The 57671-nt window shown below is 49.0% G+C and carries 56 protein-coding genes (1 of these 56 running past the window's edge); 21 read left to right on the top strand and 35 right to left on the bottom strand.

The features are described 5' to 3' along the window. On the top strand, positions 1–1904 hold part of the coding region annotated (locus HY879_11640; GenBank protein ID MBI5603998.1) for a hydrogenase iron-sulfur subunit (this coding region is incomplete at its 5' end). 362 nt of the annotated region lie to the left of the window's left edge; 1904 of 2266 annotated nt are visible. Positions 1905–1934: 30 nt separating this feature from the next. Here the strand turns inward: HY879_11640 and HY879_11635 are convergent. The 6 genes from HY879_11635 to HY879_11610 form a co-directional block, all read right to left on the bottom strand. Beyond that, positions 1935–2375, bottom strand: coding sequence for a universal stress protein (locus HY879_11635; GenBank protein ID MBI5603997.1), 441 nt, complete (start codon positions 2373–2375; stop codon positions 1935–1937). 10 nt (positions 2376–2385) lie between these two features. Continuing rightward, positions 2386–3543, bottom strand: a complete 1158-nt coding sequence (locus HY879_11630) for a cation:proton antiporter (GenBank protein ID MBI5603996.1) — start codon at positions 3541–3543, stop codon at positions 2386–2388. A gap of 157 nt (positions 3544–3700) precedes the next feature. Continuing rightward, positions 3701–4450 (bottom strand): SDR family oxidoreductase, encoded by a 750-nt coding sequence (locus HY879_11625; protein MBI5603995.1) that lies wholly within the window; start codon positions 4448–4450, stop codon positions 3701–3703. 14 nt (positions 4451–4464) lie between these two features. After that, positions 4465–4995 carry a hypothetical protein gene (locus HY879_11620; protein MBI5603994.1) on the bottom strand — a complete coding sequence of 177 codons (531 nt, stop codon included), beginning with the start codon at positions 4993–4995 and terminating at the stop codon, positions 4465–4467. After that, on the bottom strand, positions 4985–5668 hold the full coding sequence (locus tag HY879_11615) for a hypothetical protein (protein MBI5603993.1): 684 nt from the start codon (positions 5666–5668) through the stop codon (positions 4985–4987). The genes HY879_11620 and HY879_11615 overlap by 11 nt, the downstream gene beginning before the upstream one ends. 27 nt (positions 5669–5695) lie before the next feature. Then, positions 5696–6223, bottom strand: a complete 528-nt coding sequence (locus HY879_11610) for an RNA polymerase sigma factor (protein ID MBI5603992.1) — start codon at positions 6221–6223, stop codon at positions 5696–5698. 171 nt (positions 6224–6394) lie between these two features. On the opposite strand from HY879_11610, the gene HY879_11605 reads away from it, so the two are divergent. Next, complete coding sequence (locus tag HY879_11605; protein ID MBI5603991.1) at positions 6395–6715, top strand: hypothetical protein; 321 nt, start codon at positions 6395–6397, stop codon at positions 6713–6715. 146 nt (positions 6716–6861) lie between these two features. Here HY879_11605 and rimI read toward each other — a convergent pair whose 3' ends face one another. The 12 genes from rimI to HY879_11545 form a co-directional block, all read right to left on the bottom strand. After that, positions 6862–7302, bottom strand: a complete 441-nt coding sequence (gene rimI, locus HY879_11600; GenBank protein MBI5603990.1) for a ribosomal protein S18-alanine N-acetyltransferase — start codon at positions 7300–7302, stop codon at positions 6862–6864. Positions 7303–7313: 11 nt separating this feature from the next. Beyond that, positions 7314–7721, bottom strand: coding sequence for a PTS sugar transporter subunit IIA (locus HY879_11595; protein ID MBI5603989.1), 408 nt, complete (start codon positions 7719–7721; stop codon positions 7314–7316). A gap of 292 nt (positions 7722–8013) precedes the next feature. Beyond that, positions 8014–8871, bottom strand: a complete 858-nt coding sequence (gene rapZ / locus HY879_11590; protein ID MBI5603988.1) for an RNase adapter RapZ — start codon at positions 8869–8871, stop codon at positions 8014–8016. A 32-nt stretch (positions 8872–8903) separates the two neighbouring features. After that, entirely contained in the window at positions 8904–9365 is a 462-nt protein-coding gene (locus HY879_11585; GenBank protein ID MBI5603987.1) for a PTS sugar transporter subunit IIA, read from the bottom strand. Positions 9366–9404: 39 nt separating this feature from the next. After that, on the bottom strand, positions 9405–9944 hold the full coding sequence (raiA, locus tag HY879_11580) for a ribosome-associated translation inhibitor RaiA (protein MBI5603986.1): 540 nt from the start codon (positions 9942–9944) through the stop codon (positions 9405–9407). A gap of 31 nt (positions 9945–9975) precedes the next feature. Beyond that, a complete protein-coding gene (gene rpoN / locus HY879_11575) occupies positions 9976–11439 on the bottom strand; it encodes an RNA polymerase factor sigma-54 (GenBank protein MBI5603985.1) in 1464 nt (487 codons plus the stop codon). Next, entirely contained in the window at positions 11439–12164 is a 726-nt protein-coding gene (gene lptB / locus HY879_11570) for an LPS export ABC transporter ATP-binding protein (protein MBI5603984.1), read from the bottom strand. The genes rpoN and lptB overlap by 1 nt, the downstream gene beginning before the upstream one ends. Continuing rightward, positions 12164–12748 (bottom strand): hypothetical protein, encoded by a 585-nt coding sequence (locus HY879_11565; GenBank protein MBI5603983.1) that lies wholly within the window; start codon positions 12746–12748, stop codon positions 12164–12166. The genes lptB and HY879_11565 overlap by 1 nt, the downstream gene beginning before the upstream one ends. A 116-nt stretch (positions 12749–12864) precedes the next feature. Then, positions 12865–13431, bottom strand: a complete 567-nt coding sequence (gene lptC / locus HY879_11560; protein ID MBI5603982.1) for an LPS export ABC transporter periplasmic protein LptC — start codon at positions 13429–13431, stop codon at positions 12865–12867. A gap of 310 nt (positions 13432–13741) precedes the next feature. Continuing rightward, complete coding sequence (locus HY879_11555) at positions 13742–14287, bottom strand: HAD-IIIA family hydrolase (protein ID MBI5603981.1); 546 nt, start codon at positions 14285–14287, stop codon at positions 13742–13744. Positions 14288–14341: 54 nt separating this feature from the next. Then, entirely contained in the window at positions 14342–15187 is an 846-nt protein-coding gene (gene kdsA, locus HY879_11550; protein MBI5603980.1) for a 3-deoxy-8-phosphooctulonate synthase, read from the bottom strand. 9 nt (positions 15188–15196) lie between these two features. Further along, on the bottom strand, positions 15197–16831 hold the full coding sequence (locus tag HY879_11545) for a CTP synthase (protein ID MBI5603979.1): 1635 nt from the start codon (positions 16829–16831) through the stop codon (positions 15197–15199). 207 nt (positions 16832–17038) lie between these two features. Between HY879_11545 and HY879_11540 the strand changes: the two genes are divergently transcribed. The 3 genes from HY879_11540 (at position 17039) to HY879_11530 (ending at position 19660) form a co-directional block, all read left to right on the top strand. Continuing rightward, positions 17039–17638, top strand: coding sequence for a CBS domain-containing protein (locus HY879_11540; protein ID MBI5603978.1), 600 nt, complete (start codon positions 17039–17041; stop codon positions 17636–17638). Between the two features lie 120 nt (positions 17639–17758). Beyond that, positions 17759–18598 carry an ATP-dependent sacrificial sulfur transferase LarE gene (larE, locus tag HY879_11535; GenBank protein MBI5603977.1) on the top strand — a complete coding sequence of 280 codons (840 nt, stop codon included), beginning with the start codon at positions 17759–17761 and terminating at the stop codon, positions 18596–18598. A gap of 255 nt (positions 18599–18853) precedes the next feature. Then, positions 18854–19660, top strand: coding sequence for an Mrp/NBP35 family ATP-binding protein (locus HY879_11530; GenBank protein ID MBI5603976.1), 807 nt, complete (start codon positions 18854–18856; stop codon positions 19658–19660). A 102-nt stretch (positions 19661–19762) separates the two neighbouring features. Here HY879_11530 and HY879_11525 read toward each other — a convergent pair whose 3' ends face one another. Next, the gene (locus HY879_11525) at positions 19763–20437 is read right to left on the bottom strand and encodes a DUF3047 domain-containing protein (GenBank protein ID MBI5603975.1); all 675 of its coding nucleotides are present in this window, start codon (positions 20435–20437) and stop codon (positions 19763–19765) included. 179 nt (positions 20438–20616) lie between these two features. Between HY879_11525 and HY879_11520 the strand changes: the two genes are divergently transcribed. From HY879_11520 to HY879_11510, 3 genes are read left to right on the top strand one after another with little or no spacing between them, the layout of a single operon-like run. Then, positions 20617–20949, top strand: a complete 333-nt coding sequence (locus tag HY879_11520; GenBank protein ID MBI5603974.1) for a carboxymuconolactone decarboxylase family protein — start codon at positions 20617–20619, stop codon at positions 20947–20949. Between the two features lie 2 nt (positions 20950–20951). Next, on the top strand, positions 20952–21767 hold the full coding sequence (locus tag HY879_11515) for an alpha/beta fold hydrolase (protein MBI5603973.1): 816 nt from the start codon (positions 20952–20954) through the stop codon (positions 21765–21767). 43 nt (positions 21768–21810) lie between these two features. Next, positions 21811–22332: a DUF3795 domain-containing protein gene (locus tag HY879_11510; GenBank protein MBI5603972.1), complete on the top strand. Its 522-nt coding sequence runs from the start codon at positions 21811–21813 to the stop codon at positions 22330–22332. Positions 22333–22743: 411 nt separating this feature from the next. Here the strand turns inward: HY879_11510 and HY879_11505 are convergent, their stop codons facing one another. The 9 genes from HY879_11505 to HY879_11465 all read right to left on the bottom strand — a co-directional run bounded on the left by HY879_11505 (position 22744) and on the right by HY879_11465 (position 34291). Next, positions 22744–23628: a dihydrodipicolinate synthase family protein gene (locus tag HY879_11505; GenBank protein ID MBI5603971.1), complete on the bottom strand. Its 885-nt coding sequence runs from the start codon at positions 23626–23628 to the stop codon at positions 22744–22746. Positions 23629–23781: 153 nt separating this feature from the next. Next, complete coding sequence (locus tag HY879_11500; protein MBI5603970.1) at positions 23782–24891, bottom strand: alanine--glyoxylate aminotransferase family protein; 1110 nt, start codon at positions 24889–24891, stop codon at positions 23782–23784. A gap of 35 nt (positions 24892–24926) precedes the next feature. After that, positions 24927–25817 carry a nitroreductase family protein gene (locus tag HY879_11495; protein ID MBI5603969.1) on the bottom strand — a complete coding sequence of 297 codons (891 nt, stop codon included), beginning with the start codon at positions 25815–25817 and terminating at the stop codon, positions 24927–24929. Further along, on the bottom strand, positions 25810–26109 hold the full coding sequence (locus tag HY879_11490) for a type II toxin-antitoxin system HicB family antitoxin (protein ID MBI5603968.1): 300 nt from the start codon (positions 26107–26109) through the stop codon (positions 25810–25812). The genes HY879_11495 and HY879_11490 overlap by 8 nt, the downstream gene beginning before the upstream one ends. A 157-nt stretch (positions 26110–26266) precedes the next feature. After that, on the bottom strand, positions 26267–26665 hold the full coding sequence (locus HY879_11485; protein ID MBI5603967.1) for a VOC family protein: 399 nt from the start codon (positions 26663–26665) through the stop codon (positions 26267–26269). 222 nt (positions 26666–26887) lie between these two features. Next, complete coding sequence (locus HY879_11480; protein MBI5603966.1) at positions 26888–30361, bottom strand: SUMF1/EgtB/PvdO family nonheme iron enzyme; 3474 nt, start codon at positions 30359–30361, stop codon at positions 26888–26890. A gap of 18 nt (positions 30362–30379) precedes the next feature. Beyond that, the gene (locus HY879_11475) at positions 30380–32689 is read right to left on the bottom strand and encodes an SUMF1/EgtB/PvdO family nonheme iron enzyme (GenBank protein ID MBI5603965.1); all 2310 of its coding nucleotides are present in this window, start codon (positions 32687–32689) and stop codon (positions 30380–30382) included. After that, positions 32658–33536, bottom strand: coding sequence for a hypothetical protein (locus tag HY879_11470; GenBank protein ID MBI5603964.1), 879 nt, complete (start codon positions 33534–33536; stop codon positions 32658–32660). Before HY879_11470 ends, HY879_11475 begins: the two co-directional genes overlap by 32 nt. Before the next feature lie 194 nt (positions 33537–33730). After that, a complete protein-coding gene (locus HY879_11465) occupies positions 33731–34291 on the bottom strand; it encodes a hypothetical protein (protein MBI5603963.1) in 561 nt (186 codons plus the stop codon). Positions 34292–34571: 280 nt separating this feature from the next. Here HY879_11465 and HY879_11460 point away from each other — a divergent pair, with 280 nt between their 5' ends. From HY879_11460 to HY879_11425, 8 genes are all read left to right on the top strand, one after another. After that, on the top strand, positions 34572–35366 hold the full coding sequence (locus HY879_11460) for an SDR family oxidoreductase (protein MBI5603962.1): 795 nt from the start codon (positions 34572–34574) through the stop codon (positions 35364–35366). 250 nt (positions 35367–35616) lie between these two features. Continuing rightward, positions 35617–36918 carry a histidine--tRNA ligase gene (locus HY879_11455; protein ID MBI5603961.1) on the top strand — a complete coding sequence of 434 codons (1302 nt, stop codon included), beginning with the start codon at positions 35617–35619 and terminating at the stop codon, positions 36916–36918. A gap of 183 nt (positions 36919–37101) precedes the next feature. Further along, positions 37102–38883 carry an aspartate--tRNA ligase gene (gene aspS, locus HY879_11450; GenBank protein ID MBI5603960.1) on the top strand — a complete coding sequence of 594 codons (1782 nt, stop codon included), beginning with the start codon at positions 37102–37104 and terminating at the stop codon, positions 38881–38883. A gap of 181 nt (positions 38884–39064) precedes the next feature. Beyond that, on the top strand, positions 39065–40894 hold the full coding sequence (locus HY879_11445; GenBank protein MBI5603959.1) for a histone-lysine N-methyltransferase: 1830 nt from the start codon (positions 39065–39067) through the stop codon (positions 40892–40894). A 188-nt stretch (positions 40895–41082) separates the two neighbouring features. Next, entirely contained in the window at positions 41083–41274 is a 192-nt protein-coding gene (locus HY879_11440) for an acetyl-CoA carboxylase biotin carboxyl carrier protein subunit (GenBank protein MBI5603958.1), read from the top strand. 308 nt (positions 41275–41582) lie between these two features. Then, positions 41583–43136, top strand: coding sequence for an acyl-CoA carboxylase subunit beta (locus tag HY879_11435; GenBank protein MBI5603957.1), 1554 nt, complete (start codon positions 41583–41585; stop codon positions 43134–43136). Between the two features lie 106 nt (positions 43137–43242). Continuing rightward, entirely contained in the window at positions 43243–44919 is a 1677-nt protein-coding gene (locus HY879_11430) for a methylmalonyl-CoA mutase family protein (GenBank protein MBI5603956.1), read from the top strand. A 13-nt stretch (positions 44920–44932) separates the two neighbouring features. Continuing rightward, a complete protein-coding gene (locus HY879_11425) occupies positions 44933–45352 on the top strand; it encodes a cobalamin B12-binding domain-containing protein (GenBank protein MBI5603955.1) in 420 nt (139 codons plus the stop codon). A gap of 154 nt (positions 45353–45506) precedes the next feature. On the opposite strand, the gene HY879_11420 is transcribed toward HY879_11425, so the two are convergent. From HY879_11420 to HY879_11400, 5 genes are all read right to left on the bottom strand, one after another. Further along, complete coding sequence (locus HY879_11420; GenBank protein ID MBI5603954.1) at positions 45507–46622, bottom strand: hypothetical protein; 1116 nt, start codon at positions 46620–46622, stop codon at positions 45507–45509. Continuing rightward, positions 46615–47670 (bottom strand): FAD:protein FMN transferase, encoded by a 1056-nt coding sequence (locus tag HY879_11415; protein MBI5603953.1) that lies wholly within the window; start codon positions 47668–47670, stop codon positions 46615–46617. Before HY879_11415 ends, HY879_11420 begins: the two co-directional genes overlap by 8 nt. Positions 47671–47820: 150 nt before the next feature. Beyond that, the gene (locus HY879_11410; protein MBI5603952.1) at positions 47821–48219 is read right to left on the bottom strand and encodes a hypothetical protein; all 399 of its coding nucleotides are present in this window, start codon (positions 48217–48219) and stop codon (positions 47821–47823) included. A 225-nt stretch (positions 48220–48444) separates the two neighbouring features. Continuing rightward, on the bottom strand, positions 48445–49182 hold the full coding sequence (locus tag HY879_11405) for a transposase family protein (GenBank protein MBI5603951.1): 738 nt from the start codon (positions 49180–49182) through the stop codon (positions 48445–48447). Between the two features lie 246 nt (positions 49183–49428). Continuing rightward, on the bottom strand, positions 49429–49830 hold the full coding sequence (locus tag HY879_11400; GenBank protein ID MBI5603950.1) for a hypothetical protein: 402 nt from the start codon (positions 49828–49830) through the stop codon (positions 49429–49431). A gap of 505 nt (positions 49831–50335) precedes the next feature. Here HY879_11400 and HY879_11395 point away from each other — a divergent pair. The 4 genes from HY879_11395 to HY879_11380 all read left to right on the top strand — a co-directional run bounded on the left by HY879_11395 (position 50336) and on the right by HY879_11380 (position 52758). Further along, entirely contained in the window at positions 50336–50665 is a 330-nt protein-coding gene (locus HY879_11395) for a hypothetical protein (GenBank protein ID MBI5603949.1), read from the top strand. Positions 50666–50713: 48 nt separating this feature from the next. Next, complete coding sequence (locus tag HY879_11390; GenBank protein ID MBI5603948.1) at positions 50714–50974, top strand: AF1514 family protein; 261 nt, start codon at positions 50714–50716, stop codon at positions 50972–50974. A gap of 39 nt (positions 50975–51013) precedes the next feature. Continuing rightward, on the top strand, positions 51014–51382 hold the full coding sequence (locus HY879_11385) for a cupin domain-containing protein (GenBank protein MBI5603947.1): 369 nt from the start codon (positions 51014–51016) through the stop codon (positions 51380–51382). Positions 51383–52101: 719 nt separating this feature from the next. Further along, entirely contained in the window at positions 52102–52758 is a 657-nt protein-coding gene (locus HY879_11380) for a response regulator transcription factor (GenBank protein ID MBI5603946.1), read from the top strand. A gap of 17 nt (positions 52759–52775) precedes the next feature. Here the strand turns inward: HY879_11380 and HY879_11375 are convergent, their stop codons facing one another. Beyond that, the gene (locus HY879_11375) at positions 52776–53534 is read right to left on the bottom strand and encodes a sensor histidine kinase (GenBank protein ID MBI5603945.1); all 759 of its coding nucleotides are present in this window, start codon (positions 53532–53534) and stop codon (positions 52776–52778) included. 245 nt (positions 53535–53779) lie between these two features. Here HY879_11375 and HY879_11370 point away from each other — a divergent pair, with 245 nt between their 5' ends. Continuing rightward, positions 53780–56050 (top strand): RNA-binding transcriptional accessory protein, encoded by a 2271-nt coding sequence (locus HY879_11370; protein ID MBI5603944.1) that lies wholly within the window; start codon positions 53780–53782, stop codon positions 56048–56050. Between the two features lie 120 nt (positions 56051–56170). Here the strand turns inward: HY879_11370 and HY879_11365 are convergent, their stop codons facing one another. Continuing rightward, a complete protein-coding gene (locus tag HY879_11365; protein ID MBI5603943.1) occupies positions 56171–57598 on the bottom strand; it encodes an ABC transporter substrate-binding protein in 1428 nt (475 codons plus the stop codon). Positions 57599–57671: the final 73 nt, after the last annotated feature.

Raw genomic sequence — 57671 nt, 5'->3', positions numbered from 1 at the left:
TCGTGGCTTCCTGCAGCCCCCGGACCCACGAGCCGCTTTTTCAGGAAAATCTGCGACAGGCCGGATTGAACAAATACCTCTTCGAGATGGCCAACATCCGCGACCATTGCTCCTGGGTCCATGCAGACGATCACCAGGCTGCCACACAAAAGGCCAAGGATCTGGTGCGAATGAGTGTCAGCCGGGCGCGACTGCTTGAACCCCTCGAACAGGTTAGCGCCCCGGTCCACCAGTCCGGTCTGGTCATTGGTGGTGGGGTGGCCGGGATGACGGCTGCCCTGTCCCTGGCCGAACAGGACTTTCCGGTAACTCTGGTCGAAAGAGGCCCGGAGTTGGGGGGTTTAGCCCGCCGGCTTATTCAGACGACCGAAGGCTTTGAGGTCCGGGATTATTTGAAGGACCTGATTTCAAAAATCGAGGCCCACCCCAAGATACGGATTTTTACCAACACAGAAGTGCAACAGATCGATGGCGTGGTGGGTTGGTTCACCACGGACATGAAGGGTACTGACGGAGCCGTTACTCGAGTGGATCACGGGGCGGTGATCGTCGCCACCGGCGGAACCGAATACCGGCCCAGCGAGTATGGGTTCGGCTCGACGACCGACATACTAACCCAGATGGAATTCCAAGAGGCTTTGGACAAGGGCACAGCAGAAGACTTCCGTAAAGTAGTCATGATCCAATGCGTCGGGTCCAGGGAGGCCGAGCATCCTTATTGTTCCCGCCTGTGTTGTTCTCAGGCCATTGGAAATGCCTTGAAGCTCAAGGCCCTCAATCCCGGGGCTGAAGTCATCATCCTTTACCGCGACATCAGGACTTATGGCCTCAAAGAGGTCTATTATAAGCAGGCCCGGGAGGCCGGCGTGCGGTTTGTCCGTTTTGATCCCGAAGAACCGCCGTCCGTTGCGATTAAGGACGGCCAACTGACCGTAACCGTACTGGATCAAAGCCTTCAGGAAAGGTTATCCATCCAAATGGATAAGGTCGTCCTCTCGGCGGCCGTGAGGCCCGATCCGGAGGCCAAGGCTCTGGCCTCGCTTCTCAAACTTCCTTTGGACAGGGATGGGTTCTTCATGGAAGCCCATCTCAAACTGCGTCCCCTAGATTTTTCCTCTTCAGGCTATTTCCTGTGCGGACTGGCCCACGGACCGAAACCGATCGACGAAACCGTTGTCCAGGCCAAAGGTGCGGCGGCCAGGGCAGCCACCATCCTGGGCCGTAAATTTCTTCAGGTGGGCGGTGAAGTGGCCGTCGTCGATCGCAGGAAATGCTCTGTTTGTCTGAGTTGTGTCCGGGCCTGTCCCTTCGGCGTGCCCAGGGTGATCAACGGGGCAGCCCAAATGGACCCGGCGGCCTGTCGTGGTTGCGGGGTCTGTGCCGGGGTTTGTCCGGGCAAGGCCATTCAGGTGGCCCACCACCAGGACAATCAGATCATGGCCAAGGCCGAAGCCCTTTTCAATGAGCCGTCCCATAGCGATGACTATACGCCGCGGGTCCTGGCCTTCATCTGCACCTTCTGTACCTATACCGCGGCCGACATGGCCGGTTCCATGCGTCTCCAGTATCCGCCTGATGTCCGGGTGGTAAAATTGCTTTGCACCGGCCGGATAGATGTCAAGCACCTCATGGGAGCCTTCGAGGCCGGTGCGGATGCCGTAATGGTCTCGGGTTGTGAACTGGGAGACTGCCACTTCCGGGAAGGCAACTACCGGGCCGTCAAGCGGGTGGCCCAAACCAAACAGATTCTGGCCGACTGCGGCTTAGAACCGGAGCGGATCGAGATGTTCCACGTCGGGGCCTCCGATGCCCCGGGCTGGGCCGAAGCGGTTAAAGAAATGGTCGGGCGGGCCAAGCGTCTGGGGCCAAGCCCTTTACGATCCGAAAAAAAGATAGCGGCCTGATTCGAAACCGAGGTTAATAGGTCAAAAATTTTATTCCTTCCTTTTTCCCGCCTGGGCCAGGATGACCGTGCAGGGGGCATGGGTGCTGACCTGCACGGCCGTGCTGCCGCTTTTGGTGTGCAGGATAGCGGACCGGCCCTTTCTGCCCAGGAGCAGGGCATCGAAGTTGCCCTTCTGGGCAAAGGCAATGATGGCCTCCACCTCATGGCCCGGAAGTATCCGGCATTTGATGTCCACCCCCTGTTCCCTGGCACCTTCACAGACCAGAGTTTGCTCCTTTTCGATCTCCTTGGTGATCTCGGCCAGGGCTTCTTTGACCTCCCCGATGGTGGCTGCATAATGGGGGAGCTGTTCGACGATGGTCAACAGATGCACTTCCGAATCAAACTTCCTGGACAGTTCCAAGGCAATCTCCAGGGCCTTCTTGGAATCCTCCGATCCGTCATAAGCCACCAATAATTTTTTAAACATGGAACACCTCCTATTCCTCCAAATTTTCCGAGTTTGTAGACAAGCCGTTCATTTCGGGCAGTTCATAAGCGGGCTCAAACCATTTCTGGGCGATAAAAGTGGGGATGATGGCACTCAGAACCACCGTGGCCACCAGCACGGAAAACTGGGCCTGACTGATGAGGCCGGCCGTTAATCCGAAAACCGACGAAATGGTCCCCATGGTCAGACCCGTGCTCATCAACAGGGTGGTATACATGGCATTTTCAGGGAGATATTTTTTAGCCAGGGGATAGACCCCTGCTATTTTAGTAACCTGTTTGACCAGAAGCATCTGGACCAGGAGACCTGAATTTACCAGGAGCAATTTTAAGGAGATATTCATACCGCCGTTAATAAAAAAGAAGGGGGTAATGATGGCAAAGGCCACCACCCGGAGACGACGTTGAAGCTTCCGGTTTTCCATAAAGCTGTTGGACATGGCCAGGCCCAGAACAAAGGCCGGCAGGATGGCATGACTGGCCCCGACTTTGGCGAAAAACATGATGACGACCAAAACAAGAAAAAGAAACTTAATTTCCGGCTCGATCACCCGGTCGCCGTAGCGCCGGCAGATCCAGGGATAGATTCTGGGAATAACCAGGATCAATACAATTGACACCCCCAAAAAAAGCAGGGTGAACCAGTTAAACTCAAGAAAGAGCAGGGAGAGGGCCATAGCGGTGCCCAGATCGGTAAAAAAGGTGGCGGCCATAAGGATCTTGCCCAGTTCGGTGTTGGTCAGGCCGGTTTCGACCAAAACGGCATAGACCACGGCCAGAGAAGTGGTCGACAAAGCTATCCCGGCGATCTTGGATGCCGGCCAGGACCAATCCAACAGGTAATGGGCATAGACCATGGCCCCTAAAAAAGGGAACAGAAAGGATACGGCCCCGATCAGAAAGCTTTCCTTTAATTTGGCTTTCATGACCTGGGTGTCCACCTCGGCCCCGGCCAGAAAGGTCAGCAATATGCCTCCAAAACCGGCCAGATAGCTAATCCAGGGGGTGGGGTGGAGTCCCAGAAAGTTACCTCCGATAACTCCCAGGGAAATTTCGATGATGGCCACCGAAAGCCCCAATTCAACCGAAAAAAAACTGGCCACAAAAATAAGTGCCCAAAGTACCAGGGATATCAACTGATCGTCCATTCAACAACCTCTAAAAATAAAAAACTTCCACCCCGGACCAATCCGAAGCAGAAGTCATCAGTCCGCCAAAACGGACGGTTCAGGTGAACTTCATCACCTCAATTTTTAGAATTATTAAATCGAACCTTTTAAAATGTCAACAGATAAAAAACCCCTCTCACATCTCCCAGCCGCCGCTGACTTCCAGACCGGCTCCGGTAATGAAGCTGGCTTCATCGGATGCCAGGAAGACAACGGCCCGGGCGATCTCTTCCGGTCGGGCCATTCTACCCAAAGGGGTCTGGGCCAGAATTTCTGCTTTGAATTTTTCGGCCATCATGGCTTGAATAGACGGGGTCTCGGTCAGGCCGGGCAAGACGGCGTTGACCCGGATCCCATATCTCCCCACCTCTTTGGCAACACTTTTAGTCAATCCCAGGAGACCGGCCTTGGCCACAGCATAAGCGATTTCTCCCTTACCGCCTACCTTGCCGTAAACCGACGATATATTAACGACCTGCCCATATTTCTGATCCCGCATGATGGGCATGACCCGGCTGATGAAAAGCATGGCAGCCCGAAGATGAACCCCCTGCACGGCATCCCAATCTTCGGTCTTGATTTTAAAAATCCCTGCGGGACGATCAAATCCGGCGTTATTGATCAGGATATCGATCCGGCCCCATCGCTTATGCACCTGATCGACCACCTCAGAAACTGCCGAAGGTTGGGTCACGTCGGCTGCCCAAAAAAAACCTTCCCCCCCGGCCCCTTCCAAAAGCTTTAAGGTTTCCTGCCCGGTTTCCGGGTTCCAATCCACTACCGCCACCCTGCCCCCTTCATAGGCCGCCAGGAGGGCGATGGCCCGTCCGATCCCCTGACCGGCTCCGGTGACAAGGGTTACCCTGTCTTTCAGCTTCAGATCCATCCAGGAGAACCTCTTTATCTTATTTTTTCAGGAATGGATTCATATCCTGGTTTGGGGGGTTTTTCTTCACGAACTTCCCGAATCAAATCCTCCATCTCCCGACGGAAGTCTATTTGAAACAAGATATACCGGGCCTGCTGTTCCGGCCTCATGAGGTTCATCTCATCTTCCATTTGTCTATTCGATAAATCATTGATTTCTTTTTTCCGGCCCTTGATTCGCACCAGGAGGTCCCGCAACTCCCGTTCCGGAGGATTCATGTCCCGCATCAGATTTCTAAGCCTTTGGGTGTCCTCGTGAAAATCCCTCCAGAGTTTTCTTTTGGTCTCTTCGAATTGATTATTAACGGCGAAAAAACGCGCCGCCCCTTCCCGGTCCAGCTTAAGGGCCTCGGTCATTTTCCACATCTTGATCATATGAATCCGTTCCCGGGTCTTATCACGGGAGTCCTTACCTTCCTTCCAGGATTCGGCCCAAAGGGAAGAAGCCCCAAGGACAAGGATAAAGGACAAAAGAAAAATCCGGATAATTTTTTCAGGATACATGCTTTTCTTCCTCCTTAAAACCGGGAAAACCTCCGGTTTTCATTTTTTTAAACAGAGTATCCAACTGTTCATTATTAAGACCTTCCAGAGAAGGAGAAACATCCCACTGCAATTCATCCTCAGTCGATAATGGAGGCTTCCCGGTCAAATCCTTTCCCATTCGAGCCACTATCCTTTCTCCCAAACGAACGGACTCCCTGGCGGAAAGGGAATCAACCGCTGCCGGTACGGACTCAAAACCCAATTCCCATTTCAATTCGTTCTCCGGGAATTCCTGGACCAGAGTGGATGGTTGGCCTTTAAAAGGAATAGTATAAATGGCCCAGGGGGTCAAAAGGATGAGAATCAAGGCCGTTACCCAGGCATAGCCGGGCCAGGTGAAAGGGTTACTCCCGATCTTTTTATACCAGGGGACCTTCAGGGAATGAGGCCGGCTAAGGCCCACCTGGGCCATAATCCTGGAGTTCAACCCCTTCCAGAAATCCGGTCCGGGATCCGGCAGACGGTCCCGGTTCAAGAGGTCCAGGACCTCTTGAGTTTCCTGGTATTCCTTTTTACAGACCGGACAAGCGGCGAGATGCCTATCAACCCCCTGGACCAGATCGGGGGACAACAGGCTCTGAAAATAACCGCCGGTCAGTTTTTTTATTTTTTTACAGGATAGCACTTTCATGATTTTAAGATTCTTAAATAGTTTTGGTTAGGTCTTCATCCAATTTTTGAGTTTTTCCATGGCATGGTGAAAATTAACCTTAGCCGAGTTTGCCCGGATATCAAGGGACTTTCCAATTTCATCAAAGGAGAGATCCTGATAAATTCTTAAGGAAACCACCATCCTTTGCTTATAGGGAAGCCGATCTACGGCTTTCCGGAGACTGACCAGTATTTCCTTTTCCGACAAATCCCCTTCTTGATCGGCACTGAAATCGGCCACCGGGATTTCATCCACGGAGATGAATTCCCGATTTTTATTTTGACGGAAAAAATTATTACATTGGTTGATCCCTATTCGATATAACCAGGTTTTAAAAGTCGAATCGGCCCTGAATCCCTTGATATTTTTATAAGCCAGTAAAAATATTTTTTGGACAGCATCTTCAGCGTCTAAAGGACTCTTCAGCATCCGCAAGACAAAATAATAAATCGGCTTCTGGTATCGAAAGACCAGTTCTTCAAAGGCCAGGGAATCCCCATTTTTTACCCGCTCAACTAACTGGTCGTCCGTCATATTTCATCTTTTGTTGAAATTAGACACCGGATAAAATAAATAGTTAAAACAAAAATTTGGGAATTTTACAGCCATTTACCGGTTAATCTTTTTATAAAAATAACGCAAAAATATTTTAACCTTTATATTTTTTATCCAGTCAAAACTATAAAACAGAAAGGAGAAGTTGCCATGAAAAAAACCGTTGTTATGATACTGGCCCTGTCCTTAACAGTCACCTTTTTTTCGGTCACCCCCGTCAGGGCGGACCGGTTTTGGCCGGGCGTAGCCGTGGGGGTAGGTTCGGCTATCCTCCTGGGGCAGATGTTCCATCCCCCAAGGGACTATTATCACGATCGTCATCCGGTTCGAGTCTATAACCCGCCTGAATATTATGGCCCTCCCCCTCCACCCCATCGGGAAAGATGGATAGACGGGCATTGGGTAGAACAATACGGCCCTTATGGAAATATCGAACGGTTCTGGGTTCCCGGACATTGGGCCGGACGGTAATAAACCTCATCCTCTTGATGGACGTCGAGAAAACAGGAGAATATCGAATGTCGAATAATGAATAATGAATGTCGAAGGAAGACAAAAACAAATCACTTCATGATTCGATATTCAGTGTTCGATATTCAATATTCGTAGTTTCGCCTTTAACGCGCCCATTCCATAACCAGGGCCTCTTCTCCCTCCGGGGGATAATAACCAGGACGCCGGTAAAGTATTCTAAACCCCACGGAGCGATACAGGGCCAGGGCAGTCAGATTGGAGGGCCGGACCTCGAGAAACACTCTTGAGGTCTTTTTCCCTTCAGCTTTTTTCAGGAGAAAGGTCAAGAGGGTACGGCCCAATCCTTGACGTCGGTGATCCGGATGAACAGCCAGATTGAGCATCTGGAACTCGTCGGCCACCTCCCAGAAACAAATGTACCCTAAGACCGGTGTTCCGGAGCCCCTTCGAGCCACATAAATCGTGGAAGGCGACTTGCTTAATTCAAAATGAAAAATGGCTTTTGACCAGGGTTGAATAAAAGAAGCCGATTCTATGATCAATAATTCAGGCAGGTCGACCACCTGAGCGGGAATAAGGAGCAAGGTTGAATCCTTTATTTGATCTCCTTTTTTAATATTTCCCCTGCTAAAGCAATACTTCGGAGACCATAATCCTTGATTTCCCGGGCGACCTGGTTCAAGGATTTGCCTTCCCTTTTGGAAGCCAGACCGATCAACATGGGCAGATTCACGCCGGTAACCACTTCCACTTTTCCGTCGGCTAAAAAAGAAAGACTGATATTGGATGGGGTTCCACCAAACATATCCGTGAGAAGAATGACGCCCTCTCCGGCATTGACCTTTTCAATAGCCTCGTTGATTTTTCCCCGCAAGGCCTCATCCTGATCCTCCGGGTTTAAGGAAACCGCCTGGGCCTGGTTAAGACTCCCTACAATAAATTCCGCGGATCGAATAAGTTCCTGACCCAGATTACAATGGGTAACAATCACAATTCCAATCATTGGCCTGCCGCCTCTATAAATTCAAGGTTCAAGGTTTAAGGTCCGGGGGACAAGGTCCGAAAGAATCGGAGCGCCACCAAACCTGAAATTTACTTCATGCCGAGCTATGGGCAATGGGCCAAGCTACCGGCCCGGAGCGCCTACAGCTCGGAGAAGGCTAAAGGCTGGCTTTTTTCGGATCTTTGTTTGCCTCTCGCCCATCGCTGTATTGTTATTATCTAAACTTTAGCTTCCTGGCTTTCAGTTTTGTTCTTTTCGCCAAACGCCGAACGCCGAACGCAAAACGTTAATACTACCCCAACCGAATATCCCGGTGGCGAATATTAATCAAAAGCTTTTGCTTCTTTAAAAAGTCGGATAAGGCATTGATGATCGTCACCGAACGGTGTTTTCCCCCGGTACACCCCACAGCAATCGTCAGTTGGGATTTCCCTTCTTTCTGATATTGAGGAATTAAAAAGGAAATCAATTCGTAAAAACTTTTCAAAAAAATCTTAGTCTCTTTCCATTTCATAATATAATCGATCACCGGTTTTTGATTCCCATCCATCTCTTTTAATTCCGTTACAAAAAAAGGGTTAGGCAGGAATCGGACATCCATCACGATATCGGCTTCATTGGGGAGGCCGTATTTATATCCGAAAGAGATCAGGTTCATGGTCATCTTGGCCGGTTGGGCCACTTTGGAAAAGAGACGCAGGATCTCCTCCCGAAGTTGATGGACATTAAGATGGCTGGTATCCAGGCAATAGGTAGCCAGTTTCTTGATGGGCTCCATTTTTTTCCTTTCCAGGCGAATAGTTCCGGAAAGGGTCCGATGGTCCCCGAGGGGATGATGACGTCGGGTCTGACTGAAACGACGGACCAGGGCTTCTTCCTCAGCCTCTAAAAACAAGACCTCGATGACAAAACCCTTCCGCTTAATTTCCTGGAAAATCTTCGGGAACTTGGCTAAAAAATCTTTTCCCCGGAGGTCCATAACCAGGGCGATCTTAATAACCTCCCGGGAAATCTCATCCCGCAACTCTAAAAACCGCGGAAGCAAGGTGGCCGGTAAATTGTCGATACAAAAAAAACCGATATCCTCAAAGGCTTTAAGGGCCGTGCTCTTGCCCGATCCCGACAGGCCGGTGATGACCACCAGTCGGATGTTTTTTTCTATCTTGGAGGGCGGGGTTTCCCTCACGGTAAATCATCCTGTTCCTGAATAACCTTCTGCAATGCATCACGATCTGCGGCCCGAGACAAACTTTCTTTGAAGGCGCTGTTTTTCAAAAAACGAGAAATTTTGGCCAAGGCCTTTAAATGAAGGCCGGCGCAATCTCCCGGGGCGATTAAAACAAAAAAATAAAAAGCTTCTTTACCATCCATGGAATCAAAGGGGATCCCCTGGCGAGACCGGCCGAAAGCGATGATCATTTGATCTATGTTTTTCATTTTCCCGTGGGGAATGGCAAAGCCTTCCCCAATTCCGGTACTGCCAAGACGTTCCCGGTCCAGTAATACCTGCAGCACCTCTCCGGATTTCGTTCCGGGGACATGCCCGGCAATCAGATCGGCCAGTTCGGCCAATACCCCTTCCTTATCCTGGGCCTTCAGCTCGGATAAGATCAGAGCGGGATCTAAATAGTGACAAATTTTCATAAAGACATTCGGGAATGACAAAAAAGCGTCGCCGTTGTGTTAACTCGCCGGTTCAATCAATCCAAAATTCCCATCCTTCCTGCGATACAAGACATTGATCAACCGGGTTTTGGAATTGGTAAAAACCATAAATTCGCTATTCGAGAGTTTGAGTTGTAAAGAAGCTTCTTCTACATCCATCGGTTTGGCCAGGATCCTCTCGGTCTTTACAATCTGAGGAACTTCTTCTTCAACTTCTTTTTCCTCCCCTGTTTTTTTCTCTTCTGTTAACCCTTTGGTCATCCCCTCGGCTTTATGTTCTTTGACTTTTTCCCGACGCCTTTTGACCTGTTTTTCTATTTTATCCAAAACCATATCTATGGCCGAATATAAGTCCCCTGTTTCTTCCTGGGCCTTTATTTTCATCCCATTAGCCGAAATGGTCACATCAGCGGTATGTCTGAATTTTTGAATGGAAAGGACCAGATAAATTTCTATCGGCTCGTCCATATATTTTTTGAGGCGCGCCATCCGGTTTTCAGCATAGCCTTTAAGATGGTCCGAGGGATCTACATTCCGGAAAGATACAGAAATTTGCATAATACCTCCTACTCCGAACGGGTCGGAAAAATTATTTAGAACGCATCCATTGTTCCATGGGAATTTTTTTTCGCTTATTAGAGGGAAGGAGACCCAAGGCTTCCCGATATTTGGCCACTGTTCGCCGGGCAATATGGATATTCTCTTTCAAGAGAAGTTCGGTAAGTTCCTGATCACTCAAGGGGTGGGTCTGATCTTCCCCGGATATCAAGAGCCTGATCCTTTCTTTGACACTTTCTGAGGCTACGGTTTCTCCATTGGCCCCGGCCAAAGAACTGTTGAAGAAAAATTTTAATTCAAAAATCCCCTGGGGAGTATGGACATATTTATTGGTGGTCACCCGACTGATGGTCGATTCATGCATTTGGACCTCTTCGGCTACATCTTTCAGGATCAGGGGTTTCAAATGAGAAATGCCGTGATCCAAAAAATCATGTTGAAATTTAAAAATACTCTCAGCAACCCGATAGATGGTCCGCTGCCTTTGATGAATACTCTTGATCAGCCAGATAGCCGAACGCAGCTTTTCTTGAATATAATCTCGGGTGGTTTCTGATACGGCTCCCCGCTGACTTAAGGCCTGTTTGTAAAAGGCGTTGATCCTCAAACGGGGAAGGCCGTCTTCATTTAAAACAATATGGACCTCCTCCCCTACTTTATAAACGAAGATATCAGGACTGATATACTGAGACTCTTCGTCGCTGTAGAGTCGTCCTGGTTTGGGGTCCAGGTGCAAGATAACTTCTATGGCCGGGATAATCTCTTCGATCGGGGCTTGTAAAGCCCGGGCTATGGCCTGGTAATTTTTGGTTTCCAGGGAATTCAAATGGTCTAAGATAATCGACTCCACCCAGGGATTCGAATGGGTCAAATGCCGGGCCTGGATCAGCAGACATTCTTTAAGGTCCCTGGAGGCGACCCCCAGGGGATCAAATTCCTGAATACGCTTCAAAACCCTTTCTGCCAGGTCCATATCCAATCCGGTACTTTGAGAAATCTCTTCCAAAGAGGCCTTCAGATATCCGTTACCATCCAAATTCCCTATGATCTCCGATCCCATCCTCTCCTCTTCCGGGGTCAAATTGGAAAGAGAGAGTTGCCACATGAGGTGGTCGGTCAAGGAGGTTTTTTTGGAAACCATGTTTTCATAAGAGGGGATGTCCCGGTCTTCGGAAATATCTTCACTGCGAGGGGTATAATAATCGTTAAGATAATTATCCCAATCCATATTTTCGAAGGCCTGTTCCCCGATATTCACCTCGGGCTGTCGATCTTCGACCTCGGCCTCCGAACCGCCCTCGGTCTTTTCAACCTGCGAGGCTTCCAAGTCCTCGCTCAGGGCCTCTTCCAGGACCGGATTGGCTTCCAATTCCTGGTGCAGGTTCTCCAGGAGCTCCAGTCGGGAGAGCTGCAGCAGCTTGATGGCCTGCTGCAACTGGGGAGTCATGATCAACTGCTGGCTCAGTCTGAGTTGTTGTTTGATCTCTAAGGCCATCAGAGTAATTGAAACTTTTCTCCCAGGTAAATTTTTCGGGCCGTTTCGCTTTCGGCCAACTCCTGGGGAGTCCCTTCTTCCAGGACCTTCCCTTCATGAATGATATAAGCCCGATCACATACGGAAAGGGTTTCCCGGACATTGTGATCAGAAATCAGAATTCCGATATTTTTAGCCTTTAACGCCTCGATAATGTTCTGGATATCATTAACGGCCAAGGGATCGATCCCGGCAAAAGGTTCATCCAACAAGATAAAAGACGGTGAAGTGACCAGGGCCCTGGTAATCTCGACCCGCCTCCGCTCCCCGCCGGAAAGGGAATAGGCTTTATGTTGGTCCAAATGGGTCAGCTTGAGCTCCTTAAGAAGCCCGGCCAATCGGGTTTCCCGTTCTTCAGCCGAGATATCCAGGGTTTCTAAAATAGCCATTATATTTTCCCCAACGGTCAGTCGGGTAAAAACCGAGGGTTCTTGAGGCAGATAATTGATGCCTTTCCGGGCCCGAAGATACATGGGCAAATCACTGATATTTTCCTGGTTCAATAAAACAGTCCCCTGGTTGGGTCGGGTCAGGCCGACGATCATATAAAAAGTCGTTGTTTTGCCTGCACCGTTCGGGCCTAAGAGCCCGACAATTTCCCCCTCGGTCAGATGCAGACTGACCTTGTTAACCACCGCTTTCCGGTGATACATTTTTACCAGGTCTCGAACGGCTAATTGTTTCATTATTTCTCTTCTTGATGAATAACAGCCTGGACTCGATTAGAACCCTTACCGGTGACCAGGCTTCGATTCTCCTTTATCCAGACGGTGATCTCTTCTCCTTTGACCAGGTTCTTCCCCTGCCAGACCTTGGGATTGCCCGATAGAACGATGCGCTGATCCGCATTATAAAAAGTGGCTGTTTCTCCAGTAGCCACATCTTTGCCATGAACGATCTTGACTTGGCCCTTGGCTACAATCTTATCTACCCGGTTCTGGCCGGCAGGACTTTTCTTTTCGTTCCGGTTCGGTTGAGCGGCAGAAGGTTTTTTATCGGTCTCTTCGGTATAATAAATCACCATGGTATCACAATAGATCAGAAAGGGATCTTTACCCTGTTGTTCCTGCCTGGCCACAACATTTCCCGAGAAGGTAGCCAGTTTGTTTTTATTATCCGCTTCCAGGGTATCGGAGGTGACCACTATGGGGCGATTGCTTTCCAAGGGGTCCTTTTCTTTCCCATTCACCAAACCCGGCAAAAAGGATCCGACCAAAATGAATCCAATAATTCCGTAGAACAGAAATCCTTTTCTTATTTTTTTTCCCATTCCCCCCCTCCTTTCATCCCCTTCCATGATCGGGGACCCCCGACCTTCGGTCGGGGACCTTCAGAAAACTTCTCTTTGACAGGCGCTCCGTATCTGCGAATTTATCTCTAACTTTATCAGGATTTAAAAAAAGAATGGTAAAAAAGCATTCTGGCCCTTTTTTTAACCCAAAGCTTCTGGGAATCCAGGTTCATAGTGACCCCCTGACCATCCAGGGAAATATTGGGGCCTTTAAAAGAGAAATGCCCTTCTGTGAAGACCTCCCTCTTATCATCCTGATATTGAAGGGAAGGGGCCTTGAGTTCATAGCCATCCGGGGTTGAAATAACCACTTCCCCTTCAATGAAAACATTTTTTTTTTGCGTATCCAGTTTCCCCAGGTTCCCTACCAGGGTGATAGGACCTTCCCCCTTCGGGAAATAAGTCAATATTACCTTTTTAAAAGAGACCTGGTTTTGAGACTGCTGATAGGTCACCGCCTCGGCCTTCAATTCCCACAACTTAACCCCTTCCTTGACCTGAACGAAATTGATCTCCTGCATACCTATTTGGCCGGGAATCCCTTTTTCCGCCTGGACCTTAGGTGGGGGGGATGGTTTCTGGATTCGAAAAGCATATAGGCCGATCCAGAAAGCAACGACACACAGAATGCCGATGATCAATATATTCTTTAGATTTTTCACGTCAAGATTCTTATTAAATTCTCATGTCCTAATACTACAGCGACATTTTTCCCGTCATTCCCGAATGTCTTTATCGGGAATCCAGGTTTTTCAAGAGATCGTTTTTCATCCTTGCAACTTGCATCTTGTGACTTGAAACTTTATTTTTTTTATTGGCCAATATAACCAAATCTAATCCCCCGGTCAATGGATTCCTGCCGCTTTCCCCCTCCCTCATCCCACCACCGAAGAGAGTGAAGGCTTGGGAATGGGGGTCACCACGAAGCATGAAAATGTCTTTCGCCGACCCCTGGCCCCTGATCCCTGAACCCTATTTTCGTATTAATCCATAATCCCCAAGAATAGCTCCCCATTTGCCCTGGGCTTTGAGAATAAACTCGGAGACTTCCCGCACAGCCCCGTTACCCCCGGCTGTCCTGGTCACATAATCGACCTCCTTTTGAACCAAAGGATGGCCATTGATCACACTGATCGACAAGCCGACCCTTTTAAGCAGAGGCAGGTCAATAAAGTCATCCCCCATAAAGCAAACCTCTTCTTGATCAAACTTTGTTCTTTTCAGGATCATTTCAAAAGTTTTTATTTTATCTTTGACCCCTTGAAAAAGAAGGGAAATACCCAATTCCTTTGCTCTGGCCTCGACAGCCCGGGAGGATCGTCCTGACAGAAACCCCACTTCCATCCCCCACCTTTGAAGCCACCGAATACCCTGGCCGTCCTGGACGTGAAAAACCTTAATCTCCCTGCCGTTCTCATTATAAAGGATTCTGCCGTCCGTCAGGACCCCGTCCACATCAAGCAGAAGCAGACGAATTTTTTGGGCCTTTTGAAGAAGGGCCTTCTGATTCAAGTTCATACTTCATTCCGATCAACCGGCTCTGTATAAATTAGGACGCTGATTTTCGCAGAGCTACATATCGTACTCGTCACTCCAGGTAGTTCCCAACTCATGAATCGCCATAAGAGAACGTAAAAGGTCCTCTAATTTATTCAAAGGCCAGGAATTGGCCCCGTCACATAAGGCCTTTTCCGGTTCCAGGTGGACCTCCAGGAAGACCCCTTGCACACCGGCTGCAACGGCTGCCCTCGACAGAAAAGGCACGAATTTCCGTTCCCCACCGGATTCCCCTTCACGGCCTCCAGGCAGTTGAACACTGTGAGTGGCATCGAAGATTACAGGATACCCAAAACCGGAAAGAATCGGCAAAGACCGAAAATCCACCACCAAATTATTATATCCGAAGGTGGTTCCTCTTTCAGTCACCAGAATTTGGTCATTACCGGTTTCGGTAATTTTATCCAATACAAACCGCATATCCCAGGGAGAAAGAAACTGCCCTTTTTTTACATTGACCGGCCGGCCCGTCCGACCGACGGCCGTCAACAGATCGGTCTGACGGCACAGGAAAGCCGGTACCTGGATCACATCCAGGACCTGAGCGGCCTTTTCTATTTCATGGACCTGATGGACATCGGATAGAACCGGAAGTTCAAAGCGGGCCCGTATAAAATCCAGGAGATCCAATCCGGCTTCCAGACCGGGACCGCGAAAACTGTGGATCGAGGTTCTGTTGGCTTTGTCGTAAGAGGCCTTAAAAACAAGGGGAATGTTCAGCCGTTTCTGAATTTCCTTGAGCTCACGGGCGATGGCTACGGTAGTCGATTCATCTTCTATGACACAAGGGCCGGCAATTATCAGGAGCGGGGTGTTCTTGCAAACCTTCCATGGCCCTATACGTATTTCTTTCAATAGGATTCTGCCCGCTTAATGACTTTGAGAATTTTTCAAGGAATTTCGTATAAATTCCCTGAACAGGGGGTGGGGACTCATGGGACGGGATTTAAATTCCGGGTGAAACTGACATCCCAGAAACCAGGGGTGGTCGGGCAACTCGATAATCTCCACTAAAGATCCGTCCGGTGAGAGTCCGCTCAAAACAAGTCCTTTTTCCGTCAGTATTTTTTTAAAATCCATATTAAATTCATAACGGTGCCTATGGCGTTCAAATATATCCTCTTGGCGATAACTCTCGAAGGCCCGGGTGTCGGCGACCAGTTTACAAGGATAGGCCCCCAGACGCATCGTCCCCCCCTTTTCCGAAGTTTCATCCCGATGACGGACCTGACCCGATCTGTAATCATACCAGTCCCGCATCAAATAAATAATGGGATAAGGGGTATCAGGCAAAAATTCGGTGCTGTGGGCAGAAGGTAACCCGGCTACATTTCTGGAAAACTCTATAGCCGCCAATTGCATGCCCAGACAAATCCCGAAAAAAGGGACCTTATTCTCCCGGGCGAATTGAACGGCCAGAATTTTCCCTTCCACCCCTCGATACCCAAACCCGCCGGGGATAAGGATTCCGTCAGACCGGGACAGGATTTCAGTCCCTTGCTTTTCCAGTTCCTCGGAATCGATAAAATCAAGAATGACCTTGCAATCATTGCCAATCCCGCCATGGAAAAGGGCTTCATTTAAACTTTTATAGGATTCCCTTAAATGGATATATTTACCGACTATGGCGATTTTAACCGAATGGCTCAGATTTTTTATCTTCTCGTTCAGGGCAATCCAGTCTTCCAGACGGGGGGCCCGGGTCCAGATGTTCAATCTTTCGATAATCTTGTCATCCAAACCCTCTTGATGAAAGACCAGGGGGACTTCGTAGATACTTTCCACGTCCTTGGCCGTGATGACCGCATCCTTTTCAACATTACAAAAAAGGGCGATCTTGCCCTTTATTTCATTTGAAAGGATCTTTTCGGTTCGACAAAGCAGGATATCCGGCTGGATACCAATACTGCGAAGTTCCTTGACACTGTGCTGCGTGGGTTTGGTTTTTACTTCTCCGGCAGTCTTGATATAAGGGACCAGGGTCAGATGGATATAAAGGACGTTTTCCTTTCCTACATCCGATTTGAATTGACGAATGGCTTCAAGAAAGGGAAGGCTCTCAATATCCCCGACCGTGCCGCCGATCTCAATAATAGCCACATCGGTTTCATTGGCCATCGACAAGATGCTGTTCTTGATCTCGTCAGTGATATGGGGAATCACCTGGACGGTCCCTCCCAGGTAATCCCCTCTGCGTTCCTTAGTGATTACGGAATGATAGATCCGGCCGGTGGTAAAATTATTGTCCTGAGTCAGTTTGACCGAAGTGTACCGCTCATAATGTCCCAAATCCAGATCGGTTTCGGCCCCATCGTCGGTTACATAAACCTCGCCATGCTGGAAGGGATTCATCGTCCCGGGATCTACATTAATATAAGGATCCAGCTTTAGAAAGGTAATTTTCAGCCCCCGGGATTCCAGAAGGGCCCCCATGGAGGCCGAAGCCAAACCTTTACCCAGAGAAGAGAGGACGCCACCGGTTACAAAAATAAATTTTGTTTTCATTTCCCCTTCCTATCCTTCATCTGAACGGAACTTATACCAAATCGAAGAAAATGTCAACTTAAGTGACGCCTTTCTCCTTTCCCTTGAAAAAAAAAATAAAAACTATTATCATGGGATTACCTGGTTGAAAAAAATATAAAAGATTCAAGGCCTGAATCTCTCTCGGACCTTGAACCCCAAACTTCTCAATATTACCAAGGAGGGCCGATGCAAGTCAAAAACTGGATGGTCAAAAAAGTGGTTTCCATTCCCCAAAACGGTCATATCGTGGAGGCCTTGTCCTTGATGAAAAAATATTCCATCCGGCATCTTCCTGTAGTGGAAGGGAAAAACCTTCTGGGATTGATTACCGAAGGCGACCTCCGTCCGATCATGATCCCCCCCCTGATGGAAGAAATGCGTGTGGACCAGATTATGATCAAGAACCCGGTCACAGTCGGTCCGGATGAATCTCTTGAAGAGGCCGCCAGGTTGATCTACCGCTACAAAATCGGAGGCCTGCCGGTTGTCGACAAGGGGAAATTGGTAGGGATCTTAACGACACCGGATATTCTGGCGGCCTTTATCCAGTTGATGGGCGTCCTGGAGGCCAGTTCCAGAATGGATATCCAATTGGCCCCCAGGCCTAAGGCCTTTGAAGAGGCTTCGGGGATTATCCAGAAAAAAGGAGGGGAAATCATCAGTGTCGGCATGATGGGCAAAGGGGAAAAAAAGAATTATATCTTCCGGTTAAAACGGTGCCCCTTGGACCCGATCATCCAGGCCCTGGAAAAGAAAGGCCATCGCATTACCTCTTATGTAGAATGATTAATAAAAACGATACTGGTTCCTGGTTGCTCGATACTTGTTACCAGATCTCCAGTCACGAGTAACCGGTAACCAGGAACGAGCAACCAGGAACGTGCAACCCGCAACGAGGAAGAACACATGTCTCCTTCGAAAACCAAAACCCTGATCAATTTCTTAAAGCAAAACCAGCCCGGTGTCGTAGCCTTTTCCGGAGGAGTTGACAGTACTTTACTCCTTTATCTGGCCCGGGAAGCCTGGTCTGCCTCCCCGTTGGCCCTGACCTTCGTTTCCCCTTTATTGACTTCAAAAGAACGGGACCGAATTCAAAAATTGATTGAATTTCTTGGGGCCCGACTGCATCGGGTAAAAACCAGGGAATACCTAAACCCGATGTTTAAAAAAAATACTCCAACAAGATGTTATTATTGCAAGAAATCAAGAATTAAAGAGGCCCGCCCTTTTTTGAATCAAAAGGAGATTAAATTCCTTCTTGATGGGACCAATGCCGACGACCTGAAGGCCCATCGACCCGGAATCCGAGCTTCCCATGAAGCCAAGGTCATTAGCCCTTTTGCCCTTTTTGGCTGGACTAAAAAGGAGATTCGGCAGGTCAGCCGGAGTCTGGGTCTGCCTACCTGGGACCAGCCTTCTTCCCCTTGTCTGGCCACACGGGTTGCCTATGGTCAACCCATTACCCTCCCTTTACTCAAGCGCCTGGCTTATGGAGAGGACCTGTTGGCCAGGATGGGGTTCAGTGAAAGCCGGCTTCGGGTCCATAACCTACTGGTCCGAATCGAAGTCCCGGAAAAAGAATTCCCGCTTATCTTTGACCCTCAGAAGAAAAACGACCTCTTGTCCCGCCTGACTGCCCTGGGTTTCAATTACATCACCCTCGATCTTAAAGGATTTCGGTCGGGGAGTATGGATGAAGCGATCAAAAAGCGGAAGAGGATCGTCCCGCCAGGCGAAGGGGCTTAATAAAAAGTATCTGTTTAGGTTTTTCGAAATTCAAAATACTTTCTTGACAGGATTTACTGGATTACCTGGATTTTTATGCCTTTCCCGAAGAAAGGCACAAACCACATCGTCCTGCGGACAGAACCTTAGTTTCACGGGAAACGGATCAAGGTTGCTCAGAGTCTTTCGGAACTCGAGTAAAGTGCATGTAAAACCTGATAATCCTGTCAAATATTTTTTTTCAAAATCCTAATGTGTAATAATGAAAGGCGTTTCATGGAATTTCCCGATCAAATCAGTAAAAAGGCCAGGATAAGGGAAACCATGGCCCAGATTAAAAATAAGCTCCTGGTCCTGAGTGGCAAAGGAGGGGTAGGGAAAAGCACTGTAGCGGTTCATCTGGCTGTTGCTTTATCCGACAGAGGATTTTTAACAGGCCTTTTGGATATCGATCTGCACGGCCCGAGTATCCCCAGGATGCTGGGGCTTTCCGATAAACGGGTTACAGCCGAGGGGGGGTTACTCATACCCTTAGCCTATAGCGAAAAATTAAAGGTCCTATCCATGGCCTCCATCCTGGGGGATCAGGATACGGCGGTTATCTGGCGGGGGCCGCGTAAGGGGGGGGCCATTCGGCAACTCCTGGGGGAAGTCCTTTGGGGGCCGTTGGATTTCCTGGTTATTGATGCCCCCCCGGGGACCGGAGACGAGCCCCTTTCCGTGGCTCAATCCATTCCCGGCGTTAAGGCTATTGTGGTAACCACCCCCCAACAAGTGGCCATCCAGGATGTGCGAAGGTCCTTGCAATTCCTGGATAAGTTATCTCTGCCCATCATCGGAGTGATCGAGAACATGAGCGGTCTCATCTGCCCCCATTGTCATAATGAAATTGACCTTTTTAAACATGGGGGAGGTGAGGCCCTGGCTCAAGAGTGGGGAGTCCCTTTTTTAGGCAGAATTCCCCTTGAACCCGAGCTGGTTTCAGGGACTGATGCCGGCCGGCCCTTTTTCACAGGTCAAGAAGATTCAGCCGTGGTCCGGGCCTTTAAACACATCGCCGAGGAGGTGATCAGGCAAAGGTAAGAATAAAATACAGGCCATAGGCTATAGGCAAAAGAAAAGGGAAAGCTGTAAAATGGTTTGGCCCATAGCCCATAGCCCATAGCCTATAGCCCATAGCCTCCTTTATTTCTTAGAAAAATAGATAGGACCGAAATAGGATTCGGCTTTGCCCTGGGTATGTTGCGTATTAATATACAGGGCTATTGCCCCCACCTTGGGCGGCTCTTTCTTGAATAACCTTTTATAATCCTCATAGACATTTCTTTTTTCCTGAACCCACTGATTCAGCTTTTCAGGACCGGCCTGAAGGACAATGACCTTGGATTTTGACCAGGCCGGGCTCTCCCCTTCCCTGCCTTTGTTTTTAGGATTGCTTTCCCAGAGATAGCCGACCAGTTCGGTATTCAGCTTGGCCGGAAAACGAGGGAATAAGACATAGACCTGAGCGGCCTGATCATCGGTCTCTTTTTTAAGAAAATCGCCTCGTTCCGGAAGATCGGTTACTTTCCATTTCCAGTTCAGATAGGGATAATCTTTGATACTAAAATCCATTTCTTTTTTTATACCATAAGAGGCGTTAGTGGACCGGAAATGGATAAAAGCGTTCTCGCCGGATTTCTCCATGAGTATATCCGGGGTCCCGGTCTTTTCCTCTAATTTCCAATCCTCCGGAATATTATCTGCCGAATGGCCGCCGGAAAATTTTTCCACCCATAATATCCCTTCCTGGGCCGAAGGGCTCAGGATTAGAGTCAAACATAGAGTGATACAAAAACCAAACCATAATCCTTTTCTCATTAATTTTTCTCCTTTACCATCTGCTAATGAAATTACGATCTTGTCATATTTTATTTATAACCCATTTCCTATTTTTTTTCAAATCCCGAGTAATTCCATTCGATCGGCGAAAAATTGTTTTTGCAATATCAAAGAGAAAGTTTTAATATGTTTAAAGAATTCAAAAGAAGGAGGTCCTTATGGCTCAACCAAAAGTCCCCATCAGACATTACCAGCAATTAGCTAAACTCTTCCCCGAGGCCATCTCCGCCCTTGAAAACCTTGGCACAGCCGTTCGCGATTCCGGTCCGTTAAAAGGGAAAACCGTCGAGCTTATTCAATTAGCCGGAGCGGCAGCCGTCCAGTCCGAAGGCTCGGTCCATTCCCATACCCGCCGGGCTATTCAGGAAGGGGCCACAAAGGAAGAAGTCTATCACACCTTATTGCTTCTGATCTCGACCATTGGGTTTCCCCGCACCTCGGCGGCCATGCGCTGGGCCGAGGATGTCTTGAGCAAGGGTAAAAAGAAATAATTATGCCCTTTATTTCGGTGCGGGACATCCAGGTATATTACGACGTTCAGGGCACAGGTCCCCGTTTGTTAGGCATCAGCGGTACGGGCGGAGATTTGCGCCGTTCGCCGACGATTTTTGACTCGCCCTTAGCCAGGCACTTCGAGATCCTGGCCTATGATCAACGCGGCTTAGGTCGAACCTCCAAACCGGATATCCCTTACACCATGGCTGATTATGCTGCCGATGCCGAAGGGTTGCTGGAGGCTTTAGGCTGGGACTGCTGTTCAGTCATGGGGGTTTCCTTCGGGGGGATGGTGGCCCAGGAGTTGGCCCTCCGTTTTCCGGACCGGGTGGAACGACTGGTCCTGGCCTGCACCAGCAGTGGTGGAGCCGGCGGTGCCTCTTATCCCTTGCATGAACTCTTCGACCTCCCCATGGAGGAATATGTTCACCGCATCCTCGTTTTAAGCGACACCCGCCGTGACCCAGCCTGGCAGGCTGCCAACCCGGAGCAATTCCAGACCTTGATCAACCTGACCCTGACAGGTCTTAAAGTAGGAGTCGACGAACCCGGGCATCGAATAGGCGCCTGCCGACAACTTGGGGCCAGGGTCGATCATGATACTTATGAGCGACTTTCCACTTTAAAAATCCCGACCTACCTTTGCAGCGGTCTATACGACGGCATCGCGGCCCCAGCCAACCTCAAAGCCATGCAGAAAATGATCCCGGGGGCTCGGTTGGAACTTTTCGAGGGAGGGCATCTATTTTTTCTGCAAGATCCGCGGGCCTTCGAAAGGATAACAGCCTTTTTGATGGGTGATTTGGATGAGTAAAACTTTCTAAAAAGATAGACTGGTTATGGAGGTTATAGAAACTATGGAAGGATGGACCGAAGAGGAAATCCGAAACAAGGATTTAATGGCCCCCTGCGGCTTATATTGCGGGGCCTGCGGCGTTTATATCGCAACCAGGGACGGAAACGAGAAATTCAGGGCCATAATGGGAAACCTCTATGGAACGAAACCGGAAGAAACGGCCTGTCTGGGATGTATGCAGCCCGATCCTCCGGAAATAATGTATAAGTATTGCGCCGCCTGCCCGATCAGGGATTGCATAAAATCCAAAGCCTATTGCTCCTGCCATCAGTGTGCCGATTGGCCCTGTACTATAACCGATAACTTCGGATTTGCCACGGGCCAAAGGGTCATGAAAAGGGCTATCCCCCTCTGGCGCAGCAAGGTGGCTGAGTATGGTGACGAGAAAGGCAGCGAGGAATGGGCCCGGGCGGAATTGGAACGCTATCACTGCCCGGATTGCGGCAACCCCCTTTTCAGAGGGGCTCAGCACTGCCGGGTTTGTAAAAAACCGGTAGCCGATGGATTGGATGGATCCCTATGATTGATAATTACTGAGGCAAACTGATAGGCGCTTAGTAAGCGAACATCGACTAAGTTTTGTCGATCAGGTGAGCTGTGCCCCTCTACCGTTATTCCGGCAAGATTTAAGCCGGAATCCAGGGACTTTGATTTGCAATTTTCTTAATAAACCTGGATTCCTGATAAAGACATTCGGGAATGACGAAAAAGGGGATCTACAGTGTTAAGTCAACTGCCCCATCAGGTGCCACCTCTTCCGGGATAACTCCCGGACGAAGCTTAAGCGCTTAGGCCCTGGATCTGCAAATTTATCTCTGACATTTTGAGTTACAGGTTGCGGGTTATCAAGCTTCCATCTTCTCAACCCGTAACCCACAACTCGTAACTCATAACAGAGGCATTTTAAATATCTTTTGTTTGACTTTAAAAGGAGTTACAGAATATCTTTCAATCCTTCCATCAAGTCTTTCAAGGCCCTCTCAACCTCAGGACCCACTTTCTTTAAAGGTGCTCTCGGCTCACCACCGAAATAGCCCATCAGATCCATGGCCGTTTTCAGCCCGCTTATACCATAAGTCACGGTGACGGCATTGGCCATGGGGGTAAGCCGGTTCTGAAGCTCTCGGGCCTCAGCGTATTGGCCTTCCATATAAAGGTCTATGATCCGGGTGCACAGCTCGGGGAGAGCATTGGCTACCGCCAGAATGCCGCCGACCGCACCGACGCACAGGGCCGGGAAAAGGACCGGAGCGGAGCCGACAAATACTCCGAAATTTTTGGTCGACTGATGGATAATCCGGCTGAGTTGGTCGATATTACCCGAACTGTCTTTACAGCCGATGATGTTCTGGTGTTTGGAGAGCCGGGCCAACAGGTTCGGATCCATGTTGACCCCCGTAAACTGGGGCACATTATAAACGAGAATGGGAATACGGGAGGCCTCGGCCACGGCCCAAAAATGCTCATACAGGATTTGGGCCGTCATGGACCCCTTAAAGTAGTAAGGGGTCACCACCAGGGCCAAGTCGGCCCCTATTCGGGCAGCCTCATTGGTAAACCGGATGGTTTCAATGGTGGATTCCATGCCTGTCCCCACGAGCATAATCTTCTCTTTGGGGATAGCCTCCCGGGAGACTTCGATAACCTTGATCTTTTCCGCTTCACTCAGATAGACCGCTTCTCCATTCGATCCCAGGACCAGGTATCCGGAGAGCTTGGTCCGGTTCCACTTCTGGAAATTCTCTTTTAGCCGATCATAGGCCACTTCACCCCCGACGAAAGGGGTGGTGATGGGGGGCATTATGCCATGCAATTTCATGATTCCTCCCTTGGAAGGTTTAAGGTTCAAGTATTAGGTTCAGGGTTCGGAGAAACCCATTTTCATGCCTTGAGCTTTGATTTCAGCTTTCAGCTTGAGCTTTTTCCCAATCACCGAACTCCGAACTCCAAACTCCGAACTAAATTTTTATTACTAACGCAGCACCGCTCTGAGTGCCGCAAGCAACCGCTCCACATTCTCCTTCCTGGCCGTATGCCCCATGAGCCCGATACGCCAGATTTTACCTGCCAATGGTCCCAAGCCGCCGCCGATCTCGATTTTAAATTCGCTACGCAATCGTTTTCGGATTGACAGTTCGTTCACCCCATCCGGGACGCGGACGGCGTTCAACATGGGCAGACGAAAGGGTTCTTCCACCAGCATCTTCATCCCCAACCCTTCCAACCCTTTTACCAATTCCAGGTGGCTTTCCAGGTGGCGCTGAAAGACCTTTTCCGGCCCTTCTTCAAAAATCAGCAAAAGGGCTTGATAGAGGCCATAAAGCATGTTCACCGGGGCAGTGTGGTGGTAAACCCGATTCTGTCCCCAATATTCGGCAATAAGGGTCAGGTCCAGATACCAGTTGGGTACTTTCGTTTTACGGCCCTTCAACTTGGCCATGGCTTTGTCGGAAAATGACAGGGGCGCCAAGCCAGGAGGACAGGAGAGGCATTTTTGGGTGCCGCTGTACAGTACATCGATATTCCAGTCATCCATGCGGACCTCCAATCCCCCCAGACTGGTGACCGTATCCACCAGGTAAAGGGCTTCTTGTCCTTCGAGGAACCTCCCGATTTCGGCAACGGGATTCCGCACACCGGTAGAGGTCTCGGCATGGACTACGGCAATGATCTTATAAGATTCCTGTCGGATCTTTTGCGCCACCGCCTCCGGCTCAACCGGAGTCCCCCAGGGAAACTCCAGGACATCCACCTGGGCCCCCAGCCGGCCCGCCACGTCCTGCATCCTCATACCAAAGACACCGTTTTTGAGAATCAATACCCGGTCGCCGGGTTCCACCAGGTTCACAAAAGCGGCTTCCATGCCGGCCGAACCCGTTCCTGATATGGGGATCGTCAGGGTATTTTGGGTATTCTTAATCCGGCGGAGCAGGGACTTTAGTTCTTCCATGATATTCAGGAAATAAGGGTCCAGATGCCCCAGGGTCTTTTGGCTTAAGGCCCAATAGACTTCAGGGGGAACACAAGAAGGGCCGGGGCCCATCAGTAAAATTTCTTCAATACCGTCCAACAAATTCTTCATAGTTCTTCTCCTGAATAGCGTTAAAATTTAATCTGTTAACGAAAATATCTTATTTTCTCCTTAACATCTTTTCTGGCCATGGTCCCGGGAGAACCGGCGGCCTTTCCAAGACAGACAATCGATATGGGAGATTTTGCCGGATCGATCCCCAGGATCTCCCCCAAGGCCTTCCGATCAAACAGGGTGTACCATAAGGTCCCCAGATCCAGGGCCTGAGCGGCCAGCATCATATTCTGGATGGCCGCGGCGCAGGCTAATTGGTAGGCCACTCCTCCGCCCTCCATAAACATATCGGCCCCGGTCTTCTGGGGATCGCCCACCACAACAATCAGGACCGGCGCTGACTTGAGAAAATCCACCTGATAGCGGTCCAGCCACTTCCAGCCGCTTTTTTCAAAGATCCATTTCCGACGGCCGTCGGCCTCGGCATAAATCTTTTCCTTCATTTCATTGCCGGTGACCACAATAAATTCCCAGGGCTGGGCATTCAAAGGGGATGGCGCCCAGGTAGCGGCCTCCAGGATCTTTTCAATGGTGGCCTCCTCCACCGGGTCGGGTAAAAAATTCCGGCAACTCCGTCTTTCCTTAATCGCTGTAAAAAGATCCATCTTCAGGCTCCTTTCTATCTGTTTTTCTCCCTGGTTTCCGAACTGCTCGTGTGTTTCAAAAACCAAAAGCGAATGGGGTCTATAAGTCAATAGTTTTTCAATTTCCAGATCAGAAAATTTCAATTGTCGAAAGACTCGTTTACAGTAAATCGGGTCCAGCGTCTTCTTCCCGGTTTGAACCGGGGCAGAATATCTCTTGCTTTCTACTACCCTGGCATAAATAGCATGGTCGGTTGATCCCTGCCGAACAAAGCCTGCCCCGCCCTTTTCAAGAAGTCTTATCAATTCCTTGCTCGATAGAGATGGAATATTAGACATAAGAAGGAACCTCATGGATTTCCAGCGGCTTCAGGATAAAACCTTCTTCCGGTTCCTTAATCCAGTCTGGTTCCGTATCTCCTAAAAATTCAATAAAATCCTCAATCGGCATCGGATGGGAGATTGTCTCCGGATGATCCTTGAGGTCGGTGAGATATAATTCTATGGTTCCTTTTAAATTCTTCTCCACATCAGCCAAGGTGTCCCCACGAGCGGCCACATTCAGCTCTAAACAAACGGCCACATATTCCAGCTTGCTCTTGCGAACGATAACGGTATACTTCTTTCGCATAACGATCTCCCTTGCCTCAAAAATTAAATAACCACAGAAACAAATACGATTAAATCTTCATGCCCGAGGGGACTCCCCGAAACATGAAAATGGGTTTCTCCGAACTTTGAACATTGACCGTTGAACCTTGAACGGCATTTTCGAATCAAACCCGATCTTACTCGAAATAGTCCGCAAGTTCAACAGGAAGCTGGGTGGTGTCAACCTGAAAAAGCTCGATCAAAACATCGTCCGGGGCCGGGACCATGACATATTTCCAGAATCCAAAATCAACGATCCCTTTCTGAAAATGGACTCCCATAAACTTTAACCGTTCAATCACCGCCTCGATATCATCGGTCTGTATTCCGAAATGATGGATATTGCCCCTGACCGGATGCCTGGGCGGCTGATCATAAAGATGTACCCTGCCCTTCCCGATCCGGATAAAGATATTTCTGGCCCCGGCCATTTCCAGATCGGCAACAACCTTTCCCCCAAAGCCATCGGTATAAAATTGAATGCTTTTCTTTACATCGGAAGCAAAGAGATGGACATGATGGACATGACAGATCAAATTCAATCCTCCTGACCGGATTGTCACGATGACAAATCCTGCATATTGGGTGGACTCCGATTGAGGATTTCCGGAATCGGAAGCAATGCCCGCGGTTTACCCGTCTTTAGAGTTCAGAGGAACAGAGGTCAGAACCCTGATGGGGACAAAACAACCCGAAAACCAACGTTGTTGAGCCTGCTGACGGGATAGTTTCTGCTACGGTACGCGGAACGGAGGTTCCTATGATAACTGAAGAACGCCCCCCCGCGCAGCACCGGGGCTTTTTCCTTTAAGGTCTTCTTGTTTGTCCTCTGGTGTATCGAGATAGGGCTTAAAGATGCTTCCCGTCCATTCCCAAACATTCCCGGCCATATCCAGACAGCCAAAAGGACTTGCACCACCAGGAAAACACCCCACGGCACTGGTAGTTCCAATCCCTGTGTCGCCATAGTTCGCCTTATTCGGATCAACCTGGTCACCCCAAGGATAAATGTGACCATCCGGTCCTCGGGCCGCCTTCTCCCATTCGGCCTCGGTTGGAAGCCGTATTTCCCATTGTTCTTTCTGTACCCGCCTGGCTATCGGCTCCGGGGTGGCAGGGCTGTTTTTCAATTGCACCGTCAACCACCGGCAGTAAGCCCGGGCATCATTCCAGGAGACATACACCACGGGATGGTTCTCTAAACCCTTAAGACTATCTTCATCCTTTGGCTTGTGTCCACTTTCTTGCACAAAGGCCTTGAACTGGGCCACGGTCACAAGATACTTGGCCATATAATAGGTTGACAGATAGACCTCGTGTTGCGGCATTTCAGCATCATAAGCTTCTTTGTCCCGGTTCTTGTCGCTGCCTATCAAAAACGAACCTTCAGGAACCTCCATAAATCCCAGCAGAGGCTCATCAGGCAAATACCAGGTATCGGCCCGAAACCGCGGGTCACCCAACTTGGCCAGAGTATTGCCGGCGACAACGCGCTCTCCTTGGGCAAGTACTCCCCTCTCTAACCATTCTACCAGCCATTTCCGAACACGACTTATAATTTTTTCGTATCTGGACCTGGCCCGTACGGTATCAAGACCGATCTCGAGTAAGGCCTCACCCGCCAGATTTGCGGCCCTCCAGGCCTTCTCTGATATATCCTCCCCGGGTACATCGTCAAAACACAGAGCATCGACAACATCTACCGCTACATGAATCATTTTCTTTGTCCTGGACATGATCCCTACGGCCCAGAGTACAACCTCACGCCATTGTCCATAATTTTCATGAGCGAAAGAGGCAGCATCATCAGGGAAATTGTCCTGAACAGCAAGGAAAGCACCTGCGAGGTACTCCTGATAGCTCCTGTGAGGGAAAGCGTACATCCCTGGACCTCTCTCAACCAGTAGACCGGCTCTCTCTTTTATGTACTTTGCCACTTCACTGGCCTTGTCCCAGCTACCCTCCAGGCTGTCTTGTAAAACTTCAAGTAGTTGAGATTCTGCTATATCGGCAACACCCTCCGGGTTTCCCTGGGAATTGTGGGCCACAAAAGCCACGCGCTCCAAGGCCGATTCCAGCGTTTTGGCACCCACTATCTTTGTTATTCCGCTTTCTTTCCCGAGCCTGCCCTCTTGCCAACGAACCAGAAGAAGTCTCACCATTTCTTGATAAAGATCCACACGGTCATCCGGGAGCTTTCCCCATGAAAATTGAAGGGACGCCATCATTGTGAGCTGTAAAGGATTCACTGCAAGAGGCATCAAATCAGGTCTTTTAGCCGCTGTCTGCAGCCAATGGGTTAGTTCTTTTGCTTCTGAACGATTTTTCCACCCCAAACGGCAAGTCTCTTCATACCAATGGCTGACCAGAGTATCGATCTGGTCTTGATTCAGGGACGCCAGAGTGTGGGCTGCAAATCCCTTTAATTGCCAGGTGGTATCCTGATAGGCATAGGTCCGGCCGGTCACCAAGTACCGGTTTTGCGGGTCTCGGTGACTCCTCACAAAATCTACCAAGGTGTCCCGTACGGCCTCACGCATTCGCGGTTCTGCCACCTCATCCAAACCGTCAAAAAGGAACAATACTCCTCCTGCCAAGGCTTGTTTTCGGAGATAAGCGGTCAACTCCGGGAAACACTCGTCTGTCAAGCAATCGGCAAGGAAGCCCCAGATTCCGGCGCTCTTTCCAGTGCAATGCCGACTGGCAGCGAAATCACGCAATGTTACACGGATCGGCAATAAAGCTCCGTGGGTCCACTCCGGTTCAATTTTTTTAAGCCACTTTTCTCCAAATTCCGGTTTGGATTTGCCCATTTCTTCAAGTCGGGCCCCGGCCAAGCAAAGGGCCAGATAGTTTGCAAATGTAGATTTACCGCTTCCCGGATCGCCAAGAAGAACAATCTCCCTTTCCCGGTCAACCGCTTGCAAAGCGGAAAGTGATTTGGTTTCGGTTTGCAACTTTAGGGTGACTTTCCCCTTTTTGTTCTTAATTTTCCAACCGGATTCATCCATTTCCTGAATAATTGAACGCGTATTTAATCCCACATACAATGACTGCAAGTTCATGATGTGTACGCGCGTCCTTTCTGCGGCCAAGGGATCTATAGTACCGAGGGGCAAGGCGTTACATATTTCCTGCATCCTTTGGAGATAGTTTTCTTCCAGTAGTGACATGTCAATGTCTTTAATCCTTGGGACCGAAGGACCCTTCTTTCTATTCTTTTTTGCCGACTTTTTTGCCGAAACCGAAAATTGGAACTTGTACTGTCCATTCTTTGCGTTTTTGTAGGTTTGGGTATCCTCAGTCCAGAATCCGCCACTACGATCCGAAAACATCCGCAAAAACAAAATCCCCCTACCGGTTTTTAAATCCAATTGAACATAGTTATAGGAATTTCGAGACTGACGGGTTTCATAGCAAGCACCGGCCGCCACGATCATGGAGGAGGCATCCGGTGTCGACTCAAGCCCAAGACCTGCATCGTGAAGATGCCCGTGGAGGATGAAGTCGCATTTCTCCATCAACATGGGCATGCAGTGGTCCCGATCAAACTTCCAATACCAGTCAAAGGGATGATGCATGAGGGCAATATAAAGATCTGCCTTTGGAACTTTTTCGAGGACTTCCTTGACCTGGCGTTCCCCTAAAACTAATTTTCCGTATTCCTCCCCTTCTCCCCGGGCAAGAATAGCAGAATTAAGCCCCAACACAGCCACTTTGTGCTCCCCGACGGGAAGAATCTTTTCATAGAAATAATGGTTTTGATCAAACAAAAGGCATTCTTCAAAATATCCCTTCACAAATTTTCCGAATTTCTTTAGCCTCTTCAATAACAGGCTTCTGTCCCCCTTGCTCGCCAGGACCTCATTCACAGATTCCTCATCTTTCAAAGATGCTGCCATGCCTATCACACCCCGTGTGATAGCGCTCCTGTCCACATCGTGGTTCCCCGGTACAATAAAAAGCCGGTCTTTTTTCCCGACAAGTCCTGCGGCCTTTAATAAATCATCTAAAAAGGCCTTCGCAAGGGTATATTCCTCTTTCGACCCGCTAAAAGCAACGTCCCCGGTCACGACAATGAAATCAGGAAAAATGGCATTTTCTTCTCTCCTTTGCCGGATATCTTCAAGTAACTTCTTCAGAACAAGGTCTTGGTCCCAGGTGTGATTTTTATTCGATTCATCAACCCGAAAATGCAGATCCGACAAGTGCAACCAGGTTATTTTGCTCACGGCCCCTCCGTTGGTCCTTTATCTTTTGAACACTCCCCTTCCAAAAACCGCCTTGCGCAATCCCACGGTATTTCCATACCGAAACCATAGTGGAGCCAGAACAACACGAAACCCAAAATTGTAACCCCTGCTGACGGGATTAAGCCTGTTACGGTACGCGGTACGGAGGTTCTCGTTGAACGCCCCCCCGCGCAGCACCCGGGACTCATCTCCTGATGGGCTATTCAGGCACCACTCCGAAATATTCCCAGCCAAATCCATACAGCCATAAGGTCTTCCATCACAAGGAAAACAACCCACGGCACTGGTTGAACCAATCCCCGCGTCATAAGAATTCGCCAAATTCGGATCAGCTTGGTCACCCCAGGGGTAGATGCGACCTTGCGGTCCTCGGGCAGCTTTCTCCCACTCGGCCTCCGTTGGAAGGCGTATTTCCCATTGTTCCTCCTGTATCCGCTTTGCTATTAGCTTCGGCGTGGCTGTCCAGTTTTGCAACTGCTCCGTGAGCCATCGGCAGTATGCAAGGGCTTCATACCAGGTGACCCCTACGATGGGATGATTAGGAAGATTGAAAGGTACACCATAATTATGAGGTCTCTCACGAAAATCGGTCTCCCTTGTTTCCTTAATCTTACCACTCCTCCACACTTCAGCCTTCTCTGCCTCCTTCCAGTATCGATCTTGGCTATACCCGCCATCCTCAACAAACATCTCATATTGGGCCATGGTCACAGGATACCTGGCAATATAATAGGCAGGAAGAAAAACTTCATTAGGGATCTCTACAAATCCCAGTAGAGGCTCATCAGGCAAATACCAGGCATCGGTCCGAAACCGCGGGTCCCCTAACTTGGCCAGTGTATCCCCCGCAGAAACCCTTTCTCTGGCAGCCAACCGACCCAAGCTCAATATCTGGACCAATCTCCCTCGGATTCGATCTCTCAATTCCACGCCCATTTCCATCTGCTCAACCCGGTTGACACCAATCTCCAGGATGATGTCTCCGGCAAGCCAGGCTTTGTACCACGAGACATCTTCATCCTTCAATTCCTTCGGAGATAACTCACTCAAAAGCACAATGGATTTTTCAAGTTCCCCATTGACATAAAACAACCGTCCGGCCGCGAGAAGGATGACATCGCGCCAAAGGGCCCCCTCTCCGGCCAGCCCGGCCGCCTTCTTGGCAAAATCGGTTTGTATGGAAAGATGGGATGCTGCGAGATACTCCTGAAAAGTGCGGTGTGGGAAACTATATACTCCAGGCTCTCGTTCCAGCAGCAGCCCTGACCTCAGCTTGATGGCGTCAATCATTAGCTGAGACCAATCCAAACTTTTAGTCGGATGAAGCTCTGCCAGGGCCTTTTGCAAATGCCACTCCTGTATGTCCGCCCGGGAATCTCCTTTTTTGGCACCGCCTGTTTCCTGGGCCAGGAAGGCCAGATGCCAGAGCACCCTTCTGAGGTCTGCATCCGTTCGTCCGGCCTCCCAAAGAAGCTCACTTAGACGTGGTAACGACTTCTCTCCTCCGATAGCCTTGTTCTGGTCCCAGCGCCAAAGCAATATATCGACGGCTTCTTCGTAAAGCTTGGCCCTGGCATCAGGGAGTCGGCCCTTGTGGGTATTCACCAGGGCCATAACGGTAATCAAAAGGGGATTGGAAGCCAGTTCACGGATATCCGGCCGCCTCATTGAATCTTCCAGTCCTCTTTTTAATGTTTCGGCCTGGTCGGTTTTAAGCGTGCCAAGATGGACCAATTCTGTGTACCAGGCCTTAATAAATCGGCTTATCATGTCTTCATCAAAGGCCGCCAACTCAAGATACGGAAACTCATTTAGCTTATAACCTTCATGCTGATACGAAAGGACCCGACAAGTGACAATCAAGCGTGTCTCGGGATAGCGTTTGGCAAAGGCGCGTATGGCCTCCCGAACAAAAGCGCTTCTGGCTTTATCCGGGATTTCATCCAGACCATCGAGCAAAACAATAACACGACCCTCCTCAAGAACCCGTTCGAGGGGAGCCGCCACAGATTTTAGGTTCTGGGCTTCCAGGCGGTTAACAATGAAGTTCCACAGGTGACAGGGCTCGGCCGTCGTATCGCAGGTTCGACTCCATTGGGCAAAATCTCGTAGAGTCACCAGAACAGGGATAAGGTCGGCCTCTGTATCCGGCCAAATGGAAAGACGGGCCAACCAATCGCTTTGAGGTTCCAGGCGATGGGCCGCTAAGCATAAAGCAAGATGGTTGATAAAGGTGGTTTTGCCGGAGCCGGGGTCCCCAAGCAGCACCATCTGTTTATTTTGAATAGCAGCCTCCAGGGCACTCAATGGCCGGGTTTTCTGTTCTTCTTCCGGAGAAGTGGCTCGATTTTTTTTTATCCTTCTTTTTTACCAAAATAAGGGCCTTTGTATTCAAATCAATATAAACCCGGGCCAGATCCATGCGTTGTTGTTTGCTACCCGGATCACTGGCTTCGATATCGAGTCCGCGCATCGGTAAGTCTCTAATATCGTCCCGGAGAACCCGGCAGTAGGTGAACAGAGCCTCATTGGTTTCTGAACCTAAGGCACTGAGGTATCCTTGATCGAGCAGGTATTGGGATTGGTTCCCTCCTCTGGTAGCCAGAATCTTCCCTGGTTGAATGATGAGGGTCCCTGGTTGAGCAAACCGGATTAGTTCCACAAGCTGTCCCATCCTGCCCGCCATCTCCCGCAGGAGTTGGGTCTGCTCTAATAGTTGATTAGTCTGAATAATGCCCTGCAATTCCGGTTCAGTAGTAGCAGCGGCCAGGAAGGCGGCTTCAAAACTCGTTATCGATTCTTCGAAACTTAAAACCGGCAAGGTCTCCGGATCGTACCCTGCGTGCTCAAAGAGATATTTCAATTCGGACACATCGGGCAGATTTCCCTTGAGTAGATCCCTGAATTCCTTGCCCACATCCTCATCAGCGGCGAAGCGCTCAAAAATATCGGCCAGAAGTTGTATTTCCTCCGGTTTATCGGTTGTCGCTTTGGCCAGCAAAGCGATCGTTCCGGCCTGTACACATCTCTCCAGGGCCTTCTCTTTCTCACTGAGGCTGAAGGAATCCTTAAGACGTCCTCCCAGGGCCTTTAAAATCACAACAGTCAGGTCTGCAGCCACTTTGGATAAATACCCAATTTCAAACGGACCCATATCCCCCCACTTTTTCTCGGAGAATTCTTGTTAGATTTATTTGTCTTGAAGGAAGGCTAAGTACACCTTCTAACTCCCGATAATAGCGCTCGATCTCAAAGGGCTTTGGGCTCCCCTTCCAGGGCAGCACTTTTATCCCTGAACGATTCCGGTTCTCATCTTTCCTCTAATCTTATACAATTTGTCAATCCAATTTACAAATTATTACTTTTAGATAGGTCCATATCCTTAAACAATGGGTGACGGGAGCCCTCCACTTTTTCCTTCATTTTAAGAACATAGGAAGGCCTTATTTCCTGTTTCCACCGGGGATACCCTCCCAGCCAGACATAATTCAAGAGTTCAGCCAATCCCTCTTTACTGAAAAGATAGTCCCTTATTCGGATCTTTTTCCCGGCCTCTTCCAAAGTAATCGCTATTGGAGACAGGGGTGTGTATTTTTCTATCAAGGCCTTTACGATTTCCCTGGTTTTAAACCCCTCCGGATTCTGTTTAAACAGCTCAAGATCTCGGGGAAAAGGAAATCGGCGGTACACCTCGCCGATAAATCCCTTCAGCCTGGTGCCTCTGATGGCTCCATGCAAATCCCCGATATCCCCCTGGTTCAGAATATACCCGTCCCATTCCATCCCGGAGAAATCATCAGGGTCCTTATCGGCCAGGCGATTGATATAGCCGCAAAAATCCTGGGCAAACCAGAAATAATTATTAAGAAGCAGGAGATCGGACTCGATATTAAAAAATCCGAAAACCACTTCTCCGTGGCTTAACGATGAAAAACCTAACGGCATGGGTTTGACAATAGGGCACCCCTCGGGTAATGCGCTCCCTATCCCTGTTCATTTTCGATATTATATTGCTATATTAAAGGGGGGTTAAGTTCAAGGGAAAATGCTGGAGGGGCTGATGATAAAAGACAATGGACAGGGGATAATTTTTAGTATAAGGGTATTCTGAAAAAAATGCGACCGGTCTTTTCTGGTCGATAAAAAGGAAAAGGCGGATCGTTTAATACAATAGAAAAGGAGAATAGCCATGTATAATCTGGATGGTCAGGTAGCCATAATCACAGGAGCGGCCAGCGGGATCGGCCGGGCCATTGCTTTACGTCTCTCCAACGAAGGGGCAACCGTGGTGGCTGCGGATCTTAATGAAAAGGCCGTGGAAGCCGTAATCCAGGAAATCCTCAGTCGAGGTGGACAGGGTCTTGGATGGCCAATGGACGTCGGCAACGAAAAAGAGGTTCAACAAATGGTTCAGGAAAGCCTGAAAAAATTCGGTCGGATCGACATCCTGGTTAACAATGCCGGGACGGGAGCTACCGGGTTGGTTATCGACCATACGGTGGAAGACTGGGAAAAATCCATGAAGGTAAACCTCAAAGGGACCTTCTTATGTTCCCGTGAAGCGGCCAAAGAGATGATCCCCCGAAAAAAGGGACGGATCGTAAATATATCCTCTATCGGCGGGAAAGAGGGTGAAGAATTCATTGGCGGGTATTGCGCCTCCAAATCCGGTGTCATCAGTCTGACCCAATCTATGGCCAAGGAACTGGGGCGTTACCAGATAACGGTCAATGCCGTTTGTCCGGGATATATCTGGACGCCCATGTGGGAACAAATGGCCGTTTGGTTCAAAGAGAATTTTCCGACCCTGGCGGATAAAACTCCCCGGGAAATTTTCGAAGCCCGGGTCAAATCCGTCACCCCTTTGCGCCGTCCCCAGGACCCGGAAGATATCGCCAACCTGGTGGCCTTTCTAGTCTCCGAGGAAGCCAAGAATATCTCCGGCCAGGCCATCAATGTCGATGGAGGAGCCAAGATGCATTAGGAGGCTGGTTGCTGGTTACTGGATACTGGTTACTGGTTGCTGGATACCGGATACCGGATGCTGGTGGCCAAAAAGTCGCTGAAAAAAGGTTTTCTGAGTCTTAGAATTGTTTTAGTCCCCAAATCCCGCCAAGTTGTATCGGTTGACTTTCCATAAAAATCAATAAATTCTGGACAAAAGAGAAAAATTTTGGTATAAATATAAGTTTGGTATTTCTAATACGGTCTATGATCTTGGAAAAAGAGGCTCCATGGGTATTCAGGCTTTAAAAGGATTTAAAGACATTCTCCCCGGTGAATCGGAGAAATGGGTCTTTATGGAAGAAACGGCCCGCCGGGTTTTCCAAACCTTCGGCTTTTCGGAAATCAGGACCCCCATACTGGAAAAAACAGAGCTTTTTATCCGGTCCATCGGGTCCTATACGGATATCGTTGAAAAGGAAATGTATACGATAACGGACCGAAGTGGGGATTCGATTACCTTACGGCCTGAGGCCACGGCCTCGGTCCTCAGGGCCTTTATCGAACATAATCTCCAGGGCCAGCAACAAATCCATAAGCTTTTTTCCATCGGTCCCATGTTCCGTCATGAACGCCCGCAAAAAGGCCGGTTTCGCCAGTTCCATCAGATCAATGCCGAATATATCGGAACCGCCAGCCCCTATGCCGATGCCGAGATTATTTATTTATTGATAAAAATCCTGGACCGCATGGGTCTTCAGGAGACCCGTTTGAAAATAAACTCTTTAGGCTGCCCCCTTTGCCGACCGTCTTTCAGCGCAGCCTTGAAGGATTTTTTAGAAGGGCAAAAAGAAGTTCTCTGTCCGGACTGCCGGCGGCGGATGGAATCCAATCCCCTGCGCGTATTTGACTGCAAGGTGGAACGGTGTCAGGAGGTCTTGAGCGGGGCCCCGACCGTTACAGATTTTAATTGTCCCGATTGTCAGAAGCATTTCAGTCAGGTCCAGGAACTTATCGAACGACTTTCCGTCCAGGTCCACCTGGACCCCCGGTTGGTACGCGGCTTGGATTATTATTGCCGGACCACCTTTGAGATCAGCGCCAGCCACCTGGGCGCCCAGGATGCCGTGGCCGGAGGGGGGCGTTACGATGGCCTTATCCGGCAAATGGGCGGACCCGACCTGCCGGCAATCGGGTTTGCTATCGGATTGGAACGGGCCGCCCTTTTATTGACTTCTCAGGAAGAATGGATCAACCGACCCTTTGTTTTTCTGATCCCTTTGGGCGCAGAGGCTCGGGATAAGGCCTTTGGTCTTTTAAGGACCCTCTATAAAAAAGAAATCCCGGCCCTCATGGAATATGAGGACAAAAGTCTGAAGAGCCAACTTAAGCGGGCCGATAAAGCCAAAAGCCCTTATGCCGCCATTCTGGGCACGGAGGAGTTGAATAAGGATCGAATTTTGATCCGTAATCTGAATACCCAGAGCCAGGAAGAAATTCCGATCCCCCAATTCCTGGATTATTTTTTGGGAAAATACATAGAAAATCAAGGCGACTGGTGTAAGGTAAAAGGACCTGGGGAAAATTCCTGAATTCAGAATCCAGGGGATAGATAGTTAAGCGAAGCGATCCTTAATCAGCTTATTAAACCCTCATGTCCCGCTTGGAGCGGGACACTACGAAACCTGAAAATAGATTCAAGGTCCAAGGTTTTTCTTACTTGAAACATGCCTCTTGCATCTTGAAACTTTATTTTCGGGCTTAAGGAGAACCTATTGACTGAAAATAAACCGATCGGGCAGCGGACCCACGACTGCGGATCTCTGACAGCCCAGGATATAGGACGGATGGTCCATTTAGCCGGCTGGGTGGACACCCGCCGGGATCACGGAGGACTTATTTTTATCGACCTTCGGGACCGGGCCGGAATCACTCAGGTGGTCTTCAACCCGGAGACCAACAGTCAGGCCCATCAACAGGCCCATCAACTGCGCAGTGAATATGTGATCACCATCCACGGAAAAGTCCGGGCCAGGCCTGAAGGCATGGCCAATCCCAACCTGAAAACCGGGGAAATTGAGGTGCTGGTCAATGAGTATCAATTACTCAATACCTCCAAAACCCCGCCCTTTACCCTGGAAGAAACGGCCGAAGTCTCGGAGACCGTCCGCCTCCGTTACCGTTATCTCGACCTGCGCCGTCCCAGCCTGCAAAAAAACTTTTTTGTCCGTCACCAGGCTATCCGGTTTATTCGAAATTTCCTGGACCAAAAAGGGTTCATAGACGTGGAAACCCCTTTCCTGACCAAAAGTACACCGGAAGGAGCCCGGGATTATTTGGTCCCCAGCCGGGTCCAACAGGGGAAATTCTTTGCCCTGCCCCAGTCTCCTCAACTTTTTAAACAGCTCCTGATGGTGGCCGGCTTTGATCGCTATTACCAGGTAGTCCGCTGTTTCCGGGATGAAGACTTGAGGGCCGACCGCCAACCCGAATTCACCCAGTTGGATATGGAATTATCCTTTATGCATGAGGATGATATTGTTATTTTAATTGAAGAACTTATCTGTAAATTGTTCAAGCATATTCTTGGAATGGAAATCCCTTCTCCCTTCCGGCGCCTGACCTATGAAGAAGCCATGAACCGCTACGGAACCGACCGGCCGGACCTGCGTTTTGGGCTGGAAATAAAGGATCTGACCATACCAGCCGGCCGATCCGAGGTTAAAGTTTTTGCCGAGGCGGCCCAAAAAGGGGGATGTATCAAGGCCCTGCTGGTGCCGGGAGGTGCAGCCTTCTCCCGTAAGGAATTAGACGACCTGACCGGTTTGGCGCAGGAATGGGGGGCCAAAGGCCTGGCCTGGGCCAAGATCCTTCCCGAAGGCTGGCAGTCTCCGTTGGCCAAGTTCTTTAAAGAAGAAGAACGGAAGACCATTGACCGGACCCTGGACGCCCAACCAGGGGACCTGATCCTTTTCCAGGCCGACGTCCCCTCCATAGTCCATGAAGTCCTGGGGAAGATCCGTCTCCATTTGGGGAATCGTCAAGACCTGCCCAAAAACCAATATGAATTTACCTGGGTCCATCAATTCCCCCTCCTGGAGTACCGGCCGGAAGAAGGACGATACGGAGCGGTTCATCACCCCTTTACCGCACCGTTGGAGGAAGACCTTCCGCTCCTGATGTCCCAGCCGGGGAAGGTCCGATCCCGGGCCTATGACCTGGTCCTGAACGGAAACGAGATCGGCGGGGGCAGTATTCGTATTCATCAAAGGGGAATGCAGGAAAAGGTCTTCCAGGTCCTTAACATTTCGCAGGAAGAGGCCGAAGAAAAATTCGGTTTTCTATTGGAGGCCCTGGAAATGGGGGCCCCTCCCCACGGCGGAATCGCCTTCGGGCTGGACCGCTTGATCATGCTCATGACCGGAGCCCCTTCGCTCCGGGAAGTGATCGCCTTTCCCAAGACCCAAAAGGCGGTCTGTCCCTTGACCAACGCCCCGACCGGTGTCAGCAGAATTCAGTTGAATGAGTTGGGGTTGCGGTTGGATGTCAAAAAATAAAACTCTATCGAATATCGCTGGTGGTTACAGGGTCCAAGTATTCGAGAGGCTAATTATTAGTTCGGAGTTCGGAGTTCGGAGCAAAACTCATTACTCCGAACTCCGAACTGTTGGCCCGACTTATAACACCTTTATCCATAGACTCTTTAACCCTTAAAGTAAAAGTTTGGAAGGAAATAGTATGGCCCGCTGGAACCCGAACAAAAAAGTCTTGGACCATGAACACACGCCGTTCTGGCGCTATGAGTTGAAGGATGTCAGTGATCCGAATCTGCAGCGGGACATCTTCCCCTATGATCAGGTCTGCCGCATCGACTTCGACCATAAAATCCTCCCCATTGATCCCAGCGAAGAATTATGGATCACCGATACCACCTTTCGGGACGGCCAGCAGGCTCGCCCTCCCTATACCTTGGAGCAAATCCTCAAGATATTTGATTTTCTCCATCGGATGGGAGGCCCCTACGGGGTTATCCGGCAGACTGAATTTTTCCTTTACAGCAACAGGGATAAAGAGGCCCTCCGAAAGTGTCAGGAAAGGGGTTATCCTTATCCGGAAATTACCGGTTGGATTCGCGCCCATCCCAATGATTTAAATCTGGTCAAGGAGATGGAACTTAAAGAAACAGGGATATTGACCTCGGTCTCCGACTACCACATATTCTATAAATTGAACATGACCCGACCCCAGGCCTTTTCACAATATATTTCCATCGTTCAGAAGGCTCTGGACATGGGGATTACCCCCCGCTGCCACATGGAAGACGTTACCAGAGCCGATATTTACGGGTTTTGCGTTCCCCTGGCCATTGAACTGATGAAACTGAGAGAGGCCTCGGGTGTGGATATCAAAATTCGTCTCTGTGACACCATGGGCTATGGGGTTACTTATCCGGGGGTGGCCCTGCCCCGCAGCGTCGCTAAATTAATCCGGGCCATGATTGATGACGCCGGGGTGCCGGGACGACTCCTGGAATGGCATGGCCACAATGATTTTCATAAGGGATTTATTAATGCCACAACGGCCTGGCTTTACGGGTGTGCCGCTGTAAACGGGGCGCTGCTGGGCTTTGGAGAAAGGACCGGCAATACCCCGGTTGAAGGCCTGCTGATCGAATATATCAGCCTTCTGGGACAGGATAACGGCATTGATACCAAGGCGATTACCGAAATGGCTGAGTATTTTGAGAAAGAAATCCATTACGTCATACCGGCCAATTACCCTTTCGTGGGGACGGATTTTAATGCCACCAGCGCCGGGATCCATGCCGACGGCTTAATCAAAAATGAAGAAATCTATAATATCTTCGATACCCAGAAAATCCTGGGTCGGCCGATCAGTATTATTATTACCGATAAATCAGGGACAGCCGGTATCATCCACTGGTTAAACAAACACCTTAATCTCGAAGGTCCAAGGGCCGTAGACAAACATCATCCCGGGGTGGTTAAGATTTACAAATGGGTCATGAGACAGTATGAGGAGGGGCGGGTTACCTCCATCTCCGCCCAGGAAATGGAACGGATCAGCCGGAAATACCTGCCGGAATATTTTGTCTCCGAATTTGATGAGCTCAAACAAAAGGCCTATCATTTGGCCTTCCATATCGTTGAAGAAATTCTGGAGCGGGAAGAAATTCGCAGTATGAACCCGGTTATCCAGGAACCGGTCATGGAAAATTTTATCGAACTCAATCCTTTTATCCAGTTTATTTACATCACCAATCTGGAAGGGAAAAAAATCACCAAAAATATTACCCGCATCGTTGACCGGGCTAAATACCAGATTTTCAAGTTGGATGAGGACTTTTCAGACCGTTCCTGGTTTACCCAACCCATTAAAGACGGAAAGATCCATATTACCGATTTTTACACCTCCAAAATCACCGGGGCCTTGTGCATTACCGTTTCCGGAACGATCCGAAATGAGGGGGATGAAATCCTGGGGGTTCTGGGGATCGATATCAAATTTGAGGACCTGGCCAAAATGGACCAGAATGGAGAATTGTAGTATCGAGGCTTGACCCCGCCGGAACTAGGGTTGCTGATTGACTTTTTATAGATCCACCATTTTTTTGATCATATTTTTAATTAGACTTGACAAAACAACTTAGAATTATTAAAAACTTCAAGTTGTTATTTCGGAAATAATTTATTAAACCCAAAGGAGGAATTATTGTGGCAGCGGTATTGGCACCTATGGCCGGGAAGGTCATTGATATTAAAGTGAATGTAGGCGATTCGGTTCATGATGAGGATGAGGTGGCTATTCTTGAGGCTATGAAAATGGAAATGCCGATCCTGAATGACGGAGAAGGGACGGTAAAAGAGATCAAAGTGGCCAAAGGGGATTCGGTCGAGGCCGATCAGGTCTTGATGATCATCGAATAAAGGCCCAAACCAGACAAGCAGATTAATAAACAGATTGCGGGTGCTGACTTTGTTCCTGGCTGCAAAGCCGGCACCCCCTTAAAAATGATTAAAAAAGCCCGACTAATGTTCTGTTTTTCGGCGTTAATATTTGATCTTTCCGAAAGATTGTGAATATTTTAGTAAACTAATCAGATAGTAAGCACTTATGCCCAGGGGAGGACCTTATATCATGAAAATAGGTTCAAGGGACAGGGTTCAGGGTTTTCTCACTTGAAACTTGTATCTTGAAACTTTATTTCATATTAACTACTTCAGACAGGTGAAGGATGACAAACGAAGACCGAATTAAGGAATTAGAAGCGCTGAATGCCCAGGCCGAATTGGGCGGCGGACAGGATAAGATCGACAGTCAGCATCAAAAAGGCAAATTAACCGCCCGGGAGCGGATCGAACATCTCTTAGATAAAGATACCTTCGAGGAACTCGATAAGTTTGTGGTCCATCGTTGTTATGATTTCGGCATGCAAAAACAAAAAATTTTTGGCGACGGGGTGGTCACCGGATTCGGTCGGATCAACGGCCGGTTAGTTTATGTCTTTTCCCAGGATTTCACCGTCTTTGGCGGCAGTCTGAGCGGCCCTTTTGGAGAAAAGGTCTGTAAGATCATGGACCTGGCCTTAAAAAACGGGGCCCCGGTTATCGGCCTCAACGATTCCGGGGGGGCTCGTATCCAGGAGGGCGTCGTCAGTCTGGGAAGCTATGGAGATATTTTCCGGCGGAATGTCCAGTGCTCGGGAATCATTCCCCAAATCTCGGCCATCATGGGTCCCTGTGCCGGAGGGGCGGTTTATTCGCCGGCCATAACCGATTTTATCATCATGGTGGAAAAGACCAGCCATATGTTTATTACCGGTCCCCAGGTTATTAAGGCCACCACCCATGAAGAGGTGGAACCTGAGGCCTTAGGCGGAGCGACCAGACATAACACTACCAGCGGGGTAGCCCATTTCTCGGCCAAAGACGACAAAAAGGCTTTGGATATGATCAGGGAACTCTTATCCTTCCTGCCTCAAAACTGTAATGAGAAACCTCCCCAGAGAGAGCCCCAGGACGATCCCAACCGCATAGACCTGAATCTGAGGACCGTCATTCCGGACAACCCCCGCACCCCCTATGACATGAAAAAGATCATTCTCTCCGTGGTGGATGACAATCATTTTTTTGAAGTCCAGAAATCATACGCCACCAACATGATCGTCGGTTTCGCCCGCTTAAACGGGATGCCGGTAGGAATCGTAGCCAACCAGCCTCGGTCTTTAGCCGGTTGTCTGGATATCAATGCCTCCGATAAGTGTGCCCGATTTGTCCGCTTTTGCGATTGTTTTAATCTCCCGATTGTCACCTTTGTCGATGTCCCCGGCTTCCTGCCCGGTGTGGCCCAGGAACATGGGGGGATTATCCGTCACGGGGCCAAGATCATCTATGCTTACTGTGATGCCTGGGTACCTAAGGTCACGGTCATTACCCGCAAGGCCTATGGCGGGGCTTATGATGTCATGGGCAGCAAACACCACGGCGCCGACATTAACCTGGCCTATCCGATGGCCGAGATTGCGGTCATGGGGCCGGAAGGGGCCGTGCCTATCGTCTTCCGCAACCAGCTCAAAGAAGCCGCTGATCCGGAAAAAACCCGCCAGGAATTGATTGAGGATTATCGGCGGACCTTTGCCAGCCCCTATAAAGCTGCCGAGCTGGGGTATATTGATGAAATAATCCTGCCGGAATTCACCCGGCCCAAATTGATTCGAGCCCTGGAGTCTTTAAAAACCAAGGTCGAGGTCCGCCCTCTCCCCAGGAGACACGGGAACATACCATTATAAATAAAGGTCCAAGGTTCAAGGTCCAAGGTCCAAGGTTTGGGGCTTAAATCCTTTCACCTTATCCTTTACCTTAAACCTTATACCGAGATAATATTTGGAGAGTATCATGTTTGATCCCGATAAAACGGCCCATCTCAAAAAAGAACAAAGCGACTGGCAGGAGAAAATTGAGGCCAAACTGACCAAATCACCGGAAAGAAAAAATGCCTTTTCCACCATTTCGGAGATCCCGATCCAGCGGGTCTATACCCCGGCCGATGTTTCCGGTCTGGATTATGACCAGGACCTCTCGTTCCCCGGAGAATACCCTTTTACCCGCGGGGTTCAGCCCACCATGTATCGGGGCCGGTTCTGGACCATGCGCCAATATGCCGGTTTTGCCAGCGCCGAAGAATCCAACCGCCGCTATAAATATCTGTTGGAGCAAGGTCAGACCGGTCTTTCCGTAGCCTTTGACCTGCCTACCCAGATCGGATATGATTCCGATCACCCCTTATCACAGGGGGAGGTGGGAAAGGTCGGAGTGGCCATCGATTCCCTTCAGGATATGGAAACACTCTTTGCAGAGATCCCGTTGGATAAAGTCAGCACCTCCATGACCATTAATGCCCCGGCCGCTATCCTGCTGGCTATGTATATCGGGGTGGCGGAGAAACAGGGCGTTTCCTCCAAAGAGTTGAACGGGACCATCCAAAACGATATCCTGAAAGAATATTCTTCCAGGGGGACTTATATTTTTCCGCCCCAGCCTTCTTTGCGCATCATTACCAATATCTTTGAATTTTGCTCCAAAGAGGTCCCTAAATGGAATACGATCAGTATCAGCGGCTACCATATCCGGGAAGCAGGGTCCACGGCCGTCCAGGAAGTGGCCTTTACCCTGGCCAACGGGATTGCCTACGTGGAAGCGGCTCAAAAGGCCGGACTTTCCGTGGACACGATCGGGCCTCGCTTGTCCTTCTTTTTTAACGCCCATTTGGATTTCCTGGAAGAAATTGCCAAGTACCGGGCCGCCCGTCGACTCTGGGCCCGACTGATGAAGGAACGCTTTGGGGCCAAAGACCCCCGTTCCCTGATGGTTCGATTCCATACCCAAACGGCCGGCTGTTCTTTGACCGCCCAGCAGCCCAAAAACAATATCGTTCGGGTGGCTTTTCAGGCCCTGTCGGCGGTCCTGGGAGGAACCCAGTCCTTGCACACCAATTCCATGGATGAGGCCCTGTCCCTGCCGACCGAGGAAGCGGTCCAGATTGCCTTACGGACTCAGCAAATCATCGCCAATGAGACCGGGGTTACTGATACCATCGATCCCCTGGCCGGCTCTTATTATCTTGAGCATTTGACCACCACTATCGAAGAAAAGGCCATGGAGTATATCCGGCGGATCGATGAGATGGGGGGAGCGGCCGCGGCTATTGAACAGGGGTTTATTCAAAAAGAGATTCAGGAAAGCGCTTATCGCTTTCAGAGGGGCGTGGAAACCGGGGAACGGACCGTGGTTGGACTCAACAAGTTTCAGGTCAAAGAACCGCCGCCATCCGGGTTATTACGAGTCGATCCGGCCGTCAGGGAACAACAAATCCGGAAGATTATCCAACTGAAACAGTCACGGGACAGCCAGAAGGTTGAATCCTGTTTGGCCGATCTGAAGAAATCAGCCGAAGGCTCGGAAAACCTGATGCCTCCCATTTTAGAGGCCGTTCGGGCTTATGCCACCCTGGGAGAAATTTGCGATACCTTGCGGTCTATTTTTGGCGAATATACCGCGGTCTCAACCCTATAGGAGGTCTTATTCAATGGTTGCAGGAAGGAAAATACGCGTTCTGGCCGCCAAACCCGGCCTGGATGGTCATGATCGAGGGATCAAGGTAATTTGCCATGCCTTGCGGGATGCCGGCATGGAGGTCATTTATACCGGTCTGCGCCAAACCCCGGAGCAGATCGTGGCCACCGCGGTTCAGGAAGACGTGGATGTCATTGCCATGAGCGTCCTTTCCGGGGCCCATGATTACCTCTTTCCCAGGGTCATGGAACTGGTCAAAGAAAAAGGCTTAAAAGATGTGTTGGTGCTTGGCGGGGGGGTAATCCCGGAAGAAGACATCCCGAATCTGAAAGCCGCCGGCATCAGCGAAATCTTCGGCCCGGGGACCTATACCACGGATATCATCGACTTTATCCGGAAAAAGGTTGGGATAGAACGGCCAGCCTGCAATTAATGAGGCCCGAATTTCCTAATCGGGAACTGGAATCGAATATTTTTAATGGATTATGTGGTTACCTGGATTCCCGCCTGCGCGGGAATGACGACTTTTACAATTCCATTATTCTTTATCCATAGCTTATTGCCCATTGCCTCCTGCCGATAAGTGCCTAAAGCAGCCCCTTCTTTTTCAGTTCCTTGAAAATTTCCTGCCCCTCGTTCAAACCTCTAAAGATGGCAGCCGAGGTAATGGTAGCGGAGGAAACGGCATCGACCTTGGCCTTGAAAGAAAAAGGGTGGTAAATAAATCGGCCGACGATCTTTTTGCGCATCCTGGCTATATCGGCTTCAGTCCAGTTCTCATTATCAGTTTTGGTTAATTGGAGAGGTATAAACTGTTGAATCTTGCCGCTGGGTTCAAAGGTGACGATAAAATGGGTGTCATGACAGAGGTCGCAGGTCGGGAGTTGGCTGATCACTGCAGCAAAAAGATTTCCGGTCTGCCCTTCTTTTTTAACGGTTCCGGCATAGATGGCTCTTCCCCCTCGGAGATCAACTTTTTCAAATCCGGTTAACGCCTTGCCTTCTTCGGTAAAAGCTTCTTTGATTTTAGCTTGAATTTCCTCATCCGTCATGGGAGGCTTGGCCGTTAATATCCTGGCCTCGGTTCTTTCACCTTTTTTTTTAATATCCTCCGGATTGGTCTTCAGCAACAGCTCCAATTCCGAAAAAAGCTCTTCAACCTTTTCGGTGAACCCCAGGTGCGTCGAGGCCACGACAACCGATTTCCCTTTTGCCCCTCTTCTAACCAAAATCGAAAAGGGGGTTGGGCCTCCCCCTATGGCCTTGTGCAAGTCATAGTCAGGATCGGGAACGATAGGAAAAGGCACCTGGAAATGATCTCGAAAAATTTTAATTTCCTCTTCATTGTTGCCCACGCCAAAGGCTACGATTTTAATCTTTTTTCTGATCTCCTGCCGGGCCTCAAGGCGGGCAAAAAGCTTATTATAAACCGGAGCCATATTCTGGCAACTGGCACAATAAACATTCATAATTTCTACCAATATCACCTCAGCCTGAATGTCCTTGACGGCAAAAAATTTCTTCTTCGGAATCCCCAAATAGGTTTTATCCCTGGGGTTAACCGGGGCATTCAGAGTTGTTTTTGGAAAAATATCCCCTGCCGTGATCACTGATTTTTCCTGAGCCTGGATGGGATTGGTCCATCCCGGGGCCAATAGAACTGCCCCTGACAGAATGAACAACAACAGGTTTCTCTTAAGCATGGTCGCTCCCCCTTTCCCGCCTTTCCATTATTCTCTTCCATCTTAATGATTTTATTTTCTCCCCTTCCCGAGTTATCCACAAAGCAGCCAGCCGCCGATCCTGATTGATAAGGGACTGGCTTTCCCGCCGATCAAGGACCATGGTAGCGGTTGCCAGGGCATCGGCTTCTTCTGCCGTGGGGGCTATGATGGAGGAGCTGACCGACCAGGATGGTGACAGGCCGCTTTCGGGAGAGAGTATATGATGGTGGATCTTTTCCTGGTCGAAATAGACCATATAATTCCCGGAAGTGGCAACCGCACCATCCGTCAGAAAGATTCTCTCTCCAGTAGCCCGCTCGTTGACGGGATCATGAACCGCAATCCGCCAGGGCAACCCGGTTCCATTTCGTCCTCCGAAAACTCGGAGGTCCCCACCGGCATCTACTAAAGCATGTTCTATCCCATTTCCCTGGAGAAAACCGATAATCTTATCCACAATCGTCCCCTTGGCTATTCCGTCAAGGGTGATCCCCATGCCCTCTTTACAAAAAGAGATTTTCTTAGGTTCGATTTTTAATCCTGAGGCACCTACCCGGTTTAAAGCCTCCTGGATGGACGGGTCTGAGGGAAGATGTCCCAGCCTGTTTTCGGTTTCATAAAGGTCCAGAAGAGGTTTGACGGTTACATCAAAAAGACCTCCGGTCCTGGAATGGATCATCAGGGATTGGCGCAGCACCTTAACCAGTTCCGGCGGGGGATTTTTAATAAAACCTCTCTCATTCAAATAATCGAGAGGTGTCCCGCTTTCATGGCGATTAAATAGTTGAACCCAGTTTTCCATTTTGTGGAAGGCCGTTCCAAGAACCGTTTGGGCCTGATCACGGGAAGGATGCAAAAGGGTAATGGTGACAAAGGTCCCCATAAGATTTCTGGTCTCGGAGACCTGGACCAGGGAGGAAGAAAATGAAGTCGTATTCAGCGGTGCGGCAAAGCTTTCAACGGCCTTCCCGGCCCCTAGAATACACAGGGTTTGAATAAAAGTTCGCCGGTCCATAAAGGATTTCATCTATTGCTCCCTTCCGTAGTCGGAGTGTCTTCTTATTATGAGATGAAAGCGATGTGCGATTTCGGTGAAGAACCTTTTTATACTGAAGAAGGTTATAATCGTCTAAAGTTGAAGAGGTGGCGGGCTTAACCGCCACCTCTTATCCAAAGGTTAAGGGGCGGGTCTGTTCAACTCTTCAATCATTTTGTCTTCTGCGGCCTTGCTATACACTTCTTTGCCGCCGACCGACAGGGTGTTCACTTTAATAGATTTATATTTCTTGCTCACTTCACCTGTCACTTCGACCGTCTCCAGGGCATGTCTGGCTTTGAGGCCGAGGGTAAGATTCGGCATGAAATAATAATCACCCTTTGGGGTTACCAACACAAAATCATTCTCCAAATTGATCATCGGATCGGCTTTGTCGATCGGGCAAATATAACCCCTTGTCAGACAGGTATAGCCGGTTATCTTGCCTTTTACGGTCGACATCTTGGCATTGGCCACCAAAGCAGGGATTAATAACATCACCAGCACTGCCAGGAAAAAACAATATTTTTTGGTCTTCATTCTTTTTTCACCTCCTTTCTTTCAGCAACTCCGCAGAAAAAAACCCGCGGGGGAAAACGATTAAAAAAAAAATTGGGTTACTCCAGGGCCCACTGCAATTCTAAAGATTAAACATTATTTCTTTTTCCCGGCCCCTTTTTATTTCAATATAACCCACTCGAGGCTGAGAATAAATACAGTCAATCCTGTATTTTTTAAGATAAAAAACTGTAAATTAAAAAAAAATTATTCAAGTTTGGTGTGGACCAGCCTTCTGCGGCCAAGGCCGAGCGGCTTGATGGTCAGCATCGATTTTCGAAAGGGCTTCCCCGTATTCAAGACAACCAGGTTTGCTTTTTGTCCCTTCCTGGAAAGGAGTTCAACAAAAAAGGTCTCGGGCTCCATCTGGTCCTGTCCCTTGCCCCCGCCGCGGAGGAACCACGAATAATCTACTCCGAAAACGGTAACCCGGTAGCAACGGGCTTTTAAAAAATTATTTTCCGGCCCTGGTTCGGGAAGTTCATCGAAAAGAAGGGGCCGGCGCAGGGGCGGAGGCAAATAGCTCCTATCCATCCGTTGAACTTGGGCCCATCCCAGATGATTCACTTCGGCAACCCGTTTGATGCTCATATCCTTGCATTGTCTGCCGATCTCATCCTCGAACCGCCTGGTGAACCGTCCACAAGCTGCGACCCAGGGCAAGGCCTCTTGCTTTACGGCTCCGCATTTATGGCATAAAATTCGTCGATATTCAAACTCCACATAAATCCGGGTACCCCCACAGGATAAATCCCGGATACAATGCCAGCGGCTGTCATAATATCCGTTTTGGATTTCCTGACAAGAGGAGCAAATATTTTTATTTTGAATCCTTTGTAAGGTGACGACCCGGGCCCCCGGGTCTTTCAGGTGGGGTTTAAGCTCTTGGAAGGCTTCAAATCCGGGAAAATGATACAGACTTCTAAGGGTCTCTTTTTCCTTCATATTTCAACAATCAGGGAAATCGTTAACAGCACCCTTTTGGTCCTCCATCGTATTCTTTTTAATAATACTCTGACCGACTTTATCCCTTCCCTCCTGGTTCCCTTGGGCCCGACAGCTTTCCTGCCGAGAAAGAGAAGAGAATGATTAGGGTTAACGGCTTATCGGATATGGACATGTATAGAACGGATTAGACAAGATTCAATGATTGAGAGGTGACGGCCAGGACCGCCACCTCTCTTCTAAAGGTTAAGGGGCAGGTTTGTTCAACTCTTCAAACATTTTGTCTTCTGCCGCCTTGCTGTAAACCTCTTTACCGCCGACCGACATGGTATTCACCTTAATGGATTTGTACTTGGCGTTAACATCCCCACTCACGGTGACGACCTCCAGGGCGTGTCTGGCTTTAAGGCCGATGCTGATATTCGGCATGAAATAATATTCACCGCTCGCCGTAACCAGCACAAAATCCTTTTCCAAATTAATCATCGGATCGGCTTTGTCGATCGGGCAAATATACCCTCTGGTCAGACAAGTAAAACCGGTGATCTTACCGGTTACCGACATCATTTCAGCATTGGCTACCAAAGCAGGGACTAACAACGCCACCAATACGCCCAGGACTAAACAATACTTTTTGAAATTCATCATTTTTTCACCTCCCTCCTTTTAAGTAGCTCCGCTACGAAACTTGCGGGCCTAAAATTTTTTACTTCAAACTACCAAACGATCTAAATCTTATTGTTGCCGGGATGTTATTGGCATGCCTTATTTTTATTGTTGCCGGTGTTGTTATGGGCATGCCTTATTTTTAAGTATAATATAAACAGTTTAGAATTTAGAATAAATAGGGTGAACCCTGTATTTTTTTAATAAAAATACTGTAATTTAAAGCGTTTTTTAAATATTATCCCTTTTATTTTCTTATTTTTTCCGGAACAGGCCCATTCAAAGATCAGGCGGCGGATATCCGGCCGATTAAACTCTCCGCAAAACCGAAGCCCCTTTTTTCAGTCCTGTCGGTTTGATCAAAATAAGGTTATTTTTAAAAAAATATACAGAATGGATACTATTTACTTCCTTCTCTTTTTCACCAATGATGAAAATTAAAAAGGGGTTAGTTTATTAAATAAATGGCTTAGAAAAAGGGGGAACTATGGAAACTATTATGGGACATATCGATCTCCAGTGTTGCGTAACCGATGCCTGGAAAGGTTTTATTGACAACCTGGAAAAATCCATCCAAATGCTTGATGAAAAATTAACCGAAGCGGAAAATATGTCTTCCCAGGTAACCGGAGAATGGGCCAGGGCCATTGAACATGTGATAGATGATTTGTCTAACTTTGTCTTTTCGATCAGCGAACCTCGAGGGGCATCGGAAGAATATTCCAAAAAGATTGGAAATCTAAGAAAACGCCTGCATGACCATTATGCGCGATTTAAATCGATTAAGGCCGCCAAGGGGTTCGAGGAAAAATCATAACGCAAGCCGGAAACAAAGGGAATTTCAAACAACCAGAAAGGAGCAACCATGAAAACCATTCCTATTAACATCGAGAATGTCCAATTGGATTTCGAAACCGCCCGGAATATTTCTTGGGCCGTCGCCAAAGGATTGAATCAGGAAACCTCTTTAATGGCCTGGTTCGATAAAAATAAAAACAAACATTCCCCTTCTGAAGTAGAATGCAATGCCGAAAACATTACCGGGTGGGAGGAATACGGGATCCACCATGGGGGGCAGGGAAAGTTTGTCATTAATAACGGAGAATATGTTTTTATTTACACCTGAGAGGAATGTTGCGACCGACATTCTTGGGAGGGACTAAAAATGGAAAAGATGGAAGTAAAAAGTTTGAACGTTCCCGATGAAGTAAGGACCTTTGATAAAGGCAAATTGGAACTCATTAATATTGGAGGGGCGACTGTGGGCCGGGCGACCTTTCAGCCGGGTTGGAAATGGTCCGAATCGGTTAAACCCCTGGTTAATACCAAAAGCTGTGAGGCACCCCATTTCCAATATCATCTCTCCGGAACTTTGAGAGTTCTAATGGACGACGGGACCCAGGCTGATTTAAAGGCCGGGGAGGTCTCCTTATTGCCACCCGGGCACGATGCCTGGGTGGTCGGAGACGAACCGGTGGTGGTGGTCGATTTTCAAGGAATGGTCGATTATGCCAAGGCGTCCGTAAAAAAATAAGCTTCGAATACAATAAAGAGACTCTGGAATCCCGGAGAAAAGGTCTTGTCCGGTGATGACCGGGGTCTCTTTTTTCTGTCTTACACCCGCACGACCAGGTTTTCCGTACCTTTTCTTTTATCTTTATTGACATGGTGATCCTCTCCAAAATCAAACCATCTGGGAAGATGGATTCTTTTAATAATGACTTAAAGGGCTCAGCGGGGCCTCTATCGACTTATCCGACAACCCTTTTACAATCGGGCAACTCTTGCAACGCAAAAGTCCCTGTCCTACGGTATAGGTAAAAAGGTCACCCCGACTAATCAGGTCAGCTTTTGCCTTCTCTGAGGCCTTATACCTTTTCTGGCAGGCCTGCTTTGAAATCTTTAAATTTCCAGGCTGATAAGGACAGTCAATCCTTTCTTGAAGGTTCATTGACAGCCAATACTCTACTGAATTGATAGTACGTCCCATTGATTCCTCCTCATAAAAGAATAAATTCATACAATTAGCCATTAAAAACCCATAACGGGCTCCTGAATGAATATTAAGGGCTCCCAGTCGCGAATCTTCTTGTCTATTTTCCGTTTCTATTTTAAAGTACCCCTCAATATAAAATCAGGAAGAATGAATTATTTTGTTTGTTATTCTAAAAAATAACTTTATAATAATAAATACAGTAATTAGAGTATATTGCTGTTTAATTGTCTGTATTTTATCCAGCAGGAGTGAGGAAGATGGGAGAAAAAAAGCGAATATTCATTGCTGAAGACCATACCATTCTCAGGGAGGGATTAAAGCTCCTTTTGTCCTCCTGCCCGGATTTTGAAATTATCGGGGAGGCCGCCGATGGACTTGAGGCGATACAGGGGATAGAAAAATTTTCACCGGATTTGGTTTTAATTGATCTTTCCATGCCCAGAATGGACGGAATTGAGTCTATCAAAGAAATCAAAAAACGCCATCCTGCCACAAAAATTATGGCCCTGACGGTTCATAAAACCGAAGAATACGTATTGGCTGCCCTGAGGGCCGGTGCAGACGGGTATATCTTAAAGGATTCGACTCACAGCGATTTGATAACCGCCATAAAGAGTGTTTTTCTCGGAAAGCGCTATCTCAGTCCTGGAATATCCAAAATGGTCATAGAAGGTTATCTGGAAGGAAAAGACCCGTTAAAATCCAAATCTTCCTGGGAGACCCTGACCCAAAGGGAGAGAGGGATCCTCAAACTGATCGGCGAGGGTTATAAAAACAAAGAAATCGCCGAGTTCCTTTGCATCAGCCCTAAAACCGTGGAAAAACATCGATCCAATCTCATGAGCAAATTAAATCTCCATAGCACTTCAGCTTTGACGGCCTTTGCATTGGAGAAAGGACTAATCGCCAAATAGATTTTTAGGCACGCACCTTATCCGGAAAAAATTTTCCAAACGGCCTTAACCTGAGTTCCAGTACCGGAAACGGACCGGATTGTTAATCTACCCCCCGAAAGGTTGGCCCTTTCCTTCATACTGACAAGACCTAATCCTCGCCCGAAATTGGCAATGGGAGATATTTTCCGCTGATCAAATCCCAGCCCATTATCCTTGATCGTTAAAATTAAATTTTCCCCCCGCCTCCCGAGGGATAAGGAGACCGCATCAGCCTCGCTATGCCGGGCGACATTGTTCAAGGCTTCTTGGACAATCCTGAAGATTACACTCTTCAGTAAGACCGGGACATCGTTTTCTTTAATAGAAATCTTGGAGTTGATTCGGATGGCTGGATGTTTAGTCTGGAATTCCCGGCAAAACCGGGATATCGTCGCCAGGATCCCTGAACTTTCCAGAGAATGCGGGATCATATCCATGCAAATCCTTCGAACTTCTTCGACCGCTTCTTGAATGACGGGAATAATTATCTTTAGACCTTCCTTGACTTTTCCCGTGTCCTCACGGCCTAATCGTTGAATGGCATCTTCCACCCGATATTTAATGGCGCTTAAATATTGCTCAATGCCGTCATGGAGTTCTTGGGCCACCCGTTTCCTCTCATTTTCCTGGGCGGTTAAAATTTGCGAGGAAAGATAGCGAAGACGTTTTTCCGACACCGCCAGGGCCTCCTCCACCGGTTCCCGTCCTTTTATCCCTTGCGGGGAATGCCTGTCAGTATCAACCAATTCAGCCATTTGTTCTTTAAATCGTTTTTCAAACTCTTTATGGTTTTTTTTGAAGTTCCTCTTAAATTTTCATATTGATTTTATTTTTACACGAATTGGTTATTAAGGTAAATAAGGTATAGCCTGTATATTTAATTCTAAACCTGAGTAGGCGGAGAAAATATTATTTTCTCCTTGACCCTTTGGACTTCGCATTTTATACTCCACTTCTTTTAGTTTTTTCATCCTTCCTAAACATCGGAGTTCTTTTTATTATGACGAACCAGAACCATATTTTCAAGATTGCCCAGGAATTAAGTCTTGCCCCCCAACAGGTCCAGGCCACCGCCGACTTATTGAATGAAGGGGCCACTGTCCCATTCATCGCCCGTTATCGGAAAGAAGCCACCGGTTCCCTGGACGAGGTAGCCATCCAATCGATTCGCGACCGGATGGCCCAACTCCAGGAGCTGGACAAACGCCGCGAAGCTATCCTCAAATCCCTTGACGAACGTAAACTGCTTACCGATGAGATAAAGGAGAAGATCCTGGCGGCCGAAACCCTGGTCGTCTTGGAAGATATCTATTTGCCCTACCGTCCCAAACGCCGGACCCGTGCGACGATTGCCAGGGAAAAAGGGTTGGAGCCTTTGGCCCAACTGCTTTTTGCCCAGGAAGAAACCGATCCGACGGCCGCCGCGGCAGCTTTTGTCGATCCGGAAAAGGGTGTTGACGGCCCGGAAGAAGCCCTGTCCGGGGCCCGCGACATCATCGCCGAATGGGTTAATGAAGACCAGACCGCCCGGACCCAACTGCGTGATTTTTATGCTTCCCGTGCTGTTTTTAAGTCTAAGGTTATCCCGGAAAAAGAGGCTGAAGGGGTCAAGTACAAAGATTACTTCGGCTGGGAGGAGGAGGCGGCTACGGCACCATCTCACCGGATCCTGGCCATGAGGCGGGGGGAAAAGGAAGGCTTTCTCCTCATGCGGGTCTTGCCCCCTGAGGAAGAAGCCATTAGCATCCTTGAAAGCCTTTTTGTCAAAGGAGAAGGATTGGCCTCCGAACAGGTCAAAATGGCCGTTCACGACAGCTACAAAAGACTGCTCTCCCCCTCCATGGAAACCGAGATCCGCCTGGCCACTAAAAAGCGGGCCGATGAAGAAGCCATAAGGGTCTTTGTCGAAAACCTTAGACAACTGCTTCTGGCATCGCCCCTGGGTCAAAAAAATGTTCTGGCCATCGATCCCGGGTTCCGGACCGGTTGTAAAGTGGTCTGCCTTGACCGTCAGGGCAAGCTGCTCCATCACGAAATGATTTTTCTGCTTTCCGAAAAAGGGACCACTGAGGCCGCTTTGAAAATCCTCGACCTGTGCCGGCGATTCGGCATTGAGGCCATTGCCATTGGGAATGGCACGGCAGGGAGAGAGACGGAGGCTTTCATCCGGAGTCTCAACCTCTCCAAGACCATTCAGGTCGTCATGGTCAATGAAAGCGGGGCTTCTATCTATTCGGCCTCGGAAGCCGCCCGGGAGGAATTTCCGGATCAGGATGTGACGGTCCGAGGTTCCGTTTCCATCGGCCGGAGATTGATGGACCCCCTGGCCGAACTGGTCAAGATCGATCCCAAATCCATCGGGGTCGGCCAATATCAACACGATGTGGACCAGGGTGATTTAAGAAAGAGCCTCGATGACGTCGTGGTCAGTTGTGTCAATCATGTGGGGGTGGAAGTCAATACCTCCAGCAAACAGTTACTGGCCTATGTCTCCGGTTTGGGACCTCAATTAGCTAAGGGGATTGTCGAATACCGGAATGAACACGGGCCTTTTAAGTCCAGGGAAGAATTGAAACAGGTCCCTCGTTTAGGACCCAAGGCCTTTGAACAGGCCGGTGGGTTTCTAAGGATTCGGGACGGAGAAAACCCCCTGGACGGAAGCGCCGTCCACCCGGAAAGCTATCCCATTGTCGATGCCATGGCCCGGGACCTGGGGTGCTCGGTCCTGGACCTGATGCACGACGAGATCATCCGGAATAAAATCGATCTGAAGCACTATATCTCGGAAAAAGTGGGCCTTCCTACCCTTAAAGATATCATGGCGGAGCTCTCCAAGCCAGGCCGCGATCCAAGGGAGTTGTTCGAAGTCTTCCGGTTCACCGAAGGGGTTGAAAAGATAGAGGATGTCAAGCCCGGCATGAAACTCCCGGGCATCGTGACCAACATCACGGCCTTCGGGGTCTTTGTCGATATCGGAGTCCATCAGGACGGACTGGTCCATATCAGCGAACTTTCCGACCGGTTTGTGAAAAACCCGGCGGAGGTGGTCAAGGTCCATCAAAATGTATCGGTTACGGTTCTGGAGGTTGATCTGCCCAGAAAACGGATTTCTCTTTCAATGAAAACCGGTCGTCCCCGATCCGAAGGACAGTCAAAAAACCAGGAGAAAAAGAAGGAAGAAAAAAGGCCGGAAAAGGACAGGAAACTCAAAAGCGTTTTTACCAACAACCCCTTTGCGGCCGCCTTGGGCGACCGGAAATTTAAGTCTTAATCCGCTTTCTTTTATTCAGGTCCCCTCCTTCACCCTACCCATCGGATAGGGAGAAGGAGGGTTATAGGTTTATTCTGAATTCTGGCTCCTTTTTTCTGGATTCCAAAATTCACAGACCTTTTAATCCCCTGCTGGGCTCTTTCCTTTGCACCGATCCAGATTCGGGTCCATCAAGGGCAAGATCTTAGCGGCCGGGATCGTGGTAATCGGACCGGAAAAAGAAGTATTATTATACCAATAATAGGGAGGCATATTAAAAGCTGCCTTTTGTTGTGCCGGCGGCACATATTCGGCGATGTAATAGTCTTGAATGACCTTGTGATCGCAAGGTCTCATCTTCATGACCGTACCCAGCAAGTCCTGGTAGGTATCCCCTTCCCAGACCTTGATGATCTTCTCCGGGTCCAGGCTGGCGGCCCGCTCGATGACACTGAAGAGCCAGTACATTTGCATGGTGTAGGCCCCGCCGGTCTCGTAGAAATGTTCGTATCGTAACGTGTTGAAGGGGGCTTGCCACTTGGTCTTCCAGAGATTATTCCAGGTCTTATAGAATTTAATCACATCAGGATTTTTGAAGAAAGGGCCGGAGGTAAACTGGCTGACCCCGATCAATCCCTTGGTGCCCTCAACGCCGACCTCGGCCAGGAAAGGGGCGTCATTCAGAAAAATATGGGCAAAGGGCAGGTTCATCCCCATCTGCCTGGCCTGCTTGACCAGGTTGGCCGCGTCCGGAATCCAGTCCCCGGTGAAAACCACCTCGGCCCCGGAGGCCTTGATCTTGGTCAGATAAGGGGCGAAGTCCGTCAAAAACAGCTTGTGATAATCCTCGCCAACGATCTGGGCCGTCGGAAAGTATTCTTTCAGGCCTTTTTTAAACCCATCGGCCAGGTCATGCCCGAACATGTAGTCCTGGCAAAGGATGTAAAACTTTTTCTCTTTTTTTCGGAGTTGTCCGTAATAATAACCAAAACTCTTGCCGATCGCCCCGTTGGAAAAGGAGGCCATGAAAGAATAACGGCTGAAGCTGGTGGCATCATAAAGATCATCGGACAAGGCCGCGGAATCGATGGCGATGACCTTGTATTTATTGGCCACTTCGTTGATGATCTTCATCAGGTTGCTGCCGTTGGTGCCCCAGAGCACATGGACCTTTTCCTGCAGGACCATCCTTTCGCAGACTTTCTTGGTCTGGTCCGGCTTGGACATGTGATCGGCCTTGATGACCTGAACCAACTTTTTCTTGCCGTCCACCAGAATCCCGCCCCTTTTGTTGATGTCATGGGCCGCCCATTGGACGCAGACAAAGAATAACTCTCCCACGGAAGCGGCCGGTCCTGAAAAGGAGGCCACCACGGCGATCTTGATGGTGTCCCCGGAAGGGACCACCGGATGATTCGGATCGAAGTCGGACATATCACCCATTTTTTTAACATCAAAAGCGGCATTGGCTGCCAGGGTTTTGGATGGGGTTACCGCTGTCAAGGAAAAAAAGGATAAAATAAAGACAAGGATTAATAGCAATCTACCGACCTTACCAATCGCATTCATTTTGTATCTCCTTTAATTTTTTTTGATAAATATCTTTCGCATAGAACTTCCAAAAAAAGCGGTAACACCTCCT

The sequence above is a fragment of the Deltaproteobacteria bacterium genome (assembly GCA_016219225.1).
GTDB lineage: Bacteria > Desulfobacterota > RBG-13-43-22 > RBG-13-43-22 > RBG-13-43-22 > RBG-13-43-22.
Note: the sequence above shows the minus strand (reverse complement) of the source record. Positions and strands in the feature narration are given on the sequence as shown.

Bases quoted from the DNA above. Each gene is read 5' to 3' on its own strand.
- HY879_11635 (MBI5603997.1), bottom strand. From the start codon at position 2,375: ATGTTTAAAAAATTATTGGTGGCTTATGACGGATCGGAGGATTCCAAG.
- HY879_11630 (MBI5603996.1), bottom strand. From the start codon at position 3,543: ATGGACGATCAGTTGATATCCCTGGTACTTTGGGCACTTATTTTTGTG.
- HY879_11625 (MBI5603995.1), bottom strand. From the start codon at position 4,450: ATGGATCTGAAGCTGAAAGACAGGGTAACCCTTGTCACCGGAGCCGGT.
- HY879_11620 (MBI5603994.1), bottom strand. From the start codon at position 4,995: ATGTATCCTGAAAAAATTATCCGGATTTTTCTTTTGTCCTTTATCCTT.
- HY879_11615 (MBI5603993.1), bottom strand. From the start codon at position 5,668: ATGAAAGTGCTATCCTGTAAAAAAATAAAAAAACTGACCGGCGGTTAT.
- HY879_11610 (MBI5603992.1), bottom strand. From the start codon at position 6,223: ATGACGGACGACCAGTTAGTTGAGCGGGTAAAAAATGGGGATTCCCTG.
- HY879_11605 (MBI5603991.1), top strand. From the start codon at position 6,395: ATGAAAAAAACCGTTGTTATGATACTGGCCCTGTCCTTAACAGTCACC.
- HY879_11595 (MBI5603989.1), bottom strand. From the start codon at position 7,721: ATGATTGGAATTGTGATTGTTACCCATTGTAATCTGGGTCAGGAACTT.
- HY879_11585 (MBI5603987.1), bottom strand. From the start codon at position 9,365: ATGAAAATTTGTCACTATTTAGATCCCGCTCTGATCTTATCCGAGCTG.
- raiA (MBI5603986.1), bottom strand. From the start codon at position 9,944: ATGCAAATTTCTGTATCTTTCCGGAATGTAGATCCCTCGGACCATCTT.
- rpoN (MBI5603985.1), bottom strand. From the start codon at position 11,439: ATGGCCTTAGAGATCAAACAACAACTCAGACTGAGCCAGCAGTTGATC.
- lptB (MBI5603984.1), bottom strand. From the start codon at position 12,164: ATGAAACAATTAGCCGTTCGAGACCTGGTAAAAATGTATCACCGGAAA.
- HY879_11565 (MBI5603983.1), bottom strand. From the start codon at position 12,748: ATGGGAAAAAAAATAAGAAAAGGATTTCTGTTCTACGGAATTATTGGA.
- HY879_11555 (MBI5603981.1), bottom strand. From the start codon at position 14,287: ATGAACTTGAATCAGAAGGCCCTTCTTCAAAAGGCCCAAAAAATTCGT.
- HY879_11545 (MBI5603979.1), bottom strand. From the start codon at position 16,831: ATGAAAACAAAATTTATTTTTGTAACCGGTGGCGTCCTCTCTTCTCTG.
- HY879_11540 (MBI5603978.1), top strand. From the start codon at position 17,039: ATGCAAGTCAAAAACTGGATGGTCAAAAAAGTGGTTTCCATTCCCCAA.
- larE (MBI5603977.1), top strand. From the start codon at position 17,759: ATGTCTCCTTCGAAAACCAAAACCCTGATCAATTTCTTAAAGCAAAAC.
- HY879_11530 (MBI5603976.1), top strand. From the start codon at position 18,854: ATGGAATTTCCCGATCAAATCAGTAAAAAGGCCAGGATAAGGGAAACC.
- HY879_11525 (MBI5603975.1), bottom strand. From the start codon at position 20,437: ATGAGAAAAGGATTATGGTTTGGTTTTTGTATCACTCTATGTTTGACT.
- HY879_11520 (MBI5603974.1), top strand. From the start codon at position 20,617: ATGGCTCAACCAAAAGTCCCCATCAGACATTACCAGCAATTAGCTAAA.
- HY879_11515 (MBI5603973.1), top strand. From the start codon at position 20,952: ATGCCCTTTATTTCGGTGCGGGACATCCAGGTATATTACGACGTTCAG.
- HY879_11510 (MBI5603972.1), top strand. From the start codon at position 21,811: ATGGAAGGATGGACCGAAGAGGAAATCCGAAACAAGGATTTAATGGCC.
- HY879_11505 (MBI5603971.1), bottom strand. From the start codon at position 23,628: ATGAAATTGCATGGCATAATGCCCCCCATCACCACCCCTTTCGTCGGG.
- HY879_11500 (MBI5603970.1), bottom strand. From the start codon at position 24,891: ATGAAGAATTTGTTGGACGGTATTGAAGAAATTTTACTGATGGGCCCC.
- HY879_11495 (MBI5603969.1), bottom strand. From the start codon at position 25,817: ATGTCTAATATTCCATCTCTATCGAGCAAGGAATTGATAAGACTTCTT.
- HY879_11490 (MBI5603968.1), bottom strand. From the start codon at position 26,109: ATGCGAAAGAAGTATACCGTTATCGTTCGCAAGAGCAAGCTGGAATAT.
- HY879_11470 (MBI5603964.1), bottom strand. From the start codon at position 33,536: ATGGGTCCGTTTGAAATTGGGTATTTATCCAAAGTGGCTGCAGACCTG.
- HY879_11460 (MBI5603962.1), top strand. From the start codon at position 34,572: ATGTATAATCTGGATGGTCAGGTAGCCATAATCACAGGAGCGGCCAGC.
- HY879_11455 (MBI5603961.1), top strand. From the start codon at position 35,617: ATGGGTATTCAGGCTTTAAAAGGATTTAAAGACATTCTCCCCGGTGAA.
- HY879_11445 (MBI5603959.1), top strand. From the start codon at position 39,065: ATGGCCCGCTGGAACCCGAACAAAAAAGTCTTGGACCATGAACACACG.
- HY879_11440 (MBI5603958.1), top strand. From the start codon at position 41,083: ATGGCCGGGAAGGTCATTGATATTAAAGTGAATGTAGGCGATTCGGTT.
- HY879_11435 (MBI5603957.1), top strand. From the start codon at position 41,583: ATGACAAACGAAGACCGAATTAAGGAATTAGAAGCGCTGAATGCCCAG.
- HY879_11430 (MBI5603956.1), top strand. From the start codon at position 43,243: ATGTTTGATCCCGATAAAACGGCCCATCTCAAAAAAGAACAAAGCGAC.
- HY879_11425 (MBI5603955.1), top strand. From the start codon at position 44,933: ATGGTTGCAGGAAGGAAAATACGCGTTCTGGCCGCCAAACCCGGCCTG.
- HY879_11420 (MBI5603954.1), bottom strand. From the start codon at position 46,622: ATGCTTAAGAGAAACCTGTTGTTGTTCATTCTGTCAGGGGCAGTTCTA.
- HY879_11415 (MBI5603953.1), bottom strand. From the start codon at position 47,670: ATGAAATCCTTTATGGACCGGCGAACTTTTATTCAAACCCTGTGTATT.
- HY879_11410 (MBI5603952.1), bottom strand. From the start codon at position 48,219: ATGAAGACCAAAAAATATTGTTTTTTCCTGGCAGTGCTGGTGATGTTA.
- HY879_11405 (MBI5603951.1), bottom strand. From the start codon at position 49,182: ATGAAGGAAAAAGAGACCCTTAGAAGTCTGTATCATTTTCCCGGATTT.
- HY879_11400 (MBI5603950.1), bottom strand. From the start codon at position 49,830: ATGATGAATTTCAAAAAGTATTGTTTAGTCCTGGGCGTATTGGTGGCG.
- HY879_11395 (MBI5603949.1), top strand. From the start codon at position 50,336: ATGGAAACTATTATGGGACATATCGATCTCCAGTGTTGCGTAACCGAT.
- HY879_11390 (MBI5603948.1), top strand. From the start codon at position 50,714: ATGAAAACCATTCCTATTAACATCGAGAATGTCCAATTGGATTTCGAA.
- HY879_11385 (MBI5603947.1), top strand. From the start codon at position 51,014: ATGGAAAAGATGGAAGTAAAAAGTTTGAACGTTCCCGATGAAGTAAGG.
- HY879_11380 (MBI5603946.1), top strand. From the start codon at position 52,102: ATGGGAGAAAAAAAGCGAATATTCATTGCTGAAGACCATACCATTCTC.
- HY879_11375 (MBI5603945.1), bottom strand. From the start codon at position 53,534: ATGGCTGAATTGGTTGATACTGACAGGCATTCCCCGCAAGGGATAAAA.
- HY879_11370 (MBI5603944.1), top strand. From the start codon at position 53,780: ATGACGAACCAGAACCATATTTTCAAGATTGCCCAGGAATTAAGTCTT.
- HY879_11365 (MBI5603943.1), bottom strand. From the start codon at position 57,598: ATGAATGCGATTGGTAAGGTCGGTAGATTGCTATTAATCCTTGTCTTT.